General features: G+C 67.0%; 58 protein-coding genes and 1 tRNA gene (1 of these 59 running past the window's edge). 33 read left to right on the plus strand and 26 right to left on the minus strand.

Annotated elements, in window-relative coordinates:
• On the minus strand, positions 1 to 293 hold a 293-nt coding region (locus FHD67_RS14330), incomplete at its 3' end, for a GTP-binding protein (protein ID WP_246071312.1).
• Positions 294 to 524: 231 nt separating this feature from the next.
• On the opposite strand from FHD67_RS14330, the gene FHD67_RS14335 reads away from it, so the two are divergent.
• Together FHD67_RS14335 and FHD67_RS14340 are read left to right on the plus strand one after the other, a co-directional pair.
• A complete protein-coding gene (locus FHD67_RS14335; RefSeq protein WP_127897944.1) occupies positions 525 to 1,343 on the plus strand; it encodes a DUF533 domain-containing protein in 819 nt (272 codons plus the stop codon).
• Positions 1,344 to 1,481: 138 nt separating this feature from the next.
• Complete coding sequence (locus tag FHD67_RS14340; protein ID WP_139599099.1) at positions 1,482 to 2,390, plus strand: SDR family oxidoreductase; 909 nt, start codon at positions 1,482 to 1,484, stop codon at positions 2,388 to 2,390.
• 70 nt (positions 2,391 to 2,460) lie between these two features.
• On the opposite strand, the gene parC is transcribed toward FHD67_RS14340, so the two are convergent.
• Positions 2,461 to 4,704, minus strand: coding sequence for a DNA topoisomerase IV subunit A (gene parC, locus FHD67_RS14345; RefSeq protein WP_139599129.1), 2,244 nt, complete (start codon positions 4,702 to 4,704; stop codon positions 2,461 to 2,463).
• A 125-nt stretch (positions 4,705 to 4,829) separates the two neighbouring features.
• Between parC and FHD67_RS14350 the strand changes: the two genes are divergently transcribed.
• From FHD67_RS14350 to betC, 9 genes are all read left to right on the plus strand, one after another.
• Positions 4,830 to 5,345, plus strand: a complete 516-nt coding sequence (locus FHD67_RS14350; RefSeq protein ID WP_139599100.1) for an SH3 domain-containing protein — start codon at positions 4,830 to 4,832, stop codon at positions 5,343 to 5,345.
• A complete protein-coding gene (locus FHD67_RS14355) occupies positions 5,342 to 6,160 on the plus strand; it encodes an SDR family NAD(P)-dependent oxidoreductase (protein WP_139599101.1) in 819 nt (272 codons plus the stop codon). Before FHD67_RS14350 ends, FHD67_RS14355 begins: the two co-directional genes overlap by 4 nt.
• 27 nt (positions 6,161 to 6,187) lie before the next feature.
• On the plus strand, positions 6,188 to 6,388 hold the full coding sequence (locus FHD67_RS14360) for a twin transmembrane helix small protein (protein ID WP_045982762.1): 201 nt from the start codon (positions 6,188 to 6,190) through the stop codon (positions 6,386 to 6,388).
• Positions 6,388 to 6,960: a cob(I)yrinic acid a,c-diamide adenosyltransferase gene (locus FHD67_RS14365; RefSeq protein WP_046000094.1), complete on the plus strand. Its 573-nt coding sequence runs from the start codon at positions 6,388 to 6,390 to the stop codon at positions 6,958 to 6,960. The genes FHD67_RS14360 and FHD67_RS14365 overlap by 1 nt, the downstream gene beginning before the upstream one ends.
• Positions 6,961 to 7,071: 111 nt before the next feature.
• Positions 7,072 to 7,830 carry an electron transfer flavoprotein subunit beta/FixA family protein gene (locus tag FHD67_RS14370; protein WP_046000093.1) on the plus strand — a complete coding sequence of 253 codons (759 nt, stop codon included), beginning with the start codon at positions 7,072 to 7,074 and terminating at the stop codon, positions 7,828 to 7,830.
• Entirely contained in the window at positions 7,830 to 8,756 is a 927-nt protein-coding gene (locus FHD67_RS14375) for an electron transfer flavoprotein subunit alpha/FixB family protein (RefSeq protein WP_127897939.1), read from the plus strand. The genes FHD67_RS14370 and FHD67_RS14375 overlap by 1 nt, the downstream gene beginning before the upstream one ends.
• 110 nt (positions 8,757 to 8,866) lie before the next feature.
• Positions 8,867 to 9,742: a 3-hydroxybutyryl-CoA dehydrogenase gene (locus tag FHD67_RS14380; protein ID WP_045982758.1), complete on the plus strand. Its 876-nt coding sequence runs from the start codon at positions 8,867 to 8,869 to the stop codon at positions 9,740 to 9,742.
• A 76-nt stretch (positions 9,743 to 9,818) separates the two neighbouring features.
• A complete protein-coding gene (gene choX, locus FHD67_RS14385) occupies positions 9,819 to 10,748 on the plus strand; it encodes a choline ABC transporter substrate-binding protein (RefSeq protein ID WP_139599102.1) in 930 nt (309 codons plus the stop codon).
• A 6-nt stretch (positions 10,749 to 10,754) separates the two neighbouring features.
• The gene (gene betC, locus FHD67_RS14390; RefSeq protein ID WP_281282457.1) at positions 10,755 to 12,248 is read left to right on the plus strand and encodes a choline-sulfatase; all 1,494 of its coding nucleotides are present in this window, start codon (positions 10,755 to 10,757) and stop codon (positions 12,246 to 12,248) included.
• A gap of 33 nt (positions 12,249 to 12,281) precedes the next feature.
• On the opposite strand, the gene FHD67_RS14395 is transcribed toward betC, so the two are convergent.
• From FHD67_RS14395 to FHD67_RS14420, 6 genes are all read right to left on the minus strand, one after another.
• A complete protein-coding gene (locus FHD67_RS14395; RefSeq protein ID WP_052714837.1) occupies positions 12,282 to 12,683 on the minus strand; it encodes a DUF2852 domain-containing protein in 402 nt (133 codons plus the stop codon).
• 85 nt (positions 12,684 to 12,768) lie between these two features.
• Positions 12,769 to 13,398: a TetR/AcrR family transcriptional regulator gene (locus tag FHD67_RS14400; RefSeq protein WP_045982756.1), complete on the minus strand. Its 630-nt coding sequence runs from the start codon at positions 13,396 to 13,398 to the stop codon at positions 12,769 to 12,771.
• Entirely contained in the window at positions 13,398 to 13,676 is a 279-nt protein-coding gene (locus FHD67_RS14405; protein WP_127897938.1) for an HPr family phosphocarrier protein, read from the minus strand. Before FHD67_RS14405 ends, FHD67_RS14400 begins: the two co-directional genes overlap by 1 nt.
• Complete coding sequence (locus tag FHD67_RS14410) at positions 13,673 to 14,095, minus strand: PTS sugar transporter subunit IIA (RefSeq protein ID WP_045982754.1); 423 nt, start codon at positions 14,093 to 14,095, stop codon at positions 13,673 to 13,675. Before FHD67_RS14410 ends, FHD67_RS14405 begins: the two co-directional genes overlap by 4 nt.
• 43 nt (positions 14,096 to 14,138) lie before the next feature.
• Positions 14,139 to 15,089 (minus strand): RNase adapter RapZ, encoded by a 951-nt coding sequence (gene rapZ, locus FHD67_RS14415; RefSeq protein WP_046000088.1) that lies wholly within the window; start codon positions 15,087 to 15,089, stop codon positions 14,139 to 14,141.
• Positions 15,090 to 15,119: 30 nt separating this feature from the next.
• Positions 15,120 to 15,533, minus strand: a complete 414-nt coding sequence (locus tag FHD67_RS14420) for an HPr kinase/phosphorylase (protein WP_232303297.1) — start codon at positions 15,531 to 15,533, stop codon at positions 15,120 to 15,122.
• Between the two features lie 198 nt (positions 15,534 to 15,731).
• On the opposite strand from FHD67_RS14420, the gene FHD67_RS14425 reads away from it, so the two are divergent.
• Positions 15,732 to 17,327, plus strand: coding sequence for a phosphoenolpyruvate carboxykinase (locus tag FHD67_RS14425; protein WP_046000087.1), 1,596 nt, complete (start codon positions 15,732 to 15,734; stop codon positions 17,325 to 17,327).
• A 716-nt stretch (positions 17,328 to 18,043) separates the two neighbouring features.
• On the opposite strand, the gene argF is transcribed toward FHD67_RS14425, so the two are convergent.
• The 5 genes from argF to FHD67_RS14445 form a co-directional block, all read right to left on the minus strand.
• Positions 18,044 to 18,970 carry an ornithine carbamoyltransferase gene (argF, locus tag FHD67_RS14430; protein ID WP_046000086.1) on the minus strand — a complete coding sequence of 309 codons (927 nt, stop codon included), beginning with the start codon at positions 18,968 to 18,970 and terminating at the stop codon, positions 18,044 to 18,046.
• Positions 18,971 to 19,117: 147 nt separating this feature from the next.
• On the minus strand, positions 19,118 to 19,270 hold the full coding sequence (locus FHD67_RS20495; RefSeq protein WP_157020450.1) for a GNAT family N-acetyltransferase: 153 nt from the start codon (positions 19,268 to 19,270) through the stop codon (positions 19,118 to 19,120).
• 5 nt (positions 19,271 to 19,275) lie between these two features.
• Positions 19,276 to 19,644: a GNAT family N-acetyltransferase gene (locus tag FHD67_RS14435; RefSeq protein WP_084693765.1), complete on the minus strand. Its 369-nt coding sequence runs from the start codon at positions 19,642 to 19,644 to the stop codon at positions 19,276 to 19,278.
• Positions 19,586 to 20,758, minus strand: a complete 1,173-nt coding sequence (locus tag FHD67_RS14440; protein ID WP_139599103.1) for an aspartate aminotransferase family protein — start codon at positions 20,756 to 20,758, stop codon at positions 19,586 to 19,588. Before FHD67_RS14440 ends, FHD67_RS14435 begins: the two co-directional genes overlap by 59 nt.
• A 151-nt stretch (positions 20,759 to 20,909) precedes the next feature.
• Positions 20,910 to 21,746, minus strand: a complete 837-nt coding sequence (locus tag FHD67_RS14445; RefSeq protein WP_046000084.1) for an ABC transporter permease — start codon at positions 21,744 to 21,746, stop codon at positions 20,910 to 20,912.
• A 117-nt stretch (positions 21,747 to 21,863) separates the two neighbouring features.
• On the opposite strand from FHD67_RS14445, the gene FHD67_RS14450 reads away from it, so the two are divergent.
• From FHD67_RS14450 to rocF, 5 genes are all read left to right on the plus strand, one after another.
• Complete coding sequence (locus FHD67_RS14450; protein WP_139599104.1) at positions 21,864 to 22,487, plus strand: GcrA family cell cycle regulator; 624 nt, start codon at positions 21,864 to 21,866, stop codon at positions 22,485 to 22,487.
• Positions 22,488 to 22,623: 136 nt separating this feature from the next.
• On the plus strand, positions 22,624 to 23,331 hold the full coding sequence (locus FHD67_RS14455) for a ZinT family metal-binding protein (protein ID WP_139599105.1): 708 nt from the start codon (positions 22,624 to 22,626) through the stop codon (positions 23,329 to 23,331).
• Between the two features lie 94 nt (positions 23,332 to 23,425).
• Complete coding sequence (metG, locus tag FHD67_RS14460) at positions 23,426 to 25,144, plus strand: methionine--tRNA ligase (RefSeq protein ID WP_139599106.1); 1,719 nt, start codon at positions 23,426 to 23,428, stop codon at positions 25,142 to 25,144.
• 151 nt (positions 25,145 to 25,295) lie between these two features.
• Entirely contained in the window at positions 25,296 to 27,335 is a 2,040-nt protein-coding gene (locus tag FHD67_RS14465; protein ID WP_218062319.1) for a TonB-dependent receptor domain-containing protein, read from the plus strand.
• Positions 27,336 to 27,409: 74 nt separating this feature from the next.
• Positions 27,410 to 28,333, plus strand: a complete 924-nt coding sequence (rocF, locus tag FHD67_RS14470) for an arginase (protein ID WP_139599107.1) — start codon at positions 27,410 to 27,412, stop codon at positions 28,331 to 28,333.
• Between the two features lie 52 nt (positions 28,334 to 28,385).
• On the opposite strand, the gene FHD67_RS14475 is transcribed toward rocF, so the two are convergent.
• Positions 28,386 to 30,410: a catalase gene (locus FHD67_RS14475; protein ID WP_139599108.1), complete on the minus strand. Its 2,025-nt coding sequence runs from the start codon at positions 30,408 to 30,410 to the stop codon at positions 28,386 to 28,388.
• Between the two features lie 374 nt (positions 30,411 to 30,784).
• Here FHD67_RS14475 and FHD67_RS20500 point away from each other — a divergent pair.
• Positions 30,785 to 30,856: transfer RNA gene (locus tag FHD67_RS20500), tRNA-Leu, on the plus strand.
• A gap of 49 nt (positions 30,857 to 30,905) precedes the next feature.
• Here FHD67_RS20500 and FHD67_RS14480 read toward each other — a convergent pair.
• On the minus strand, positions 30,906 to 31,457 hold the full coding sequence (locus FHD67_RS14480; RefSeq protein WP_042245486.1) for a LabA-like NYN domain-containing protein: 552 nt from the start codon (positions 31,455 to 31,457) through the stop codon (positions 30,906 to 30,908).
• 108 nt (positions 31,458 to 31,565) lie between these two features.
• Here FHD67_RS14480 and folK point away from each other — a divergent pair, with 108 nt between their 5' ends.
• The 4 genes from folK to FHD67_RS14500 all read left to right on the plus strand — a co-directional run bounded on the left by folK (position 31,566) and on the right by FHD67_RS14500 (position 35,428).
• Entirely contained in the window at positions 31,566 to 32,156 is a 591-nt protein-coding gene (gene folK, locus FHD67_RS14485; protein ID WP_139599109.1) for a 2-amino-4-hydroxy-6-hydroxymethyldihydropteridine diphosphokinase, read from the plus strand.
• Between the two features lie 70 nt (positions 32,157 to 32,226).
• Complete coding sequence (gene rpoZ / locus FHD67_RS14490; protein ID WP_042245492.1) at positions 32,227 to 32,583, plus strand: DNA-directed RNA polymerase subunit omega; 357 nt, start codon at positions 32,227 to 32,229, stop codon at positions 32,581 to 32,583.
• A gap of 33 nt (positions 32,584 to 32,616) precedes the next feature.
• On the plus strand, positions 32,617 to 34,731 hold the full coding sequence (locus FHD67_RS14495) for a RelA/SpoT family protein (RefSeq protein ID WP_045982739.1): 2,115 nt from the start codon (positions 32,617 to 32,619) through the stop codon (positions 34,729 to 34,731).
• A 37-nt stretch (positions 34,732 to 34,768) separates the two neighbouring features.
• Entirely contained in the window at positions 34,769 to 35,428 is a 660-nt protein-coding gene (locus tag FHD67_RS14500; RefSeq protein WP_139599110.1) for a DUF2062 domain-containing protein, read from the plus strand.
• Here the strand turns inward: FHD67_RS14500 and FHD67_RS14505 are convergent.
• From FHD67_RS14505 to FHD67_RS14535, 7 genes are all read right to left on the minus strand, one after another.
• Positions 35,422 to 36,330: a 2-hydroxyacid dehydrogenase gene (locus FHD67_RS14505; RefSeq protein ID WP_139599111.1), complete on the minus strand. Its 909-nt coding sequence runs from the start codon at positions 36,328 to 36,330 to the stop codon at positions 35,422 to 35,424. The genes FHD67_RS14500 and FHD67_RS14505 overlap by 7 nt on opposite strands.
• Positions 36,327 to 37,466 (minus strand): rod shape-determining protein RodA, encoded by a 1,140-nt coding sequence (rodA, locus tag FHD67_RS14510; protein ID WP_046000075.1) that lies wholly within the window; start codon positions 37,464 to 37,466, stop codon positions 36,327 to 36,329. Before rodA ends, FHD67_RS14505 begins: the two co-directional genes overlap by 4 nt.
• 4 nt (positions 37,467 to 37,470) lie before the next feature.
• The gene (mrdA, locus tag FHD67_RS14515; protein WP_139599112.1) at positions 37,471 to 39,417 is read right to left on the minus strand and encodes a penicillin-binding protein 2; all 1,947 of its coding nucleotides are present in this window, start codon (positions 39,415 to 39,417) and stop codon (positions 37,471 to 37,473) included.
• Between the two features lie 10 nt (positions 39,418 to 39,427).
• Entirely contained in the window at positions 39,428 to 39,949 is a 522-nt protein-coding gene (locus FHD67_RS14520) for a rod shape-determining protein MreD (protein ID WP_139599113.1), read from the minus strand.
• Positions 39,946 to 40,884 carry a rod shape-determining protein MreC gene (gene mreC, locus FHD67_RS14525; RefSeq protein WP_139599114.1) on the minus strand — a complete coding sequence of 313 codons (939 nt, stop codon included), beginning with the start codon at positions 40,882 to 40,884 and terminating at the stop codon, positions 39,946 to 39,948. Before mreC ends, FHD67_RS14520 begins: the two co-directional genes overlap by 4 nt.
• Positions 40,885 to 40,907: 23 nt before the next feature.
• Complete coding sequence (locus tag FHD67_RS14530) at positions 40,908 to 41,942, minus strand: rod shape-determining protein (RefSeq protein WP_045982734.1); 1,035 nt, start codon at positions 41,940 to 41,942, stop codon at positions 40,908 to 40,910.
• A 185-nt stretch (positions 41,943 to 42,127) separates the two neighbouring features.
• The gene (locus FHD67_RS14535; protein WP_046000072.1) at positions 42,128 to 43,690 is read right to left on the minus strand and encodes a 2-isopropylmalate synthase; all 1,563 of its coding nucleotides are present in this window, start codon (positions 43,688 to 43,690) and stop codon (positions 42,128 to 42,130) included.
• 355 nt (positions 43,691 to 44,045) lie between these two features.
• Here FHD67_RS14535 and FHD67_RS14540 point away from each other — a divergent pair, with 355 nt between their 5' ends.
• The 4 genes from FHD67_RS14540 to FHD67_RS14555 all read left to right on the plus strand — a co-directional run bounded on the left by FHD67_RS14540 (position 44,046) and on the right by FHD67_RS14555 (position 47,698).
• Complete coding sequence (locus FHD67_RS14540) at positions 44,046 to 44,480, plus strand: universal stress protein (RefSeq protein ID WP_045982732.1); 435 nt, start codon at positions 44,046 to 44,048, stop codon at positions 44,478 to 44,480.
• Between the two features lie 26 nt (positions 44,481 to 44,506).
• The gene (locus FHD67_RS14545) at positions 44,507 to 46,039 is read left to right on the plus strand and encodes an alanine/glycine:cation symporter family protein (protein ID WP_139599115.1); all 1,533 of its coding nucleotides are present in this window, start codon (positions 44,507 to 44,509) and stop codon (positions 46,037 to 46,039) included.
• A 112-nt stretch (positions 46,040 to 46,151) separates the two neighbouring features.
• Complete coding sequence (gene fucP / locus FHD67_RS14550; RefSeq protein ID WP_139599116.1) at positions 46,152 to 47,444, plus strand: L-fucose:H+ symporter permease; 1,293 nt, start codon at positions 46,152 to 46,154, stop codon at positions 47,442 to 47,444.
• Positions 47,445 to 47,515: 71 nt separating this feature from the next.
• Entirely contained in the window at positions 47,516 to 47,698 is a 183-nt protein-coding gene (locus FHD67_RS14555) for a hypothetical protein (protein ID WP_046000069.1), read from the plus strand.
• On the opposite strand, the gene FHD67_RS14560 is transcribed toward FHD67_RS14555, so the two are convergent.
• Together FHD67_RS14560 and FHD67_RS14565 are read right to left on the minus strand one after the other, a co-directional pair.
• The gene (locus FHD67_RS14560) at positions 47,695 to 48,399 is read right to left on the minus strand and encodes a CDP-alcohol phosphatidyltransferase family protein (protein WP_045982728.1); all 705 of its coding nucleotides are present in this window, start codon (positions 48,397 to 48,399) and stop codon (positions 47,695 to 47,697) included. The two genes, FHD67_RS14555 and FHD67_RS14560, sit on opposite strands and share 4 nt — an antisense overlap.
• A gap of 48 nt (positions 48,400 to 48,447) precedes the next feature.
• A complete protein-coding gene (locus FHD67_RS14565; RefSeq protein WP_046000067.1) occupies positions 48,448 to 49,182 on the minus strand; it encodes an SseB family protein in 735 nt (244 codons plus the stop codon).
• Between the two features lie 100 nt (positions 49,183 to 49,282).
• Here FHD67_RS14565 and FHD67_RS14570 point away from each other — a divergent pair, with 100 nt between their 5' ends.
• A complete protein-coding gene (locus FHD67_RS14570) occupies positions 49,283 to 50,293 on the plus strand; it encodes a serine hydrolase domain-containing protein (RefSeq protein ID WP_139599117.1) in 1,011 nt (336 codons plus the stop codon).
• A 23-nt stretch (positions 50,294 to 50,316) separates the two neighbouring features.
• On the opposite strand, the gene FHD67_RS14575 is transcribed toward FHD67_RS14570, so the two are convergent.
• Positions 50,317 to 50,766 (minus strand): outer membrane protein assembly factor BamE, encoded by a 450-nt coding sequence (locus tag FHD67_RS14575; RefSeq protein WP_139599118.1) that lies wholly within the window; start codon positions 50,764 to 50,766, stop codon positions 50,317 to 50,319.
• Positions 50,767 to 50,888: 122 nt separating this feature from the next.
• On the opposite strand from FHD67_RS14575, the gene FHD67_RS14580 reads away from it, so the two are divergent.
• The 4 genes from FHD67_RS14580 to FHD67_RS14595 all read left to right on the plus strand — a co-directional run bounded on the left by FHD67_RS14580 (position 50,889) and on the right by FHD67_RS14595 (position 53,970).
• Positions 50,889 to 51,425, plus strand: coding sequence for a YceD family protein (locus FHD67_RS14580; RefSeq protein WP_139599119.1), 537 nt, complete (start codon positions 50,889 to 50,891; stop codon positions 51,423 to 51,425).
• 241 nt (positions 51,426 to 51,666) lie between these two features.
• A complete protein-coding gene (rpmF, locus tag FHD67_RS14585) occupies positions 51,667 to 51,873 on the plus strand; it encodes a 50S ribosomal protein L32 (RefSeq protein ID WP_042251337.1) in 207 nt (68 codons plus the stop codon).
• A 19-nt stretch (positions 51,874 to 51,892) separates the two neighbouring features.
• The gene (plsX, locus tag FHD67_RS14590; protein WP_127897917.1) at positions 51,893 to 52,999 is read left to right on the plus strand and encodes a phosphate acyltransferase PlsX; all 1,107 of its coding nucleotides are present in this window, start codon (positions 51,893 to 51,895) and stop codon (positions 52,997 to 52,999) included.
• Positions 52,996 to 53,970: a beta-ketoacyl-ACP synthase III gene (locus FHD67_RS14595; protein ID WP_045982723.1), complete on the plus strand. Its 975-nt coding sequence runs from the start codon at positions 52,996 to 52,998 to the stop codon at positions 53,968 to 53,970. The genes plsX and FHD67_RS14595 overlap by 4 nt, the downstream gene beginning before the upstream one ends.
• A 1-nt stretch (position 53,971) precedes the next feature.
• Here the strand turns inward: FHD67_RS14595 and FHD67_RS14600 are convergent, their stop codons facing one another.
• Positions 53,972 to 54,247: a DksA/TraR family C4-type zinc finger protein gene (locus FHD67_RS14600; RefSeq protein ID WP_139599120.1), complete on the minus strand. Its 276-nt coding sequence runs from the start codon at positions 54,245 to 54,247 to the stop codon at positions 53,972 to 53,974.
• Between the two features lie 185 nt (positions 54,248 to 54,432).
• Here FHD67_RS14600 and ihfA point away from each other — a divergent pair, with 185 nt between their 5' ends.
• Positions 54,433 to 54,735 carry an integration host factor subunit alpha gene (gene ihfA, locus FHD67_RS14605; protein WP_042251331.1) on the plus strand — a complete coding sequence of 101 codons (303 nt, stop codon included), beginning with the start codon at positions 54,433 to 54,435 and terminating at the stop codon, positions 54,733 to 54,735.
• A 15-nt stretch (positions 54,736 to 54,750) separates the two neighbouring features.
• On the plus strand, positions 54,751 to 55,043 hold the 5' portion of the coding sequence (locus tag FHD67_RS14610; RefSeq protein ID WP_139599121.1) for a MerR family transcriptional regulator. The gene runs 187 nt beyond the window's last position; 293 of the gene's 480 nt are visible here — the first part of the coding sequence; the start codon lies at positions 54,751 to 54,753; its stop codon lies off the right edge, out of view.

The following is a 55,043-nucleotide window of genomic DNA, read 5'->3' on the forward strand; positions in this document are numbered from 1 at the left end:
ATCGCGCCGTCCATCTGGGCGGCACCGGTGATCATGTTCTTGACGTAGTCGGCGTGGCCCGGGCAGTCGACATGCGCGTAGTGGCGCGTCTCGGATTCGTATTCCACGTGCGCGGTCGAGATCGTGATCCCGCGCGCCTTCTCTTCGGGCGCGCCGTCGATCTGGTCATAGGCGCGGAATTCGCCGAAGTACTTCGTGATGGCCGCCGTCAGCGTCGTCTTGCCGTGGTCAACGTGGCCGATCGTGCCAATGTTGACGTGCGGTTTGTTCCGTTCAAACTTTGCCTTTGCCATGTGGGCCTCCTGGATCCGCGGGGCATGGCTGAAAGGGCCCCGGATTGACGTGCGCCGCGATGTATAAGGCGCGCGCGGGGAAATCAAGGGCGGGCTTGCGTGCCGTGGCTAATCATGTCGGGGTCGCGGCGTCTGCCCGCCCCTTTGCAGGAACCGCCGGGCGACCCATATCGTTTGGCAGCGCAAGGCGCCGGGCCATCAGGTCCGCGCCCATCCACAAGGGGGATTCGCATGAGCCTGATGAGAAGCCTGACCAAGGTCGCCGCCGGCGTGATGCTGGCCAAGGGGATCGGCACGATGATGAACAACCAGCATGGCGGGCGTCCCGGCCAGCGCAAGGCCAGCGGCGGCCTGCTGGACAACCTGTTGGGCAACAACACCGGCGGTACGTCGGGCGGCAGCCTGAACCAGATGCTGGGCCGTGCCCTTGGCGGCGGCACCGGGACGGGCAGCGGTTCGCTTGGCGGCCTGCTGGACAAGCTGGGCGGCCAGCGCGGCGGCAGCAGCATGGGCGGCGGCAGCCTGGGCGGAATGCTGGGCGGCCTTCTGGGCGGCGCGGCCGCGGGCGGTGCGGCGGGCCATCTGGCCACCAAGGGATCGCAGGAAAAGAACAACGCCACCTTTGGTGCGCTGTTCGACGATGCGCTGGCCCATGACGGCGAACCGCAGGTCGCGCCCACGCCGGAACAGAACGCCATCGCCGGGCTGATGCTGCGCGCGATGATCCAGGCGGCCAAGTCCGACGGCCATGTCGACGACACCGAACGCCAGCGCCTGCTGGGCCATCTTGGCGATGATCTGGACGATGACGAACGCCAGTTCATCCGCGACCAGATGGCCGCGCCCGTCGACGCGGCGGGCCTTGCCCGCGAGGTCCCCGAAGGGATGGAGCGTCAGGTCTATCTGATGTCGCTGCTGGCGATCGACTTCGATAGCGAGGCCGAGGCCCGCTATCTGAATGACCTGGCAACCGCGATGAAGCTGGACCGCGCCACCGTCAACGCCGTCCATGCCGAGGCGGGCGTGATGCCGCTTTACAATGGCGCCTGAGACCGCGCCGACCATCGCCGCCGTCCCATCGGGGCGGCGGCTTTTTCGTGCGCGGTTGATCTTTCTTGTCCCGGACGGACCGGAACATTCGCCTTGCTGTGCGGTTGGCCTGCGAACCGCAAACGCATGAGGCCACAGATGTCCGACACCCCCGCCCGTCCCCCGTTCCGCAGTGGCGCCATCGCCGAGCCGCGCCTTCCCGTCCCCGATTTCCCGGCGCAGGAACAGCCCTTTCCGGGCCTGGCCCAGAAGATGGACCCCCTGCCCGACCATGGCGAGACCAGCTATCGCGGCGCAGGCCGCCTGTCGGGCAAGCGCGCCCTGATCACCGGCGGCGACAGCGGCATCGGCGCCGCGGCAGCGATCGCCTTTGCCCGCGAGGGTGCGGACGTCGCCATCTGCTATCTGCCCGACGAACAGGCCGATGCCGACGCGGTCGTCTCGCTGATCGAGGCGGAGGGCCGCGTGGCCGTCGCCGTTCCAGGCGACCTGCGCGACGAGGGCTTCTGCAAGGAGATGGTCGAGAGCGCAGTGTCCCAGCTGGGCGGGCTGGACATCCTGGTCAACAATGCCGGCCGCCAGCAGTTCTGCGAAAAGCTGGAGGACCTGACGACCGAGGATTTCGACGCCACGATGAAGACCAACATCTATGCGCCCTTCTGGGTGACGCGGGCCGCGCTGCCCCACATGGATGCGGGCGCATCGATCATCATCACCTCGTCGGTGCAGGCGTTCTCGGGGTCGGCGCATCTGTTCGACTATGCGCAGTCCAAGGCCGCGAACGTGGCATTCGCGCAGTCGCTGGCGAAACAGCTGGCCCCCCGCGGCATCCGCGTGAACGCAGTCTGTCCAGGCCCCTACTGGACCGCGCTGCAGATCAGCGGCGGCCAGCCGACCGACAAGGCAAAGGAACATGGCGCAAGCCAACCCCTGGGTCGTCCTGGGCAGCCGGTCGAGATCGCGCCGATCTATGTGCTGCTGGCCTCGGACGAGGCCAGCTACATCACCGGCGAATATTTCGGGTCCGTCGGCGGCGGCGGGCTCTGAGCGACCCTTCCGGGCGGCTCAACCACCTTGGACCCTCGCGGCGCGCCTCGGCGTCGCGAGGGGTGCCGCCTCAGGCAAAGCGGTTGTCGCGTGGGAAACCGCGCGGCGCCATTCGGCCGGCACTGCCCCGCTTGCCCAGCCATTCAGTCAGGTCCGGTTCGGTCCGGGTCTTGCCGCCGGTCATGGGCCAGGATAGGCCCTGCGCCAGCGTCAGGCAGATCGCATCCACCAGCTCATCCGCCTTGACCAGCCCACCGCCCTTGCCAAAACGCTGCAGCCTAACGCCCTTGCCGCGTGCCATCTCGGGCAGTTCGGCCAAGGGAAAGACCAGCATCTTTCGGTTTTCGCCGACGACGGCGACGTGGTCGCCCGATACCGGACGACATAGCAGCGCGTCGCCGTTCAGGACCTGCTTGCCGGTCTTGGTCTGGGCCAGGATGTCCCCCGCGCCCACGATGAACCCGTCGCCCGCTCGTGATGCGACCAGATACTTCGCCCCCTCGCGCCACGGGAACATGGCGATGACCTGCGCCTCGTTGGGCAGATCGACCATCAGGCGCAAGGGTTCTCCCATCCCGCGCCCGCCGGGCAGCGTATTGACCGGAAGGGTGTAGAACCGCCCGTTCGACGCGAATATCATCAGCTTGTCGGTCGTCTCGGCATGCAGGGCCTGGCCGGGGCCGTCGCCGTCCTTGAACTTCAGTTCAGCGTCCAGCGGCTGGTGGCCCTTCAGGGTGCGGATCCAGCCCATCTTCGACAGGACCACGGTCACCGGCTCACGCTCGATCATGGCCTCCAGGTCGATCACGGGCATCTCGGTCGCCTCGCTGATCGTGGTGCGGCGCTGACCCTCGGGGCGCGACTTGCCGAACAGGTTGCGCACCTCCTTCAGCTGGTCCGCGATGCGCGCCCATTGCGCGGCCTCGCTGTCCAGCATCGCCTCAAGCCCCTCGCGTTCGGTCAACAGGGCATCGCGTTCGGCGCGCAGCTCGATCTCCTCAAGCTTGCGCAAGGCGCGCAGGCGCATGTTCAGGATCGCCTCGACCTGCACGTCGTTCAGGCCGAACTCTGCCATCATCACGGCCTTGGGCTCGTCCTCGGTCCGGATGATCTCGATCACGCGGTCCAGGTTCAGATAGGCGACCAGATAGCCTTCCAGCACCTCCAGGCGCGACGTGATCTTGTCCAGGCGATAGGCCGCGCGGCGCACAAGCACGTCGCGGCGGTGGTCCAGGAACGCGCGCAGGACCTCCTTGAGCGAGCAGACCTTGGGCACGCGGCCGTCGATCAGCACGTTCATGTTCAGGTTGAACCGGATCTCCAGATCGCTGGCGCGGAACAGCGCGCCCATCAGCTGTTCGGGGTCGACGGTGCGGGCACGCGGTTCGATGACGATGCGCACGTCCTCGGCGGATTCGTCGCGCACATCGGCAAAGATCGGGATCTTGCGCGTCTGGATCAGCTCTGCCAGCCGTTCGATCAGCTTGGATTTCTGCACCTGATAGGGGATCTCGGTGACGACGATCTGCCACAACCCGCGGCCCAGGTCCTCCTGCGTCCAGCGCGCGCGCAGGCGGAACGCGCCGCGTCCGGTGCGATAGGTCTCGGCGATGCTTTCCGCCGGTTCGACCAGCACGCCGCCGGTCGGGAAATCGGGCCCCTTGATCAGGGTCGCCAGCGTGTCGTCGCGCGCGTCGGGCGTCTTGATCAGATGCAGGCAGGCGTCCACGACCTCGTGCAGGTTGTGGGGGGGGATGTTGGTGGCCATGCCGACCGCGATCCCCGACGCGCCGTTGGCCAGCAGGTTCGGAAAGGCCGAGGGCAGCACGACCGGCTCGCTCAGCGTGCCGTCATAGTTGGGGCGGAAATCGACCGAATCCTCGGCCAGGCCATCCATCAGCGCCTCGGACGTCGCGGCCAGGCGGGCCTCGGTGTATCGCGCGGCGGCAGGGTTGTCGCCGTCAATGTTGCCAAAGTTCCCCTGCCCGTCCACCAGCGGATAGCGCATGGCGAAATCCTGGGCCAGGCGGGCCATCGCGTCATAGATCGCGGCGTCGCCATGCGGGTGATAGTTGCCCATCACGTCGCCGGTGATCTTGGCCGACTTTCGGAACGCCCCATTGGGCGCTAGGCGCAGTTCACGCATCGCATAGAGGATGCGGCGGTGCACCGGCTTCAGCCCGTCGCGGGCGTCGGGCAGCGCGCGGTGCATGATCGTGGACAGCGCATAGGTCAGGTACCGCTCGCCGATCGCGCGGCTGAGGGGTTCGGAAGAGGTGCCCTGTTCGGGCTGGGGGATCAGATCGTCGGCCATGCGCCTTGGATAGGCCCCATGGCCCGCCCGGTCCAGATCGAAAAGCTGGCCGGGAACGCTGCCGTCCGCGTGGCGTTGGGCGATCAAATCGGTTAATCCAATGACCGCAACGGGGGACGGGCGCGATGATCAGGCTGGGACTGCTGATGCTGGTGACGCTGCTGGGCGTGTTCATGACGCTGGACCGGTTCGGCCAGGGCGACCTGCGGACCGAACGCAGGCCGGAACCGGCAGCGCGGGCCAGCGCCGCGACCGATGCAGGCGCACCGTCGCTGACCGCCCCGGCGGCCGGCACCCTGCCCGCGACGCCGCCGGTCGACATCGTCCCCGCCGCCAGCCAGACCCCGGAACGCACGCAGCGTTTTCCGGGTCCGCCGTTGGAGCCGTCGCCCGAATATGCGGGGGCCACACCGGAGGCCGCGCAGGTGGTGCCGGTGGATGGGCCGGTGCTGTATGTCACGGCCGACCGGGTGAACATGCGCGCAGGCGCGGGCACCGACAATCCGGTCGTGGCTAGCCTGACCGGCGGATCGGCGGTGCAGGCCTTGGGACCGACGGGCGGCGAGTGGGTGCAGGTGCAGACGGCCGAAGGTCAGCAGGGATTCATCTCGGCCCAGTTCCTGACGTCCGACGCCCCATGAGGCGCGTGCTGATCACCGGCTGTTCGTCGGGCATCGGCCTAGACGCCGCGCGCCACCTGCAGGCGCAGGGCTGGCAGGTCGTGGCCACCTGCCGCACCCCCGCGGACATCGCCGCCCGGCAGGCCGAAGGGATGGAGTGCCTGCCCCTGGACCTTGCGTCCGAGGACAGCGTCGCCGCCTGCGCCGAGGCCGCGCTGACCGGCGGTCCGATCGACGCGCTGGTCAACAACGCGGCGTTCGCCCTGCCCGGCGCGGTCGAGGACATGCCCCGCGGCGCCCTGCGCGCCATCTTCGAGGTCAATTTGCTGGGCACGCATGACCTGACCACCCGGCTGATCCCGCATTTCCGCGACCGCGGTGCGGGGCGGATCGTCACCATCAGTTCGGTCCTGGGGCTGGTCGGCATCCCGTGGCGCGGCCCCTATGTGGCCACGAAATTCGCGCTGGAGGGGCTGACCGACGTGCTGCGCCTCGAGATGCACGGCACCGGCATCCACGTCACCCTGATCGAGCCGGGGCCCATCACCAGCCGCATCCGCGAAAACGCCATCCCGCATTTCGAGCGGTGGGTGAACTGGCAGGCCAGCCCGCGCGCCGACCAGTACCGCGCCAGCCTGCTCAAGCGGCTCTATGAGCCCTCGGGCAAGGACCGGTTCGAGCTGCCGCCGCGCGCGGTCAGCGACCGCATCCTGACCGCGCTGACGGCGGCGAACCCCGCCCCGCGCTACTATGTCACGGCGCCGACGCGCATTTCCGGGGTCGCGCGGCGGGTTCTGCCGACCCGCGCTCTGGACTGGTTTGCGCGGCGCAACTAGGTTGGCGGCCGAAAGGCGGTGTCCCCCATGCCCGATCAATCCCTGTTTCTTGTCACGATCCTGTCCGTCGGGGTCGTCATCGCGATCCTGCTGACGGGGATCGGCGGCTTTGCCAAAGGCGGCGATTTCAACCGCAAGCATGGCAACCGCATGATGCGCTGGCGGCTGTATGCCCAGGCCGCCGCGCTGGTCATCCTGATGCTGTTTTTGTGGCTGAGGTCTATTTGATGGTCGTTCTGAACAAGATCTATACCCGCACCGGCGACAAGGGCGACACCGCCCTGTCCGACGGCAGCCGCGTGGCCAAGCACGACCCCCGCGTCGAAGCGTACGGCACCGTCGACGAACTGAACGCGACCCTGGGCCTATGCCGCCAGCATGCGACCGGCGATCTGGCCGAACGCATCGCCGTGATCCAGAACGACCTGTTCGACCTGGGCGCCGACCTGTCGCGCCCGAACATGGCCGCGGACGATCAGGCGGGCTATCCGGTCCTGCGCATCATCGACGCCCAGATCGACCGCCTCGAGGCCGAGATCGACGCGATGAACGCCAATATCGCGCCGCTGCGCAGCTTCATCCTGCCCGGTGGCAGCGCGCTGGCTGCGCATCTGCACCTGTCGCGGACGGTCGCGCGCCGGGCGGAACGCCGCGCCACCGAACTGCTGGCGGGAGGCGACGTGAACGCCAGCGCGATCCGCTATCTGAACCGGCTGTCGGACTGGCTGTTCGTTGCGGGCCGCGTGGCCAACAACGACGGCGCGGACGATATCCTGTGGGTGCCGGGCGCCAGCCGCTGACGGGGGCGTCGCCGCAAACGCTGCGTCCTATGACGCTTTTGCCCTGTCCTTGCCGGATTTCCCTGTCTAACAATCCTGCGACAGATGACGCAAACAAAGGGAGAGAGGCCGATGAAAGTCCTCGTGCCAGTCAAGCGCGTGATCGACTATAACGTGAAGGCCCGCGTGAAGGCGGACGGATCGGGTGTCGATCTGGCCAACGTGAAGATGTCGATGAACCCCTTCGACGAGATCGCCGTCGAAGAAGCCATCCGCCTGAAGGAAAAGGGCGCGGCCACCGAGATCGTGGCCGTCAGCATCGGCGTCAAGCAGGCCGCCGAAACCCTGCGCACCGCGCTGGCCATGGGAGCGGACCGCGCCATCCTGGTCGTCGCCGCCGATGACGTGCATCAGGACATCGAACCGCTGGCCGTCGCCAAGATCCTCAAGGCCATCGTCGATGCCGAACAACCGCAGCTGGTCATCGCCGGCAAGCAGGCGATCGACAACGACATGAACGCGACCGGCCAGATGCTGTCGGCCCTGCTGGGCTGGAGCCAGGCGACCTTCGCCAGCAAGCTGGAGATCGCGGGCGACGCGGCCCATGTCACCCGCGAGGTCGACGGCGGCCTGCAGACCATCGAGGTCAAGCTGCCCGCCATCGTGACCGCCGACCTGCGCTTGAACGAGCCGCGCTATGCGTCGCTGCCCAACATCATGAAGGCCAAGAAGAAGCCGCTGGAGGAGAAGACCGCCGCCGATTACGGCGTCGACGTCACCCCGCGCCTGACCGTGGTCAAGACCCGCGAACCCGAGGGCCGCAAGGCCGGGATCAAGGTCGGCTCGGTCGACGAGCTTGTGTCGAAACTCAAAGAAGCGGGGATCGTGTGATGGCTGTTCTTCTTCTGGCCGAAGTCACCGGCGGCGAACTGAACCGCGATGCGACCGCCAAGGCCGTCCATGCCGTCACCGCCCTGGGCGACGTGACCGTGCTGTGCGCCGGCGCGCAGGCGCGTGCGGCGGCCGATCAGGCCGCGACCATCGCCGGCGTCTCCAAGGTGCTGGTCGCCGAGGATGCGCGTTACGGCCACCGCTTGGCCGAACCGACCGCCGCGCTGATCGTGGCGCTGGCGGGCGATTACAGCCACATCGCGGCTCCCGCCACCACGGATGCCAAGAACGTCATGCCGCGTGTCGCGGCCCTGCTGGACGTGATGGTGATGTCGGATGTCTCTGCCGTGATCGACGCCGACACGTTCGAGCGTCCGGTCTATGCCGGCAATGCCATCCAGACGATCACCTCGGCCGACAGCAAGAAGGTCATGACCATCCGCGTGGCCAGCTTCGACGCGGCCGGCGAAGGTCCCGCGGCGCCGGTGTCCGACGCCACGCTGGCGGACGATCCGGCCCTGTCGAAATGGCTGAACGACGAGGTCGCCCAGAACGACCGCCCCGAACTGACCTCGGCCGGACGTGTCGTGTCGGGCGGGCGCGCCCTGGGCTCCAAGGAGCAGTTCGTGATGATCGAACAGCTGGCCGACAAGCTGGGCGCCGCCGTCGGCGCATCGCGCGCGGCGGTCGATTCGGGCTATGCCCCGAACGACTGGCAGGTGGGCCAGACCGGCAAGGTCGTAGCGCCCGCGCTCTACGTCGCGGTCGGCATTTCCGGTGCGATCCAGCACCTGGCCGGCATGAAGGACAGCAAGGTCATCGTGGCCATCAACAAGGACGAGGAAGCGCCGATCTTCCAGGTCGCCGATTACGGCCTGGTGGGCGATCTGTTCACCATCGTCCCGGAACTGACCGAAAAGCTGTAATCCCGCACAAGGATTGCCACGGACCGCCCCCCGGCGACGGGGGGCGGTTTTGCATTGCAGCATGTCCCGCCCCGCCCTATCGTCCCGGCGTCGGAACAGGGGATGCAAGCATGACGGTTCAATCGGTTGGCGTGATCGGCGCAGGTCAGATGGGCAACGGCATCGCGCATGTCTTTGCGGTGGCGGGCTATGACGTGCTGCTGACCGACATCAGCCAGGATGCGCTGAACAAGGCCATCGCCCTGATCGACCGCAACCTGGAACGCCAGGTCGCCCGCGACAAGATCACCGCCGAGGTCAAGGCGACCGCCATGGGCCATATCCGCACGACGCTGAAGCTGTCGGACCTGGGCCAATGCGACCTGGTGATCGAGGCCGCGACCGAACGCGAGACGGTGAAGCAGGCGATCTTCGAGGACCTGGTCCCGCACCTGAAGCCCGAGACGATCCTGACGTCGAACACATCGTCGATCTCGATCACGCGACTGGCCTCGCGCACCGACCGGCCCGAGAAATTCATGGGGTTCCACTTCATGAACCCCGTTCCCGTCATGCAGCTGGTCGAGCTGATCCGCGGCATCGCCACGGACGAGGCGACCTATCGCGAACTGCACGCCGTCGTCGAGAAGCTGGGCAAGACATCGGCCACCGCCGAGGATTTCCCCGCCTTCATCGTGAACCGCATCCTGATGCCGATGATCAACGAGGCGGTCTATACGCTTTACGAAGGCGTGGGATCGGTCAGCAGCATCGACAGCGCGATGAAGCTGGGCACCAACCACCCGATGGGCCCGCTGGAGCTGGCCGATTTCATCGGCCTGGACACCTGTCTGGCCATCATGAACGTGCTGCATGACGGCTTGGCCGACACGAAATACCGCCCCTGCCCGCTGTTGACGAAATATGTCGAGGCCGGTTGGCTGGGCCGCAAGACGGGCCGCGGCTTTTATGATTATCGCGGCGATACACCAGTTCCGACGCGCTGACTGTCGCATTCAGGCGGGCGCGCCCTGAGAATCTGCCCAGCATGAGGGCAGATCTTCACACCGACAGGAGAGACCCATGACCAAGCCGATCCTTGCCGCCCTGCTTCTGGGCGTGGCCGCCCTGCCTGCCCATGCCGCCGATCCTGCCGAATGCGGCACCGTGCGCCTGTCTGATCCGGGCTGGACGGATATCACCGCGACGAACGGCGTCGCGGCGGTCGTGTTGGAGGCCCTGGGCTATGCCCCGAACATCGCGACCCTGTCCGTTCCCGTCGGCTATGAGGCGCTGAAGGGCGCGCAGACCGACGTGTTCCTAGGCAACTGGATGCCGGCGCAGGCCGCGTTCCGCGAGGATCTGGACGCCGATGGCGGCGTGACCGAGCTGGCGCAGAACCTGGAGGGCGCCAAGTTCACCCTGGCCGTGAACCCCGCCGCCGCGGCGCTTGGTGTCGCGGATTTCGCCGATCTGGACGCCCATCACGGAGCGTTCGAGGGCAAGATCTATGGCATCGAACCCGGCGCCCCCGCGAACCAGAACATCCAGGGCATGATCGACGCCGACCTGTTCGGCCTGGGCGATTGGGAGCTGGTCGAAAGCGGTGAACAGGCGATGCTGGCGCAGGTCACCCGCAATGCCGATACGCCCACCGTCTTCCTGGCCTGGGCGCCCCACCCGATGAACGAGGCGATCGAGATCACCTATCTGTCGGGCGGCGACGAACAGTTCGGCCCCGATTTCGGCGGTGCGACCGTCCACACCCTTGCCCGCAGCGAATGGGCCGAAATGTGCCCCAATGCCGCACGGCTGTTCAGCCAGCTGGTTTTCGACGTGTCGATGGAGAACCAGCTGATGGGAGCGATCCTGGACGACGGCGCCGACGCGCAGGACGCGGCGCGCGAGTGGCTGGCCGCCAATCCCGATGCGATGGGTCCCTGGCTGGACGGCGTCACCACGCTGGACGGGCAGCCCGGCCTGGATGCCGTGCAGGCCGCTGTCGCCGGATAACAGCCCGTGAAACCCAATATCCTGATCCTCATGGCGGATCAGCTGTCGGGGGTTCTTTTCCCCGACGGCCCCGCCGCTTTCCTGCACACCCCGAACCTGCGGCGACTGGCCGAACGGTCGACCCGGTTCGCGAACGCCTATACCGGCAGCCCGCTTTGCGCGCCGGGGCGGGCCAGCTTCATGTCGGGCCAGTTGCCAAGCCGCACGCGGGTCTATGACAACGCGGCGGAGTTCGCGTCCGACATCCCGACCTATGCGCATCACCTGCGCCGGGCGGGGTACCACACCTGCCTGTCGGGAAAGATGCACTTCGTCGGCCCTGACCAGCTGCACGGCTTCGAGGAGCGTCTGACCACCGACATCTATCCCGCCGATTTCGGCTGGACCCCGGATTACCGCAAGCCGGGGGAACGGATCGACTGGTGGTACCACAATCTTGGATCCGTCACGGGCGCGGGCGTGGCCGAGATCACCAATCAGCTGGAATATGACGACGAGGTCGCCCATCACGCGACGCGCAAGCTGTACGATCTGGCACGCGGGGCCGACGACCGGCCGTGGTGCCTGACCGTCAGCTTTACCCACCCCCACGATCCGTTCGTGGCGCGGCGCAAGTACTGGGACCTGTACGACGGCATCCCGGAACTGGAGCCGCCGCGGCCGATCCCCTATGACCAGCAGGATCCGCATTCGCAGCGCCTGATGGATGCGTGCGATTGGCGCGGGCTGGAGATCACCGACGATCATATCCGCCGCGCGCGGCAGGGCTATTTCGCCAATATCAGCTATGTCGATGACAAGATCGGCCAGATCCTGGACGTGCTGGAGGCGACGCGCCAGCAGGACACGATCATCCTGTTCCTGTCCGACCACGGCGAGATGCTGGGCGAACGCGGGCTGTGGTTCAAGATGAACTTCTTCGAAGGCTCGGCCCGGGTGCCGCTGATGATCGCCGCGCCGGGCATGGCGCCGGGACGTGTCGACCAGCCGGTCAGCACCATCGACGTGCTGCCGACGCTGTGCGACCTGGCGGGCCTGCCTATGGACGAGATCGCGCCCTGGACCGATGGCCGGTCGCTGGCGCGAGGCGCGCCGCGCGGTCCGGTGCCGATGGAGTATGCCGCCGAGGGCAGCATCGCACCCATGGTCGCCCTGCGCGACGGGCGCTGGAAGTACATCGCCTGCGACGCCGATCCCGAAATGCTGTTCGATCTGGACAGCGACCCGGCAGAGCGCGTGAACCTGGCCGGCGATCCGGCCCATGCGGCGGTGCTGTCCGATCTGCGTGCACAGGCGGCGCAGCGGTGGGACCTGTCAGCCTATGACGCGCAGGTGCGTCATTCGCAGGCCCGCCGCTGGATCGTGTACGAGGCGTTGCGCAACGGGGCCTATTATCCGTGGGACCACCAGCCGCTGCAGCGTGCGTCCGAACGCTACATGCGCAATCACATGGACCTGAACGTGCTGGAGGAAAACCAGCGGTTTCCCCGTGGTGAATAGGATCGGGGGCCGGTCACCCGGCCCCCGATCTGCTTACGCGTCGGTCTTGGCGTCGCGCTTTTCCATGAACTGATCGAATTCCGCCTTGTCCTTGGCCTCGCGCAGCTTGGCCAGGAAGTCGATGAATTCGCGATGCTCGTCCTCCAGCCGCTTCAACGTCTCGGCGCGATAGGCGTCGAAGGCGCTGTTGCCGGTCGACGGCGCGGAATAGCGGGGGGCGGCGGTGCGTTTGCTGCATCCGAACATGCGTTTGCTCCAGATCATGTAGCCCAGAAGGGCCAGGCCCACGGGCCAGACAAAGATGAAACCCAGCACCATGGCGACAAGCCAGGCGGGGCGACCGCGCGCATCCAGCCAGTCGCGACCACGGGCCAGCACATCGGTGATGCGCTGCTGGGTCGTCGCCGGGCGAAGCACGGGGGTTGCGATGGTCATCTGTGGTATCTCCCTATGTTAATGTGAATTACATTTACATAGATGGGCGGCGCGGAGGGTTCCGTCAAGATCGTCGTTCAACAATTCAGTCCTGGATCAGTCCAAGCCCGCGCAGATAGATCAGCGCCCCGCTTTCCAGCATCTCGGACGGCTCGACCGGGCTGCGGCAACCGGGCTTGCCGCGGCCGAACAGTTCGACCACGCCGTGGCTCAGCGCCCAGATGTGGTTGGCCACCATGCGGGCGGGCGGACGGCGGTCTTCGGGCAGGCGGGCGGCCATCGCCTCGGCCGCGGTCACAAGCACGCCCTGCGCCCGCGCAGAGGCGGCCGCCAGATCGACATTGCCCACGACAGAGATGCCGCTTTCGAACATCGCCATGTAGTAACCGGGCCGTTCGGCGGCAAAGTCCAGATAAGTCTGGCCCATGCGCAGGAACGCGGTCAGCGGCCGCGGACGGCCTCCGTCGAATGCGGCCTCCAGCCGGGCGGCGAATTCGATGAAGCCCTGGCGCGCGACCTCCTCCAGCAGGTCGTCGCGACCCTTGAAGTGGCGATAGGGGGCGGCAGGGGACACGCCGGCGCGGCGCGCGGCCTCGGTCAGCGTGAAGGCCTGCGGGCCCTGCTCCTGGACCAAATCGGCGGTCGCCTCGACCAGGGCCTGGCGCAGGTTGCCGTGGTGATAGGACTTGCGGTCGGGGGTGACGGGCGCGGGCACTACATGCCTTCGCCGAAATAGTCCCCCACAAGCGCCTCCAGCGCGTCCGCCAGGGCCTGCGCCTCGGGGCCGGAGGTCGTCACGCGGATCTGGCTGCCGCGCGGGGCGGTCAGCATCAGCAGACCCATGATGCTGTCCCCAGAGACGGCCATGCCGTCCTTTTCGACCCTTGCCTGCGCGTCATGGCGTTCGACCACGTCCACGAACTTGGCGCTGGCCCGGGCGTGCAGGCCCTTGACGTTGATGATCGACAGGTCGCGGGTGATCGCATCGGTCATCGCGGATACCGCCCGCTGTCCAGCGCGGCCTCGGGTGGGACGTTGTAGGAATTGATGTACTTGCGCCCCGCGTCCTTGGCAAAGCCCACCGCGACCGGCACGCTGAGGTGCCGCGACTTGGCCAGCTTGACCAGCATCGGCAGGTTGGCGCCGTAGAGGATGGTGCGGTCCTGCACCGCGCAGGCCGGCAGGGACAGGTTCGAGGGGGACCCGCCGAACAGATCGGTCACCAGGACGACGCCGTCGCCCAGATCGACCGCATCCGCGGCCGCCTTGATCTCGGCGGTCTTGGCCGCGCGGTCGTGATCATCCTCGATCGCGACGGCGGCGATGCCGACCTGCGGACCCACGACATGTTCGACGGCCGAGAGATACTCTCGGGCCAATCCCCCATGCGCCACTATGACAATACCGATCAACGCGCCTCACCAAGCCCAGAAGACTTCCAAAACACCCCAAACCTCATGACGCCTGCCTTTGCGACGCGCGAGCCTCGCCCGCAGGCGATGCGTCCGCACCAGACTGCAGCGTCATGCCCCGACGCTCCAGTTCCCTGTGCCTTATTGACACCGGCCAGCCCGCATCTGCAAGCGCCAGGGCCATCTTTTCCACCAAAGTGACGGAACGATGCTGTCCCCCAGTACAGCCGAAACCGACCGCCAGGTGCGATTTGCCCTCGTCCATATGGGCGGGCAGAAGAAATTCGACCAGACCCCGGGTCCGCTGAAAGAATTCGGCGAATCGTGGATCAGCGGCGACATGCGCCTGCACGCGGTCGTCACGACCGTCCAGCGGCCGCAGGTCCGGGTTCCAGTGCGGGTTGGCCAGAAACCGACAGTCGAACATCAGGTCCAGGCCCCGCGGCACGCCACGCTTGTAGCTGAAGGAGTGCAGCGACACGCTGAGCCGCCGGTCGGGACGCACGTCGAACCACCGCGTCAGCTCGGCCTTGAGGTCATGGGGCGACAGTTCGGTCGTATCGACCAGCACATCGGCCCGCACGCGGATCGGCGCAAGCAGGTCGATCTCGGCCAGGACCCCGGCCATCGGCGCCTCATCGGGGGCCAAGGGATGGCGGCGGCGCGTCTCGCTGTAGCGGCGGACCAGGGTATCGGCGTCGCAGTCAAGATACAGCACCTCGGGCGCATAGCCGGGAAGGCGCGTCAGTCGATCAATCAGCTCGATGACATTGAATGCAGAAAAGTCGCGGTTGCGCACGTCCAGCCCCAAGGCCAGCGGCGTCGGACGCGCGGGTCCGTCCAGCAGGCGCGGGATCAGCGACAAGGGCAAGTTGTCGATCGCCTCGAAGCCAAGATCCTCCAGCACGTTGATGGCGGTCGATCGCCCTGCCCCGGACGGCCCGGTGACCAGCACCAGCCGTTGGGCCTCGGGTTCGATGGCGTCGTGGTCCATGCGTCCTTCCCTATGGCGTTGCGCGCGCGGTCATGCCAGCCGTCGGCCCAGCATCAGCTGCCGCAATGCAGCGTAAAGATGGGGGCGATAGGGGCCCAGCACAAGCGAAACCCGGACCCCCAGCCAATCTTGATGGCGCACCTGTGGCAACCGGTCCTCTTCGTCGCGTCCAAGGTTGCAGGCCAAGGCCACCGGGACCGGCGCCGACGGCTCTGCCTGAAGGATGCCCACGCCCCGCGCCTCGATGCGTCCCAGCAGCGGCAATGGCGCCTGCGCCATCAGCCGGCCTGCGGACAGGCGCAGGTCGGTGCGGTCATCGGCGACCAGTGTCGCGCCCACTGCCATCAGCTGCAGCGCCAAGGTGGACTTGCCGGATCCGGACGGTCCCAGGATGACAAGACCACCCCCGTCAAGCGCGACCGTGGTCGCGTGAACCTGCATCATGCGAATCACCTCCTGATCCGATCCTGCCCGAAAACAGGTTAATTTTCCGCCTGTGGCACGGCGTCGCGCCAGCTAAACGGTCCTGATGGCGATAACATTTGATGTTTCCGCTAACTGTTTGCGCTGACTTGTTTCGGGCCGAATCCGCCGTGCTATAGCCCGATGAAACGCCGCACCCCAAGCCACGGAGCCCCCCAAATGACCACGCGCGTAAACCCGACCTGCCGACTGGAAGACCAAGGCATCACGGGGCTGGGCCAGGTGCACTACAACCTGCTGGAACCCGCCCTGATGACACAGGCCGTCGCCCGCGGAGAGGGCAAGCTGGGCCTGGGCGGGGCGTTCCTGGTCTCGACCGGCGCGCATACCGGCCGCTCGCCCAAGGACAAGTTCGTCGTCCGCACCCCGTTGGTCGAGAACAGCATCTGGTGGGACAACAACAAGCCGATGGACCCGGCAGCGTTCGATCTGCTGCATGCCGACATGCTTCAGCACATGAAGGGTCGCGACTATTTCGTGCAGGACCTGTTCGGCGGCGCGGATGCCGATAACCGCCTGGATGTGCGCGTGGTGACCGAGCTTGCCTGGCACGGGCTGTTCATCCGCCACCTTCTGCGCCGGCCCCAGGCCGACGAGCTGGCAACCTTCACGCCCGAATTCACCATCATCAACTGCCCCGGCTTCAAGGCCGATCCCGCGCGTCACGGTTGCCGGTCCGAGACGGTGATCGCGATGAACTTCGACAAGAAGTTGATCCTAATCGCCAACACCGCCTATGCGGGCGAGAACAAGAAATCGGTCTTCACGCTGCTGAACTACCTGCTGCCGGAAAAGGGCATCATGCCGATGCACTGCAGCGCCAACCACGCGCCGGGAAATCCCGATGACAGCGCGGTCTTCTTTGGTCTGTCGGGCACCGGCAAGACTACCCTGTCGGCCGATCCGTCGCGCGTCCTGATCGGCGACGACGAACATGGCTGGTCCGATACCGGCATCTTCAACTTCGAGGGTGGCTGCTACGCCAAGACGATCAACCTTTCGGTCCAAGCCGAACCTGAGATCCACGCGACCACCAGCCGCTTCGCGACCGTGATCGAGAACATGGTCTTCGACCCCGAGACGCTGGAGTTGGACTTCGAGGACAACTCTATCACCGACAACATGCGCTGCGCCTATCCGCTGGAGGCGATCAGCAACGCGTCCCAGACCAGCCTTGGCGGGCATCCCAAGAACGTCATCATGCTGACCTGCGACGCCTATGGCGTCCTGCCCCCGATCGCGCGGCTGACGCCTGCACAGGCGATGTATCACTTCCTGTCGGGCTTCACCTCCAAGACGCCGGGCACCGAGGTCGGCGTGACCGAGCCGATCCCGACCTTCTCGACCTGCTTCGGTGCGCCGTTCATGCCCCGCCGCCCCGAGGTCTATGGCAAGCTGCTGCAGGAAAAGATCGCCCAGCACGGCGCATCCTGCTGGCTGGTGAACACCGGCTGGACCGGGGGCGCCTTCGGCACGGGCAAGCGCATGCCCATCGCCGCCACCCGCGCCCTGCTGGCCGCCGCCCTGGACGGCAGCCTGAACACGGTGCAGTTCCGTCGCGATCCGAACTTCGGCTTCGACGTGCCGGTCAGCGTCCCCGGCGTCAGCCCTGTCCTTCTGGACCCGCGCCAGACCTGGGCCGACCCGACCGCCTATGACGCCCAGGCCAAGAAGCTGGTGCAGATGTTCTGCGACAACTTCGCCCAGTATCTTGACGCGATCGACGATGAGATCCGCGCTGCAGCCATCGGCTGAACGACATGACGGCCCCCACGCGGGGCCGTCGCTCTATTCGATCGCAGCGTTCGACAGGCCTCGGCTTCGGTACTCATATCCGGCAGGGCTTGTCCTTAACCTTATTCAGACGACCGCTAGCCCAGAGACACCTCGGCCCTTGCAATCGTGCTGTTATCTTTGGTCTCAACAAATTGGGTCCAACCCGACCCGATCGATTGACGCGGTGATTGTAACGGTAAGACAGCAGGAGCCACGTCCGGTCCCAGCCACGTGACATGGCATCCATTTTGGCGGGCGCGCCTTCCACCCGCGCATCAGCAGCGACATATTTGACGTAGGAAGCGCGCGGCCAGATTGGTTGTAGCCCCTGCATCCTATTGATGGAACAGGATACTGCGGAAAGCGGACTAGTGAATAGGCTTGCCGTACTCACTTTTGACAAATGGAATAGCCCGTACGCGGCATGCTTCGCTGATCGTCATTACAGCGATTGAGCCACTGCCGACTGGTCCTTGTAGTTGAGAGCGAATTAGGGCGCCCTTCGCAATGAATAGCGCTGGTTCCAAGATCGTCCCACTTAGCCCAAGCAATGAACCAGGTCTAAGTCGCAAAAAGTCAGCATCCGGCTTACTTTGCATTCGGATGCCGATGCAGAGCACCGGACCGAACCTGCCCCGCCTTCGCGGGGCAGGTTCAAGTGTCGTCGGGCGGCCCTTGGCCGCCCGTCAATCAGGTCACAGTCCCAGGCAGTGGCGCATGATCGCCTTCTGCGCGTGCAGCCGGTTTTCGGCTTCGTCCCAGATGACGGAGGCGGGGCCGTCCATGACGGCACTGGTCACTTCGTCCTCGCGGTGCGCGGGCAGGCAATGCATGAACAGCGCATCCGGCCGCGCCTGCGCCATCAGCGCCTCGTTGATCTGATAGCCGCGCAGCTGATTGTGGCGCCGCTCCTTGGCCGATTGCGGGTCGTGCATGCTGACCCAGGTGTCCGTCACGACCAGGTCGGCACCGATGACGGCCCGCGCCGGATCGCGCTCGATGGTGACGGGACGCCCTTGGGATGCCGCATAGTCGAGGCAGGCCGCTTCGGGATCCAGCGGCGGCGGGCCGGTGAAGGTCAGATCGAAGCCGAACTGCCCCGCCGCGTGGGCAAAGCTTGCGAACACATTGTTGCCGTCGCCAGACCAGACGACCTTCTTGTCGGCGATGGGGCCGCGATGTTCCTCGAAGGTCATCACGTCGGCCATGATCTGGCATGGATGCGTGCGGTTCGTCAGCCCGTTGATCACCGGAACGGTCGCATGCTCGGCCATCTCCAGCAGCGTCGCCTCCTCGAAGGTCCGGATCATGATCAGGTCGACATAGCGGGACAGCACGCGCGCGGTGTCCGCGATGGTTTCGCCATGACCCAGCTGCATCTCCGAGCCCGACAGGATCATCGTCTGGCCGCCCAGCTGGCGCACGCCGACATCGAAGCTGACCCGCGTGCGAGTCGAAGGCTTTTCGAAGATCAGCGCGACCATGCGGCCGGCCAGCGGCTGTTCGTCATCGGGACTGCCCTTGGGGCGGCCGTTGCGAGCGGCCTTCATCGCGTGGGCGCTGTCGATGATGCTGCGCAGGGCGGTGCGGTCGGTGGTGTGGATATCCAGGAAATGGGTCATCGTCTTGGTCTTTCGGCTTTTCTCCAGCAAGCCCCGCCGGACGGGCCGGGTCAAGGGCGGATCGGGCTTTCTGCGCCCTCGCGGGGGTCGCGCCCGACCGGGCCGGAGAAGATGGGTATTTGGGCAAAGAAGAAGGGCGCGTTCGCCTCATCGGAGGCGGGTCATCACGCGGACGGGCCGGCCTTGCGCGTCTAGGCGGTGATCGTCGCCCGCAAAGCCCGCCTTGCGGTAGGCGGCGATGGCGCGCTGATTTCCGGGGGCGGGATCGATCGCCAGGGTCGAAAAGTCCAGCAGCAGCATATCGCCTAGGGCGCGCAGCCATGCGCCGCCCTGCCCCCCCCGTCAGGCCCGGAAAACACGTCCAGCGCCACGGCATCCGCCGGCAGCCCCGCGAAATGCGGCGCGGGCCAGTGATGGGCCGGATAGGATTGCGCATAGGCCAGGGCAGCGCCGTCCCGCACCACGATCATCTGCCGCATCACCCGGTGCCCCAGATCGTCGCGGATCAGGGCGATCTGGCGATCGGGGCCGGGCCACCAGGCAGCGACCTCCGGCTGGGCCAGCCATCGGACCAGCACGGGTAGGTCGTCCCTAGTGACCGGCCTGAAGGCGTAGTCAGCCATCCAGGCTGGCGGCGGCCCTGTCCAGGCGCGCCACTGCCTCGGCGATCTCATCTTCGGTGATGTTCAGCGGCGGCAGCAGGCGCAGGGTGTCATCTGCGGCGGGCACGGTCAGCAGATGCTGATCATAGGCCGCACGGACCAGATCGGTCGGCGCAACGCGGCATTTCAGGCCCAGCATCAGCCCCTGCCCCCGCACGCCCTCGAAGATCTGCGGATGGGCGGCGACCAGCCCCTCCAGCTTCTGGCGGAACAGGGCGGCCTTGCGGTTGACCTCGGCCAGGAAGGCCGGATCGGCCACGATCTGCATCACGCGCGCGCCGACCGCGCAGGCCAGCGGGTTGCCGCCATAGGTGGAGCCGTGCGTCCCTGCGACCATGCCCGCGGCCGCGCCTTCCGTCGCCAGCACCGCGCCCAGGGGAAAGCCCCCGCCGATGCCCTTGGCGACCATCATGATGTCGGGGGTGATCCCGGCATATTCATGCGCGAACAGACGCCCTGTCCGGCCCATGCCGCATTGCACCTCGTCCAGGACCAGCAGCGCGCCGGTCCGGTCGCACAGCTCGCGCAGCCCCTGAAGACAGGCGTCGGGCAGCGGACGGATGCCACCCTCGCCCTGCACGGGCTCGACCATGATCGCGGCGGTGCGGTCGGTGACTGCGGCCTTGAGTGCCTCGTGATCGCCGAAGGGCAGCGTGCGGAACCCCGGCATCAGCGGGCCAAAGCCCTTGACCATCTTCTCCGACCCTGCCGCCGCGATGGCGCCGGTCGAGCGTCCGTGGAACGCGCCGGAAAAGGTCAGGATCTCGATCCGATCCGGATCACCCGCGTGGTCCCAGTGCTTGCGCACCATCTTGATGGCCAGTTCGGCCGCCTCGGTCCCGGAATTGGTGAAGAACACCGTGTCCGCGAAGGTGTGTTCGACCAGCAGGTCGGCCAGACGCTCCTGCTCGGGGATCTGGTACAGGTTCGACACGTGCCAGATCCGGCCCGCCTGTTCGGTCAGCGCGGCGACCAGATCGGGATTGGCATGGCCCAGCACGTTCACCGCGATGCCCGCGCCCAGGTCCAGGTATCGCGTCCCGTCGGCGGTGACGGCCCAGGCGCCTTCGCCGCGTTCGAACGCCAGGGGGGCGCGATTATAGGTCGGCAGGACGTGCGGGATCATGGCAAGGCTCCGGCGATGGAAGGGGAATGGCGGAAACGGCAACAGGGACGCGAGCCCGCGAAGGGGCCGGCGTCAGCGTCGCGAACGGGTGGTGCGTCGTTTCGTCATGGCGCGAAGGATGCGCAGCTTTGCCTGTCAAGGCAAGCGCTAATCAGGCCTTCATGCGATAGCCCGACCGCAGCCACCGCCACGCCAGATACAGCACGCCCGCGACGACGCCCGCGCAGATCAGCGCGCCGCGCCAGACGGGCGCGTCGCTGACCCCGGTCACGCCATAGCGCGCGCCGTCGATCAGGTAGAAGATCGGGTTCCAGTGCGACAGCGTGCTGAACGGCTGCGGCAGCGCCTGCACCGAATAGAAGGTGCCCGACAGGAACGACAGCGGCGTGATGATGAAATTGGTGATCGCCGCCATCTGGTCGAACTTCTGCGCCATGATCCCCGCCAGGATGCCCAGGCCGCCCAGCATCAGCGCGGCCAGCAGCACGAACATCGCCGCCCAGCCCGGATGTGCGATGCCGCGCCCGGTGACCAGCACAATGCCAGTCCCGATGACCGTGGCCACCAGCCCGGCGCGCACCACGGACCCGGCCAGATAGCCGGCCAGCAGCTCTCCGGCGGACAGGGGCGGCATCAGCGTGTCGACGATGTTGCCCTGCACCTTGGCCGCGGTGATCGAGCTGGAGGTGTTCGCGAAGGCGTTCTGGATGACCGTCATCATCAGGATGCCCGGCCCCAGAAAGACCAGGTAGGGCAGGCCCATGATCTCTCCGCGTCCCTGGCCCAGGGCCATCGCGAACACGACCACGAACAGGCCCGCCGTCATCAGCGGCGCGAATATCGTCTGCTGCCAGACGGCCATGAAGCGCATGACCTCGCGCCGCGCCAGCGTACGCAGGCCCAGCCAGTTGACGCGGCCAAATCGGCGCACGCCCATGGCGGGGCTGTCGGAAAGCGGGGGCAGGCCGGGCATTGTGGGCGGGGTCATCTGGCGGTCCTTGAATTTCTGCGCTTCGGCGGCTAAATCTCGGCATCCCGTATGTGACGGGACCAATCGCAGGTTACAAGATGGGGCGGCAGGTCAGACCCGCCCGGAAAGGCTGCCATGTCCTGGACGGATGATCGCGTCGAGACACTGAAACGCATGTGGTCCGAGGGCCAGTCGGCCAGCGCCATCGCCAAGGAACTGGGCGGCGTGACCCGCAACGCGGTGATCGGCAAGGTCCATCGCCTGGGGCTGTCGAACCGCACCGAGGAGCCGGAGGCCGCAGCCCCGGCCCCCGCCCCCGCGCCGGAACCGGTCGCGCGCGAAAAGCCCGCGGCACCCCGCGCGGTCCCGCAGCCAGCGGCGGCTCCCCTGCGTCCCGAACCCACGCCTGAACCCGTCGCGGTCCAGCCCGAGCCGGAACCCGAACCCAGCACACAGCCGGCCTTCGTGCCGGTTCCCCGCCGCCCGATCGTGCCGGCGGGACAGCCTTTGCCGCCCCAGCCCTCGGCCAACGAGATATCTCCCGAAGCCTTGGCATCGGTCCGCGAGGTCGAGAAGCGCGCCAAGAAACTGACCCTGATGGAACTGACCGAGCGGACCTGCAAATGGCCCATCGGCGATCCGGCAACCGACAAGTTCTGGTTCTGCGGCCTGCCGTCGGTCGCAGGAAAACCCTATTGCGAGGCGCATGTCGGCGTCGCGTTCCAGCCGATGTCCTCGCGCCGCGACCGTCGCCGCTGATCGCTTTCGGGCGGGCCGCAAAGGTCCGCCCGGTCCCGACCCGCCCTTGCCATCCCCGTACGCGCGCCTTACTGCGGCCCCGTTATGTGATGATATATCATTCCATGATTCGTCATATCTATAGAAGGACCGCCCCATGCCCCTCCGCTCGCCCCTCCCCGCCAGCCTGCTGATCGCCGCGACGCTTATCCTGACCGGGCCTGCGCTGGCCCAGGACAGTGCCGCCCCAGCCGCGCATGACCACTCCCACGACCACGACCACGACCACGATCATGACCACGATCACGCCCATGCCCGCAGCCCCGAGGCGCAGGCCATCTATGACGGCTATTTCGACGACGATCAGGTCAAGGACCGCCCTCTGTCCGACTATGCGGGCGACTGGCAGTCGGTCTATCCCCTGCTGCAGGACGGCACCCTGGCGCCGGTCATGGACCGCAAGGCCCAGAAGGGCGACCAGACCGCCGAGGAATACACTGCCTATTACCAGACCGGCTATGCCACCGACACGGACCGCATCACCATCGAGGGTGACGTTGTGACCTTCTACAGCGACGGCACGCAGGTGTCGGGCACCTATGCCGATGACGGGCACGAGATCCTGACCTATGCCCGCGGCAACCGCGGCGTCCGTTTCATCTTTGCCAAGACTGCCGGCGACGCGGGCGCACCCGCCTTCATCCAGTTCAGCGACCATGGGATCGCCCCGGCCCGCGCCGACCACTTCCACCTGTATTGGGGCGACGACCGCGCCGCCCTGCTGGAGGAGGTGACGAACTGGCCCACCTACTATCCCGCCGACATGACCCCCGCCCAGATCGTGGACGAGATGCTGGCCCATTGACGACCTGCGCACGCCCGGTGCGCCAGGCGTGCGCACCGCTTTTCATCACGGCGCAACAGGGCTAGAGATGCGCGACCCCGAAAGGACGCATGCCATGGCCCGCCACCTGATCACCTCTGCCCTGCCCTACATCAACGGCATCAAGCATCTGGGGAACCTCGTCGGTTCACAGCTGCCCGCCGACCTCTATGCCCGCTATCTGCGGGCGCGGGGCCACGAGGTCATGTTCATCTGCGCCACGGACGAACACGGCACCCCCGCCGAACTGGCCGCCGCCAAGACCGGAGAGGCCGTGGCCGACTATTGCGCCCGGATGCATGGCGTCCAGACCGCGCTGGCCGACGGGTTCGGGCTGTCCTTCGATCATTACGGCCGCTCCTCCAGCGACCGCAACCGCGCCCTGACCCAGCATTTCGCGGGCTGCCTGGCCGACCAGGGCTATATCCGCGAGGTCGTCGAGAAGCAGGTCTTCTCCCATGCCGACAACCGCTTCCTGCCGGACCGCTACATCGAGGGCACCTGCCCCAACTGCGGCTATGACAAGGCGCGCGGCGATCAGTGCGAAAACTGCACCAAGCAGCTGGACCCGACAGACCTGATCAACCCGCGCAGCGCGATCTCGGGCAGCACGGACCTGGAGGTACGCGAGACCAAGCACCTGTACCTGCGCCAGTCCGCGCTGAAGGGCGACATCGCCGCCTGGATCGACGCCAAGACCGACTGGCCGATCCTGACGACCTCGATCGCGCGCAAATGGCTGAACGACGGCGACGGGCTGCAGGACCGCGGCATCACCCGCGACCTTGACTGGGGCGTGCCGGTGAAGCGGGGCGACCAGGACTGGCCGGGGATGGAGGGCAAGGTCTTCTATGTCTGGTTCGACGCGCCCATCGAATATATCGGCGCGACCGCCGAATGGGCCGATGCGGCGGGCGCCGACGATGCCGCATGGCGCCGCTGGTGGCGCCTGGACCAGGGCGCCGAGGACGTGACCTATACCCAGTTCATGGGCAAGGACAACGTGCCCTTCCATACCCTGTCCTTCCCCGCGACCCTGATCGGTTCGGGCGAGCCGTGGAAGATGGTCGACTATATCAAGTCCTTCAATTACCTGACCTATCAGGGCGGACAGTTCAGCACCTCGCAGGGGCGCGGTGTGTTCATGGACCACGCGCTGGAGATCCTGCCGGCGGACTACTGGCGCTGGTGGCTGCTGTCACACGCCCCCGAATCCGGCGACAGCGAGTTCACCTGGGAGAATTTCCAGCAATCCGTGAACAAGGACCTGGCCGACGTGCTGGGCAACTTCGTCAGCCGCATCACCAAGTTCTGCCGCGCCAAGTTCGGCGAGGCCGTTCCCGAAGGCCCGGCCTGGGGCCCTGCCGAACTGGCGCTGATCGACACGCTGACCGCCCGCGTCCGTGCCTATGAGGCGAACATGGAGGCGATGGAGGTCCGCAAGGCCGCCGCCGAGCTGCGCGCCATCTGGGTGTCGGGCAATGAATACCTGCAATCGGCCGCGCCCTGGACGGTGTTCAAGACCGACCCCGACCAAGCGGCGATGCAGGTGCGCATGGGCCTGAACCTGATCCGCCTATATGCGGTCCTGTCGCAGCCCTTCATCCCCTTTGCATCGGCCGCGATGCTGCAGGCGATGGACGCGCAGGATGCGGGCTGGCCCGACGACGTGGCGCAGGCCCTGCAGGCGCTGGCCCCCGGCCATGCCTTCACCGTCCCCGAGGTGATGTTCGCCAAGATCAGCGACGAGGACCGAGAGGCCTGGGCCGCCCGCTTCCAGGGCGTCCGCGCCTGACTGTCGCATTCGTGCCACAGGGGCGCAGGGGGCGGGCGCAGGCCTTGTCCCCCGCGCCCACCCGCCGTAAAGGCGACTGAATTACCCAGGTAATCGGCTTTTCCCTCTGGCCACGACCCCAGGCAGCATGTCCCCTCCGACCCCGAGGCCCATGATGCCCAAGACCCTCTCCCTTCGCGCGACATTCCTGTCGCTGACCGCCCTGACCGCGCCGGCATTGGCCCAGGACACGGCCCCCATCCTGCTGGACGAGATCGTGATCACCGCGTCCGGGTTCGAACAGAACATCGCCGACGCCCCTGCCAGCATCTCGGTCATTTCCGGAGAGGAGCTGGCGCGGCGCAACATCACCAGCCTGTCGGACGCGCTGCGCGGGGTGCAGGGCGTGGCCACAACGGGCGTCGCCAACGAACAGGACATCACCATCCGCGGCCTGTCCGGCCAGTACACGCTGATCCTGGTCGACGGCAAACGTCAGGGCACGCGCGAATCGCGCACCAACGGCAGCGCCGGGATCGAGCAGAACTGGATTCCCCCCGTCGCCGCCATCGACCGGATCGAGATCGTTCGCGGGCCGATGTCGTCGCTGTACGGATCGGACGCGATGGGCGGCGTGGTCAACGTCATCACCAAGCCGGTCGCCGACCGCTGGACCGGGTCGGTCACGGCCGAGGCCACCCTGCCCCAGGACGGCGACGACGCATCCTCGCGCCAACTGTCCTTCTATGGCAGCGGGCCGGTCGTTGCGGACCGGCTGGGCCTGCAGGTCTGGGGACGCCGCCTCGACCGGTCGGAATCGCGGGTCGTCGACGGGCTGCGCGACCGCGAACTGACCGACCTGTCGGCGCGGCTCAGCTGGACGCCCGACCCCGATCACACCGTCCACCTGGAGGGCGGGCGCACCACAATCGAGGATCTGGGACGCGTCGGCCGCACCATCGCGCCCGTCGATTTCCGCGGCACGCCGCAGAACGACAGCCTGCAGGACAACACCCGCGACCGCGCCGCCCTGTCCTATGCCGGGCAGTGGGGCCATGTGGCGGCCGACCTGTCGGTCCTGCGCGAGGTGGGCCAGCGCAAGACCGCATCGGGCAATGGCGCGCTTGTCGCAGGCGACCGCGCGCCAGAGGTCACGAACACCGTCTATGACGCGAAATTCACCGCGCCGCTGGAATGGCAGGGCAGCCATACGCTGGTCTTTGGCGGGCAGGTGAACCGCACGGGGCTGCGCGACCAGAACCCCGGCCTGGGCGACGGGCGGACCTATTCCTTTGCGACCTCGCAGCGCGCGGTGTTCCTGGAGGACGAATGGCGCCTGCGCGACGATCTTGCCCTGACCCTTGGGGCGCGGCTGAACGATCATGCCGAATACGGCAGCAACCTGACCCCGCGCGCCTATGCGGTGTGGAACGCGACGCAGGGCCTGACCTTCAAGGGGGGCGTGTCGACGGGGTTCCGCGCGCCGGATCTGCGCTCCGTCGTGCCGGGCTATTTCTACACCACCGAACGAGGCGCAGGCGCGATCGTCTCGAACCCCGGCCTGCAGCCCGAGGAAAGCACCAGCTATGAGCTGGCGGCGCTTTACGATGCGCCGACGTGGCAGGTGGGTGCGACGCTGTTCCGCACCAATTTCGACGACAAGATCGAAAGCGCCCGCACCGACGATCAGGTCGTGATCGGCGGCACCAGCTTCAACCGATGGGAATGGTACAATGTCGGGCGCGCCCGCCTGCAGGGGGTCGAGCTGACCGCGGACTGGGACGCCACCCCCGACCTGACGCTGCGCGCCAGCTACAGCTTCACCGACAGCGAACAGCGGACCGGCGATTTCGCGGGCCTGCCGCTGGACCGTACGCCGCGCCATCAGGCCAGCGTGACCGCCGATTGGGTCACCCCCATCGCGGGCCTGGGGGCCTGGGGGTCGGTGATCTATCACGGCCGGGAAACCGCCGCAGGTGCCCGCATCGGCACCAACGGCCGACCGGTGGCCTTCGACGCGGACGGGACAGCCATCGCCTATGAATACGGGTCCTACCTGACGGTGGACCTGGGGGCGGATTATCAGCTGACCGACCGGGTCAGCCTGAACGGCGCGATCTACAACCTTCTGGACCGCGACGTCACCATGGCCGCCAACAACACCGAGGGCGAGGGCCGCCGCCTGTGGCTGGGCCTGACCTCGAACTTCTAGGGGGATGCGCCCGGCCGGTGGACTTTCCCTGGCCGGGCGTGTTCAAACGGGGCACCATCCAGCCGGAGAGCCCCATGACCCATTGCATCCTGATCGGAGCCCCCGTGGACGAGGGCCAGCGCCGCCCCGGCTGCCTGATGGGCCCCGCCGCCTATCGCACCGCGGGCCTGGCCGCGACCCTGGCGACCCTGGGCCACACGGTCGAGGATCGCGGCGACGTCACGCCGGACCCATTGGGCGACCACCGCTGCGCCAACCCCGCCGTCCATCACCTGCCTGAAACGATCGCCTGGACTGGCGCCCTGCGCCAGGCCACCCAGGACGCCCTGCCGCATGGCATGCCGATCATCATGGGGGGCGATCATTCGCTGGCCCTGGGCACCGTCGCGGGGGTCGCTGCGCATGCCGCCACGCAGGGCCGCGCGCAGTTCGTGATCTGGCTGGACGCGCACAGCGACTTTCACACCGTCGCCACTACCACGTCGGGGAACCTGCACGGCACGCCGATGGCCTATGCCAACGGGCTGGACGGTTTCGACCCCTTCCCGCCCTTTCCCGCCCCCATCCCGGGCGAAAACATCTGCATGTTCGGCATCCGCAGCGTGGACCCTGCCGAACTGGCCCTGATGCAGCCCACGGACATCACCGTGAACGACATGCGGGTGCTGGACGAACAGGGCATCGTGGCCCCGCTGCGGGCCTTTCTGGACCGCGTGCGCGCGGCCGACGGCCTGTTGCATGTCAGCCTGGACGTGGATTTCCTTGACCCCTCGATCGCGCCCGCGGTCGGGACCACGGTGCCCGGCGGCGCGACCTTCCGCGAGGCGCATCTGGTGATGGAGCTGCTGCACGAATCGGGGCTGGTCACATCGCTGGACCTGGTCGAGTTGAACCCGTTTCTGGACGAACGGGGCCGGACCGCAAAGTTGATGGTCGATCTGGTCGGCAGCCTGATGGGCCGCAAGGTCTTTGACCGCCCGACCCGCAGCTATGGGTAAGGGGCGGACCACCGGCCCGCCCCCTTTCATTCCGGTCCTGAACGGCTGAGGCCTACCAGACCTTGGTTTCGCGGTCATAGAACCGCTGCGCCGCCGCCTCGATGAACGCCGCCGGGTCCAGCTTGGTCACGCCCTTGTCGGGCTGCACCCCGGCAGCCGCCAGCAGCTTGGCGCTGGCATCGTCGGCGCCGATCGCCTTCAGATGCGCAAAGGCATCCGACACGAAGTCGACCGCGGGCTTGAACTTGGCCAGCTTGGCCGCGTCATCGGCGCCGATGACCAGCGCCACCGCGTCGAACAGGACCGACGGCGATCCCGCCAACTGCGCCTCGGCCTTGCCACGCTCTTTGGCGATCAGCATGACGGTGCCGCCCTGGGCCTCGACCGCGTCGCGCAGCGCATCGACCTTGGCTTGATCCCCGCCGTCGCCGATCAGGATGCCGACCTTGCGACCCTTCAGGCTGTGCTTGGCCTGCTTCATGATCGACAGCGCATCCGAAGGTGCCATGTCGATCGGTTCGCGCATGGGCGTCGCGGCGGCGGGCAGATCCTCGGCCAGACCTTCGGCCACGGTTTCGGCCAGATCCTCGTCGATGACCCGCAAATGACCCAGAACACGCTGGATCACGTGGCCAAGGCCGACCTTCGACAGTTCGAACGTGATCGCATCGGCGATGTGAGTCTGCTCGACCTCGGTCTGGCTGCGATAGAACAGCCGTGCCTGGCTGTAATGGTCACCGAACAGGTCCGCCCGCACGCGCAGCTTTTCGTCCGGCTGGTTGCCCAGGTCGGTCATGTCCTTGTAGGTCGCGAAGCCCTGGTCGGTGGCGCGGGGTCCCGGCTCCTCTCCGGCCTGATCCAGGCTGTTCGGCTCATAATTGGCGCGACCTTTGGGCACCGCCATCTGCATCATGCCGTCGCGCTGAAAGTTGTGCATCGGGCATTTCGGCGCATTGACCGGGATCTGGTGGAAGTTCGTGGTGCCAAGCCGCGACTTCTGGGTGTCCATATAGCTGAACAGCCGTCCCTGCAGCAGCGGGTCGTCGGAAAAGTCGATGCCGGGCACGACGTTCGTCGGCAGGAAGGCCACCTGCTCGGTTTCGGCAAAGAAGTTGTCGGGGTTCCGGTCCAGCACCATGCGGCCGACGATGCGGACGGGAATGTCCTCCTCGGGGATCAGCTTGGTCGCGTCCAGGACGTCATAGGGCTGCTTGGCGGCCCATTCCGCGTCAAAGGTCTGGATGCCCAGTTCCCATTCCGGGAAGTCGCCCGAATCGATGGCCTCCCACAGGTCCTGGCGGTGATAGTCCTGGTTCGCGCCGGCGGTCTTGACGGCCTCGTTCCAGACCTGGCTCTGCAGGCCCAGCTTGGGCTTCCAGTGGAACTTGACGAAGGTCGACTTGCCCTGGGCGTTGACCAGGCGGAACGTGTGGACGCCGAACCCCTCGATCATGCGCAGGCTGCGCGGGATCGCGCGGTCGGACATCGCCCACATGATCATGTGCATGGATTCCGGCATCAGCGACACGAAATCCCAGAAGGTGTCATGGGCGCTGGCGGCCTGCGGATAGCCCTTGTCGGCCTCCATCTTGACCGAATGGATCAGGTCGGGAAACTTGATCGCGTCCTGAATGAAGAACACCGGGATGTTGTTGCCGACTAGGTCCCAATTGCCTTCCTGGGTATAGAACTTGACCGCAAAGCCCCGCACGTCGCGCGGCGTGTCGACGCTGCCGGCGCCGCCGGCCACGGTCGAGAAGCGCACGAAGACCGGCGTCTTGCCCGGATTGGCCAGAACGCCCGCGCGGGTCAGTTCCGGGATGGGGTCGGTGCATTCGAAATAGCCGTGCGCGCCCGAACCGCGGGCGTGGACGATCCGCTCCGGAATGCGTTCATGGTCGAAATGGAAGATCTTTTCGCGAAGGACGAAATCCTCCAGGAGGGTGGGACCGCGGGCCCCGGCCTTCAGGCTGTTCTGGTTGTCGGAAATCGGGACCCCGTGATTGGTGGTCAGGGCCTCGCCGCCGGTCTGGTGGGTCTCTCCACCGTTGCCGCGTGTCTCGCTGATGCTGGACATGACGTCCTCCTGTGCTGGCGCGTTGCCTATCCAACCAAGGCCGATAAAAACGGTTCCTGATTCGGGGGGCTATGTTTTGTTCACCCGCTTGCCCTGCGCCGCGCAGCCTGCGATACGCAGGAGTGATGATGATGCGGACGTGGCGAAATCGGTAGACGCAGCAGACTTTGACAATTGGAGTGCCCGGTCGGGAAACCGCCGGTGCAGAACCGCTCAAATTCGGGGAAAGCTGTGGGGCCCCGGCCCCGTGCCAATCCCGAGCCAAGCCCCGGAGACGGGGAAGGTGTAGAGACTAGACGGGCGGCGCCTAACGTCCTTGCGGACCATGGCGAAGGGATAGTCCAGACCACGAACGGGGCATCGCACCCCCGGCGGCGAAAGTCGAAGTGGTACGAAAATCTGTTTTCCGAACGGAAGTGCGGGTTCAAGTCCCGCCGTCCGCACCATCATCGCGTCATGCGGCACCGGCGCCGTCAGGCCCCGGTGCACGCGGGCTCACGTCTCGACTTGGGCCGGCTCGCGCGGCGGGCGGCCAATGATGTCGCGCAGCGCGTCCAACTCGATGAAGTTGTCGGCCTGGCGCCGCAGGTCGTCGGCGATCATCGGTGGCTGGCTGCGGATCGTGGACACGACCGACACCCGGACCCCCTGACGCTGAAGCGATTCGACCAGCGGCCGGAAATCGCCGTCGCCGGAGAACAGGACCGCGTGATCCATCCGCGGGGCCAGTTCCATCGCATCGACGGTCAGTTCGATGTCCATGTTGCCCTTGACCTTGCGGCGGCCCAGGGCGTCGGTGTATTCGCGCGCCGGCTTGGTCACGACGCAGAAACCGTTGTAATGCAGCCAGTCCACCAGCGGACGGATCGGGGAATATTCCTCGCCCTCGATCAGAGCGGTATAGTAATAGGCACGCATCAGCTTGCCGCGGCGATCGAATTCCTGGCGCAGCAGCTTGTAGTCGATATCAAAGCCCAGTGCCTTCGCGGCAGCATAAAGATTGGCCCCGTCTATGAAGATTGCCAATCGGTCGTCTTTGTAAAACATGGATGTTGCCTTTGATGAACCCGGTCCTTCACGGCACAAGCGCGGGCCAGGGTGAGGGACCTGAGATGCGCGGGCCCATGCCATGGACCTGTAAGGAAAGAGGAAAGCGTGGTTAACCTGTCTTTTGGTATCGTTGCTTTTGGGGCCAACCTTCCCCTGTCGGATCAGGACCCCGTAACGACCCTGTGCACGACGATGGGCATTCTGCACAGCGCCCCGGGCATTTCAATCACCGCGATCAGTCGCATCTGGCGGACTCCCGCCATGCCTGCGGGATCGGGGCCCGATTTTGCCAATGCGGTGGCGCTGATCGCCACGTCCCTGAACGCGCCGCAGGTCCTCGAGACGCTGCACGCGATCGAGGCAGAGCATGGCCGCGACCGCAGCACCGGCCGGTGGTCCGCACGCGTCCTGGACCTGGACCTGATCGCGCTGGACGACCGGATCGAACCCGATGCGGGTCATCTGCGGGACTGGATGGACCTGTCACCCGACCGCCAGGGGGTGCAGACGCCCGACCGGCTGATCCTGCCCCATCCGCGGATGCAGGACCGCGCGTTCGTCCTGGCCCCCCTGGCCGAGATCGCGCCGGACTGGCGTCATCCGCTGACCGGGCTCAGCGTCGCGGCGATGCTGGAGGCGCTTGGACCCCGCGCGCTGGACGGAATGACGCCGGTCGAATCCCCAGGTTTTCCTTGACAATCGGCGCTGTGGCGACCATCAGTCCGGTTCGCCCCGAATGTCCGATTCGCAACTGCACAGGTGATCCATGGCCCGCGTAACGGTCGAAGACTGCGTCGACAAGGTTCCCAACCGCTTTGATCTGGTGATGCTCGCCTCGCATCGCGCCCGAGAGATCGCGGCTGGCAGTGCCCCCACCGTCGATCGCGACAACGACAAGAACCCGGTGGTCGCCCTGCGCGAAATCGCCGAAGAGACCCAGCCCGTCGACGATCTGCGCGAGCGGATGATCGAATCGACCCAGACCCAGATTGAGGTCGACGAGCCCGAGGAGGACGCCATGGCCCTGCTGCTGGGCGCCGAGGTCGATCGCCCCAAGCCGTCCGACGAGGAATCCGAGGAACGGATGCTGCGCATGATGCTGGAAGCCAACCAGCGCGCCTGACACGGTCACACTGCAGAGGTCTTCGACACCATCATGATCGACGTCGAAGACCTGCTGGCCCTTGTCCGCAATTACAATCCGCGCAGCAACTGCACCCTGATCCGCGATGCCTATGAATACGGCATGCGCATGCACGAGGGCCAGTTCCGCCATTCCGGCGAGCCGTATTTTACCCATCCCATCGCCGTCGCCGCCATCCTGACCGAGATGCGGCTGGACGACGCGACCATCGTGACCGCGCTGCTGCACGACACGATCGAGGACACTCGATCGACCAAGGACGAAGTCGTCGGCATGTTCGGCGCGGAAATCGCCGAACTGGTCGACGGGGTCACCAAGCTGACCAACCTGGAACTGTCCAGCACCCAGTCCAAACAGGCCGAGAACTTTCGCAAGCTGTTCATGGCGATGTCCCGCGACATGCGGGTGATCCTGGTCAAGCTGGCCGACCGGCTACACAACATGCGCACCATCCGGTCCATGCGCCCCGACAAGCAGGTCAAGAAGGCGCGCGAGACGATGGACATCTATGCCCCCCTGGCGGGCCGGATGGGCATGCAGTGGATGCGCGAGGAGCTGGAGGACCTGGCCTTCAAGGTCATCAACCCCGAGGCGCGCAGTTCGATCATCCGCCGCTTTGTCAGCCTGCAGCGCGACAGCGGCGACATCATCGGCCAGATCACAGCCGACATCCGCACCGAGATGGAGAAGGAGGGCATCGAGGCCGACGTGTTCGGCCGCGCCAAGAAGCCCTTCAGCGTCTGGCGCAAGATGCAGGAAAAGCAGCTGGCCTTTTCGCGCCTGTCCGACATCTACGGCTTTCGGATCATCACGCGGACCGAGATGGACTGCTATCGCGCGCTTGGCGTGATTCACCATCGCTGGCGCGCGGTTCCGGGGCGGTTCAAGGATTACATCAGCCAGCCGAAATCGAACGGCTACCGCTCGATCCATACGACGGTATCGGGTCGCGACGGCAAGCGGGTCGAGGTTCAGATCCGCACCCGCCAGATGCACGAGGTCGCCGAGGCCGGCGTCGCGGCGCACTGGGCCTATCGCGACGGCGTGCGCACCCGGAACCCCTTTGCGGTCGATCCGGCCGAATGGATCGCCCAGCTGACCGACCGGTTCGACACCGAGGACCACAACGAGTTCCTGGAACACGTCAAGATGGAGATGTACCAGGACCAGGTGTTCTGCTTCACCCCCAAGGGCGACGTGATGCAGCTGCCGCGGGGCGCGACGCCGATCGATTTCGCCTATGCGATCCATACACGGTTGGGCAATTCCTGCGTGGGCGCCAAGATCGACGGCATCCGCGTGCCCCTGTGGACGCGGCTGAAGAACGGCCAGTCGGTCGACATCATCTCTGCCTCGGGGCAGCGGCCGCAGGCGACCTGGCTGGACATCGTGGTCACCGGCCGCGCCAAGGCCGCGATCCGGCGGTCCTTGCGCGAGGAGGACCGCGACCGCTTCATGCGCCTGGGGCGAGAGCTGGTCCGCGTCAGCTTCGAGCATGTGGGCCGCAAGGTCACCGACAAGGCGCTGCGGACGGCGGCCAAGCAGATGGGCCTGCCCTCGGCCGAGGATCTGCTGGCCCGCATCGGCAGCGCCGAGAACTCCGCCAAGGAGGTCCTGGGCGTCCTCTATCCGGAACTGGCCGACCACCAGGACGAAATCGACGGCAAGCGCCCCTTCGCGGGGCTGGAGGCCGACGCGAACTTCAAGCGCGCGCCCTGCTGCGCCCCCCTGCCCGGCGAGCGGATCGTGGGCATCACCTATCGCGGCGCCGGCGTGGTCATCCACGCCATCGACTGTCCCGTGCTGGCCGAGTTCGAGGACAGCCCCGACCGGTGGGTCGACCTGCAATGGCGCGAGGGGCGTCACCCCGCCGCCTATTCGACCGTGCTCAATTTGACGATCCGCCACGACGCCGGCGTGCTGGGACGCATCTGCACCTTGATCGGGGCGCAGGGGGCGAATATCTCGAACCTGGAGTTCATCGCCCGCAAGCCCGACTTCTACCGCATCGAGGTCGAGGTCGAGCTGCGCGACCATGAACATCTGCACAACCTGCTGACCGCCCTCGAGGCGGAAAGTGATGTCGCGCAGGTCTCGCGCGTGCGGGACCCGGCGCTGAAACCCTGAGGCAGGCGCCCCCTGCCCGTCACGGATCGGGTTCGCCTTGTTCAAACGCCGCAAACCGCGCAGCTACGGCCAACTGGCCAGCCAGATGATCTATCCGCCGGGCGGCTGGCGGCGGGCCAGCGCCTACGTGGCCCACAGGCTGCGCCGCCTGCCCGACCAGCCGCATCGCATTGCGCGCGGGGTGGCGGCGGGGATCATGGTGAATTTCACGCCGCTGTTCGGGTTCCACTTCCTGTCAGCGGCGGCGGTGGCCTGGATCATCCGCGGCAATGTGCTGGCCGCGCTGTTGGCGACCTTCGTGGGCAATCCGGTGACCCTGCCCTTCATCGCGCTGATGTCGGTCAAGCTGGGCCGCGAGATCCTGGGCCAGGAGGGCGAGCTGACGCCCCAGTTCATCTTCCACGAATTCTCGAAGGCCACCGGAGAGCTGTGGCACAACCTCAGCGCCCTGTTCGGCCCGTCCGAGATGCACTGGTACAACCTCAGCGACTTTCTGGCGCAGGTGTTCTGGCCCTACATGGTCGGCGGCGTCATCCTGGGGTCCGTCGCGGGGGTCATCACGCATTACCTGACCGTGCCGATCTTCATCGCCTATCAGCGCCGCCGCGAGAAGAAGATGGCAGAGCGCATCGCCCGCGCCTCGGCCCGCGCGGCACAGCTGAAGGCGGATCGGGCCAGGGGCGGTCCGGGTCAGTAACCGCGGTCGCGGTCCACCAGATGCAGCAGCGGCCGCCCCACCATCGCGCGACGCAGGTTTTGGGCGACGACGGGGGCGGCGGTCGCGGGGCGGGTCTCGGCGGCGATATGGGGCGTGACGGTGACTGCGGGATGGGCCCAGAACGGGTGATCCCCTGGCAGCGGTTCGGTGCGGAACACGTCCAGCACCGCGTGCCCCGGCCGCCCCCGGTCCAGCCCCCGCAACAGCGCCTCGTCATCGATCAGCGTGCCGCGTCCCGGATTGATCAGCCAGGCGCCGTCAGGCAGGCGCGACAGGCGGTCCGCATCCAGCAGTCCGCGGGTGGCGGGCGTGTCGGGCAGCAGGCAGACCAGGATCTGCGCGCGGGCCAGGGCCTGGTCCAGCTGCGCGATGGGCAGCACCGAAACCCCCGGCACCGCCCGCCCCGAGGCGCTGACCCCGGTGACCGGAAAGCCTAGGGCGGTCAGCATAGCGGCGGCGGCCTGTCCCAGTTCGCCCATGCCCAGGACGGTCACCGGGCGTTCGGCAGCCAGCGGCGGGATCTGCCCATTGCGCCAGATGCCGTCCTGGGCATAGCGGTCCATGCCCAGATGGGCGCGCATGGCCCATCCGGCGCAATATTCCGCCATCCCCTGGCGCAATCCAGGATCGACCATCCGCGCCAAGGGCTGGGTCAGCGTGGCGTTGCCCACGATGCGTTCGACCCCGGCCCACAGGCTCTGCACCAGCCGGACATTGGCGTAGGGCGCGAAATCGGTGATGTCGCCGCCCGGGGCATAGATGATCGCATCGAACGTGGCCGGATCGCCGTCGCGGTCCAGATGCATCTCGGGGCAGGCCGCGCGCAGGGCCGGTGCCCATTCGGACCACGCATCGTCGCGGGCAGAGAACCGGACCCTCATCGGGGCCTGTGGACATGGGCGGATTGCACCAGACCAAATCCCAGCATCAGGATCATCAGCGACGTCCCCCCATAGCTGACCAGCGGCAGCGGCGACCCCTTGGCGGGCAGCAGGCCCATCACCGTCGCCATGTTGATCGAAAAGTACAGAAAGAAGGTCGCGCTGATGCCGATGGTGATCAGACTGGCAAAGCGGTCGCGGTTGCTGAGTGCGGAATACAGGCAGAAGCCCAGGATCAGCATGTACAGCACCAAAAGCGAGGACGCGCCGATAAAGCCGAACTCCTCGGACAGGACGGTGAAGATGAAGTCGGTGTGCTTTTCGGGCAGGAAGTTCAGCCGCGACTGCGTGCCCTGCATGAAGCCGCGCCCCGACAACCCGCCCGAACCAAGCGCGATCTGGCTCTGGATGATGTTGTAGCCAGCCCCCAACGGATCGGAGGTCGGGTCCAGGAAGGTGTCGATCCGGCGGAACTGATAGTCACGAAGCAGCTGCCAGTCTGTTCCGCGGCTGCGCATGACGGCCACGACCAGGCCCACCGCGGCTCCGATCACCGCCCCGAAATACCACAGCGACACACCCGCCGCGAACATCACGATCCCGCCCCCCGCGATCAGCATGATCGACGTGCCAAGATCCGGCTGCATCAGGACCAGCGCGGTCGGCGCCAGGATCAGCACCACCGGCACGATCACCCACAAGGGACGCGACACGCGGTTCAACGGCAGCCAGTCGTAGTAGGCCGCGAGCAGCAGGACCAGCGCGATCTTCATCAGTTCGGACGGCTGGATTCGGATCGGGCCGATGTCGATCCATCGCTGCGCGCCCATGCCGATGACCCCGAACAGGTCGACCGCGACCAGCATCAGGAAGCACGTCACATAGGCCGCGACAGAGATGCCGCGCCAGAACCACATGGGCACGAAGGCCAGCCCCAGCATGATCACCATGCCCACGGCAAACCGGATCATCTGCGGTTCCGCCCAGGTGTCCATGCGGCCGCCCGCGACCGAATACAGCATCAGGAACCCGATGCAGCACACGGCGGTGATCAGCAGGACCAGCGGCCAGTTGATGTACAGGACCTTGCGGAACCCCGTCGGAACCTGCGCCACCTGATAGTCGAGATAGGACATCGCCTTACGCCCTGCTGCGGCCGGGGCGCGGGGCCTCGGGCTGGTAAAGGTGCATGGCGTTGTGACGCTCCTCCAGCGCGGCCCGCTGATCCGAGGGCACGGCGTCCAGGGGCGGCAGCCCGCCGTTCAGGGCGAACAGCAGGATGTCGCGCGCAATGGGCGCGGCCACGGCCGATCCGCCGCCGCCATGTTCGACCACCACCGAGATCGCGTATTTCGGCGCGTCATAGGGGGCATAGGCCACGAACAGCGCATGGTCGCGCCGCGCCCAGGGCAGCTGATCGTTCGAGATGACGCCACGGGCGCGTTCGGCGGCGGTGATATTGCGGACCTGGCTGGTGCCGGTCTTGCCGGCCATGCGCCATTCCTCGCGGGTGATGCGGGCGCCGCGGGCGGTGCCGCGGGCGCTGTTCATCACCGCGTCCATGCCAAGCCGCGCGACGCGCAGCGATTCCGGGCTGATGTCCAGCGGCGGGTATTCGGGCGGCGCCTGCCGCACGCCGTCGACGGACCGGATCAACTGAGGCCGAACCTCGCGGCCCGACGCGATGCGGGCGGTCATCACCGCCAGCTGCAGCGGCGACGCCAGCACGAAGCCCTGCCCGATCGAGGCGTTCAGGCTGTCGCCGATCTGCCAGGCCTGGCCGTGGCGGGCCATCTTCCATTCGCGGTCGGGGGCGATCCCTTCGGCCACCGCCGACATGGGCAGGTCGTGGCGCTGGCCCAGGCCAAGCTTGCGCGCCATGATCGCGATCCGGTCGATGCCCACCCGCTGCGCCAGTTCGTAGTAGTAGACGTCGCAGCTTTCCTCGAGGCTCTTGATCGCATCGACGGTGCCATGCCCGCCGCGCCGCCAGCAGTGGAACCGCCGGCCGCCCAGTTCGGTGTGGCCCGGACAATAGAACCGGGTGCCCGCGTCGATCACCCCGGCCTCCAGCCCGGCCATCAGCGTGACCATCTTGAAGGTCGATCCGGGCGGATAGACGCCCTGCACCGTCTTGTCGGCCAGGGGGCGGTGGTCGTGATCCATCAGCGCGCGGTATTCGAGGCTGCTGATGCCGCGCACGAACTTGTTGGGATCGAAGCTGGGCGACGAACAGATCGTCAGCAGCTCTCCGGTCTGGCAGTCGGTGATGACGGCGGCGGCGCTTTCGGTGCCCATCCGCTGCGCGGCATAGTTCTGCAAGGCGGCATCCAGCGTCAGCTGCAGCGTGGCCCCCTGTTCGCCCTGCTGGCGCGACAGCTGGCGCATCTCGCGGCCCTGGGCGTTGACCTCGACGCGGCGGGCGCCCGCCTTCCCGCGCAGGATCTCCTCCATGCGGCCCTCGACCCCGATCTTTCCCAGCTGAAAGTCCGGCAGCAGCAGGACCGGGTCCGGGTCCTCGATCCGCGACAGGTCGTAATCGCTGACGGGGCCGACATAGCCCATGACATGCGCGAAATCGCCCGCCCGCGGATAGGCGCGCGACAGCGCCGATTCGGGCGTGACGCCGGGCAGCGACGGGGCGTTGACCGCGATGGCGCTGAACTGCTCCCAGGTCAGGCGGTCGGCCAGCACGATGGGGGTGATGGCGCTGCGGCGGGAAAACTCGTCCATCAGCTCGGCCATGCGGGCGTCGGTCATGGGCACCAGCCGCGACAGGCGGCGCAGCACGGCCTGAACGTCGCCGCCCGCCTCCTCGCGCGTCAGGGTGACGCGATAGTTCTGTTCGTTCCCCGCGATGATGATCCCGTTGCGGTCCAGGATCAGCCCGCGCGACGGCGGCAGCAGCCGGATCTTGATCGAGTTGCCGTCCGCCAGCGTGCGGTATTCCTCGGCATGGTCCAGCTGCATCGACCGCATCTTCAGCGCAAGCGTGGTGACGGTGGCCACCTGGATGCCGGCCAGCATCAGCCCGCGCCGGGTGATCTGGCGGGAGCTGTCCAGGATCTCGCGTTGGGACTTCTTCATGTCCTTGTCCTCATGTCGGATCACCGCGGCCAAGGCGGCGCAGCCCGATCAGCCAGCGTGCCCCGAAGACGACCAGCGGATAGGCCGCCACCGTCGCCAGGAACTGCAGGATCACCTGCCCCAGGGCCGGCACCTGCAGCACGAACACGACCTGCACCAGGCGATAGCCCAGCATCATCAGCCCGATCAGCACGCCCACGCGAAACCATTCAACCATGAATGGCTGATCGCGCCAACGGGGCTCTCGCAGACGTGCGGCCTCGGACCCCAGCAGCACGATCGCGGTCCACAGGCCCAGGGGGCGCATCAGCAGCACGTCCTCGACCAGGATGGCCAGCACGATGACCGGCGCGGCCAGTTGGTCGGGGCGGCGCAGCACCCAGGCCAGGATAAGCGCCAGCGCCAGGTCGGGGCCGGGCCAGCCCATGATGCCCGCCGACAGGGGCAGCAGCCGCACGAACAGCAGCGCCCAGACCGAGGCCAGAAACACCAGCGTTCCCACGACGAAGCTGCGGCTGGGCAGCTGGATCATGGCGTGGAACCCGGGTCCAGCGGATCGCTGGCCGCCGCCGCGTCGACCGGAGAGACCGGCAGCTGCGGCCCGATCAGCCCGCTGTCCTGGCCCAGGATGATGGCGGCGCTGTCGACCACCGCCTCGGCCGGATGCGACCGCAGGACGCGCAGGAACTCCAGGCGTTCGTAATCGGCCGCCATGCGAAGGCGCAGCCGCCCGTCGCTGCCCTGCGCGACCTGGCCCACCAGCACCCCGGCGGGAAAGACGCCCCCGTCGCCCGAGGTCACGACCCGGTCCCCGGGACGGACGTTGTCGGCCTGCTCGACGAATTCCAGCAGCGGCAGCGGCGTGTTGTCGCCCGTCAACAGCGCCCGTTCGCCGGTCGGCTGGACCGTCACCGGCAACCGCGACGACGGGTCCGTCAACAGCACGACGCGGCTGGTCCGGTTCCCGACGCCGGAAATGCGCCCGACCAGCCCCAGCCCGTCCATCGTGGCCCATCCCTCGATGATGCCGTCCTGGGCGCCGACGTTCAGCAGCACCGACTGGCGGAAGGCCGAACCGCTGTCGACCATCACCACGCCCGTGACGCTTGTCAGGGCCGGGTCGATGCGGACGTTGTTCTGCGCCATCAGCTTGGAGTTCTCCTGCTCCAGCTGGACGGCGGCCTCGCGCCAGGCGGACATGCGCTGCAATTCGCGGCGCAGTTCCTGGTTCTGCTCATAGATGCGCGCATAGCTTTGAAAGCCCGCGACCATCTGGGTGACCTTGGTCACCGGGGCCACGGCCCATTCGAACCGCGGCACGATGCGGTCGATCATCGCCGTGCGCATCATCTCGGCCCGCGGGCTGTCGATGCGCCAGAACAGGAACACCGCCAGCAGCGCAAGCGCCAGCACCGCGATCAGGACGCGGCGCACGGGTGTGGCGAAATCGGTGCTCTTCTGCGCCATTCAGGCGCTCCCTGCCTGCGCGATCAGCTGTCGTAGTCGATGACGTGACGCAGCTGCTTTTCGAACTCCAGCGCCTTGCCGGTGCCCAGGGCCACGCAGCTCATCGGCTGGTCGGCCAGGCTGATCGACAGACCGGTCTGCTCGCGCAGCGCCAGGTCCAGCTCGCCCAGCATGGCGCCGCCGCCGGTCAGCATCACGCCTCGATCGACGATGTCGGCGGCCAGATCCGGCGGCGTCGCCTCCAGCGCGACCATCACGGCCTCGCAGATGGCCTGGACGGGCTCGGACAGCGCCTCGGCGACCATGGCCTGGCTGATCTCGATCTCCTTGGGGATGCCGTTCAGCAGGTCGCGGCCGCGCACCATCAGGGTCGCGCCGCGCCCGTCATCGGGCATGCGGGCGGTGCCGATGCTGGTCTTGATGCGTTCGGCGGTCGATTCCCCGATCAGCATGTTCTGGTTGCGGCGCAGATAGTTGATGATCGCCTCGTCCATACGGTCGCCGCCGATGCGCACCGAGCGCGCATAGACCACGTCGCCCAGGGACAGGACCGCGACCTCGGTCGTGCCGCCGCCGATGTCCACGACCATGCTGCCGGTGGGTTCGGTGATGGGCATGCCCGCGCCGATGGCCGCCGCGATCGGTTCGGCGATCAGGCCCGCCTTGCGCGCGCCTGCGGACAGGACCGACTGACGGATGGCGCGTTTCTCGACCGGGGTCGCGCCGTGCGGGACACAGACGATGATCTTGGGCTTGGAGAAGGTCGTGCGCTTGAACACCTTCTTGATGAAATGCTTGATCATCTGCTCGGCGCTGTCGAAATCGGCGATGACGCCCTCGCGCATCGGGCGGATGGCCTCGATCGAGCCGGGGGTGCGGCCCAGCATCAGCTTGGCGTCCTCTCCGACCGCCAGGACGACGCGCTTGCCGTCCTTGACGTGATAGGCCACGACCGAGGGCTCGTTCAGGATGATGCCCTTGCCCTTAACATAGATCAGCGTGTTCGCCGTCCCCAGGTCGATTGCGATGTCGGTCGAAAACAAACCGCCGAATGCCATGCCCGTATCCTTTTCCCGCCGGTTGGCCCGGCCTGCCCTGTTTTGATGGTGCGTGATCGCCCTGACGGACGTGGCCCCGTATAGAGCCGTGCGCCGCACCGGAAAAGCCCCGATGCGCGCATTGGGCCGACAGCGGCATTTCTCGCCGGGGTGGTGCCGGGGGGACACGATGCCCCCCGCGCGCCTTAGTGCGAATACATGCTGATCTGTTTGGCGTCAGTGTCGCGACCGGTCATCGCGCGGCGCAGGATCAGCCGGTTCAGCGCCCCCACATAGGCCTTGACCGAGGCCAGGATCGTGTCCGTATCGGCGGCCTGGCCGGTGACGATGCGGCCCTCCTCCTCCATGCGGACGCTGACGGTGGCCTGCGCATCGGTGCCCTCGGTCACGGCATGGACCTGGTACAGCTGCAGCCGCGCGTCGTGCGGAAAGATTTCCCGCACCGCATTGAAGCACGCATCGACCGGCCCGTCGCCGGTCGTCTCGGCCCGCTTCTCGACCCCGTCCACGATCATGGTCAGGGCGGCGGACTGGCCGTCGCTGCCGCAGACGACGCGCAGGTGCTTGACCTGCAAGTGATCCTCCGCCGTGTTGGCGGCGGCGTCCAGGACCAGGGCCACGATGTCGTCGTCATAGACCTCCTTCTTGCGGTCGGCCAAGGCCTTGAACCGCACGAAGATGTCCTTCAGCTGGTTGTCCCCGACCTCGTATCCCAGATCGGCCAGCTTGGCGCGCAGCGCGGCGCGGCCCGAATGCTTGCCCATGGCGATGTTGTTCTCGGTCAGGCCGATATCGGCGGGGCGCATGATCTCGAAGGTCTCGACGTTCTTCAGCACGCCGTCCTGATGGATGCCGGATTCGTGCAGGAAGGCGTTCTTGCCGACGATGGCCTTGTTGAACTGCACCGGAAAGCCCGACACGGCCGCCACGCGACGCGAGATGCCCATGATCTTGGTCGTGTCGATGCCCGTGCGGAACGGCATGATGTCGTTGCGGACCCGCATCGCCATCACCACCTCCTCCAGCGCGGTGTTGCCGGCGCGTTCGCCAAGACCGTTGATCGTGCATTCGATCTGGCGGGCACCGGCCTCTACCGCGGCCAGGGCGTTGGCGGTCGCCATGCCCAGGTCATTGTGGCAATGCGTGGCAAAGATGATCTGGTCCGCGCCGGGCACGCGTTCCAGCAGCATGGCGATCAGGGCGGCGCTTTCGCGCGGCGCGGTATAGCCCACCGTGTCAGGGATGTTGATCGTGGTGGCGCCGGCCTTGATGGCGATCTCCACCACCCGGCACAGGTAATCATGCTCGGTCCGGGTGGCGTCCATGGGCGACCATTGCACGTTGTCGCACAGGTTGCGCGCATGGGTCACCGTCTGGTGGATGCGGTCCGCCATCTGGTCCATGTCCAGGTTCGGGATCGCCCGGTGCAGCGGCGAGGTGCCGATGAAGGTGTGGATCCTCGGCTGGCGGGCATGCTTCACGGCCTCCCAGCAGCGGTCGATATCGGGCAGCTGGGCGCGGGCCAAGCCGCAGATCACGCTGTTCCTGGACTGTTTCGCGATCTCGGACACGGCGGCGAAATCGCCTTCCGAGGCGATGGGAAAGCCCGCCTCGATCACGTCCACGCCCATCTCGTCCAGCATGGCGGCGATTTCCATCTTTTCGGCATGGGACATGGTGGCGCCGGGCGACTGTTCGCCGTCGCGCAGCGTGGTGTCAAAGATCACGACGCGGTTCTGTTCGGTCATTGGCTTGGTCCTTCTTACGTGGTCCTGTGGGGTTTCCCGGGCGCTGACCTGTCTGAGCGGCGGCCCGGAAGACCCGCTCAGCGCAGCGTAAGAAGCAGCAGACCGCGAAGCTGCACGGCCAGACGCGCGCCGTGGGGCGCGGTGCGGGCGGTGGCGATGTGGCGCATCCGGGTCATGGCCGCGAATATGCCCCCCCGCGCGCACCTTGAAAACCCCTGATCGACACCGCCCGTCCGCAAGGCAGTTCCGACCTTTGCCATTGTAGCGACACATTTATGTCTGGCCCCGCCCGGCAAGCCTGCCTATCCTTTGATCACGACAACGAAAAACGACAACCAACAGATGAGGGCAACGAATGTCACGCAAGATCGTCGTCGGTTTCGACGGCAGCGATGCCTCGATCCGCGCCTTGGACTTTGCCATCTCGCGCGCGCAGGCGCAGGGCGACCACATCCTCATCGCGCATGTTCTGGAATGGTCGCCCTACAGCTTCCTGACGCCAAGCGAGGTCGAGGAACGACACCGCCGCCGCAAGGAGGAGCTGCAGCGCGCCGAAGCCGCCATCCTGACCCCCATGGTCAAGCGGGTCGAGGACGCGGGCATCCCCTGCGCGACCACGCTGCGATACGGCCACATCGCCGAAACGCTGTGCCGCATCGCCAAGGATGAGGGCGCGGCGATGATCTTCATCGGCCGGATGGGCGATTCGGGCTTTGCCTCGCGCATCTTCGGATCGGTCGCGGCGACGCTGGCGCAGGTCGCGCCGGTGCCCGTGGTCATCGTGCCGTGACCGGCCAACCAACAGGGACAAGAGCAATGAGAACACGCATCACAGCCGCGGCCCTCGCGGCACTGGCCGCAGGCCCCGCCGCGGCCCAGGGCATCGACGAAACCGTGAACCAGGTCTTTGCCAATTCCACGGGCTGGTTCGTCAGCCTGATCTTCTCCAACTTTCCCGGCACCAGCTTTCCCTGGATCGTGGGATGGCTGGTCATCGCGGCCACGACCTTCACCCTCTATTTCGGGGTGATCCAGCTGCGCGCCTTCGGCCATGCCATCGCCCTGGTCCGGGGCGACTATTCCGACCCGAACGACGCCGGAGAGGTCAGCCACTTCCAGGCGCTGACCACCGCCCTGTCGGGCACCGTGGGCCTGGGCAACATCGCGGGCGTCGCGGTGGCCGTCAGCATCGGCGGGCCGGGCGCCACGTTCTGGATGATCCTGGCGGGCCTGCTGGGCATGGCGTCCAAGTTCACCGAATGCACGCTTGGCGTCAAATACCGCAACGAATACGCGGACGGCACCGTGTCGGGCGGCCCGATGTACTACATGGTCAAGGGGTTCGCCGAACGCGGCCTGCCGGGCGGGCGCATCCTGGCCGTGCTGTTCGCGATCTTCTGTATCCTGGGCAGCTTTGGCGGCGGGAACATGTTCCAGGCCAATCAGGCCCATGCCCAGCTGATCAACGTGGTGGGCGACTATCCCGGCTGGATCACTGGCGTGGTGATGGCGATCATCGTGTTCCTGGTCATCGTCGGCGGCCTGAAATCCATCGCCAGCGTGACCGAGAAGATCGTGCCCTTCATGGCCGCGCTCTACGTCGGGACGGCGCTGATCATCATCGCCATGAACTATGACATGATCGGCCAGGCGTTCTATCAGATCTTCGCGGGCGCCTTCACCAATGACGGCGTCGTGGGCGGGGCCATCGGTGCCCTGATCCAGGGCTTCCGCCGGGCCGCCTTCTCGAACGAGGCCGGCATCGGTTCCGCCGCGATCGCCCACAGCGCCGTGCGTACCAAGGAGCCGGTGACCGAGGGCTTCGTGTCGCTGCTGGAGCCGTTCATCGACACCGTCGTCATCTGTACCATGACCGCGCTGGTGATCATCATCACCGGGCAGCTGATCGCCGACCCCACGACCGGGATGTTCGTCCTGAACGAGGCGGGCGACCAGATCCGCACCGTGACCGGCAACACGGGCGTTGCCCTGACGTCGGATGCCTTCAGCAGCGCGTTCGGCTGGTTCCGCTATGTGCTGGTGCTGGCGGTGGTGCTGTTCGCCTTCTCGACCATGATCTCGTGGAGCTATTACGGGCTGAAGGCCTGGACCTTCCTCTTCGGAGAGGGCCAGACCAAGGAGCTGATCTTCAAGATCATCTTCTGCCTGTTCGTGGTCATCGGCGCCTCGGCCAGCCTGGGCCCGGTCATCGACTTCTCTGACGCGATGATCTTTGCGATGGCGATCCCCAACATCATCGCGCTGTACCTGCTGATGCCCGTCGTCAAGGCCGAGATGAACCGCTATCTGGGCCGCCTGAAATCCGGCGACATCCGCAAGTACGAATAACGCCCGCGACAGCGACGCGACCAGGGGGCGGGGAACCGCCCCCCTTTTCATTCGCGGTGGTCCGCGCGGACGATCTGTGCCAAACGGCGCCGGTCCGCGCAGGAGAACCCCGATGCCAAAGCCCCCCTTCGTCCATCCCGGAATGCGGTTGCCCTTCGCGCTGCTGGTGACCTGCTTCGCGGCCTGGGGGATCGCGGCGAACATGACCGACCCGCTGGTCCAGGTCTTTTCGCGCATCTTCTCGATGTCGACGCTGCAGGCGTCCTTCGTCCAGTTCGCTTATTACGGGGCCTATTTCCTGCTGGCCCTGCCCGCGGCCTTCATCAACCGGCGCTTCTCCTACAAGACCGGCATCCTGACGGGCCTGGGCTGCGCGGTGGCGGGCGCCTTCCTGTTCTATCCGGCGGCGCAGGCCATGACCTTCGGGTACTTTCTGGCCGCGCTATTCCTGCTTGCGGGGGGGCTGTCGATCCTAGAGACCTCGGCCAACCCCTTCGTCATCGCGATGGGCCCCGAGGGCAATGCCACGCGCCGCCTGAACCTGGCCCAAGCCTTCAACCCGGTCGGCACGAACATCGGCGTGTTCCTGGCCGCGACGCTGATCCTGCCGCGTCTAAACCCGGCAACCGACGCCGAACGCGCCGCCATGCCCGCCGCGACGCTGGAGCAGATCCAGCGCGCCGAACTGTCCGCGGTCATGACGCCGTATGTCGGGCTGGCCTTCGTGCTGCTGGTCATCTGGATCGCCATCGCCTTCCTGCGCATCCCGACCGACCGCGAATCCATCGCCCCCGACGCCGCCCGCGTTCAGTTCGCACCGACGCTGCGGCGGCTGCTGTCGAACCGGCATTACGTGTTCGGCGTGCTGGCGCAGTTCTTCAACGTGGCTGCCCAGACCTGCGTCTGGACCTTCACCATCCAGTACGTGATCGCCGCCATCGGCGGAACCGAGGCACAGGCCGGATGGTACCTGCAGGCCAGCCTGATCGTGTTCCTGATCGCCCGTTTCGTGATGGTTGGCGTGATGGGCGTGATCCGCCCCGCGGCGCTGCTGACGGTGATGGCCGTGGCGGGGACGGGCCTGTGCCTGTTCGCGGCGACCGGGCCGGGGCTGGCGGGCGTCTGGGCGGTGGTCGCCGTATCGGCCTGCCTGTCGCTGATGTTTCCCACCATCTACGGCATCGCGCTGCACGGCCTGGGCGATGACACCAAGTTCGGTGCGGCGGGTCTGGTCATGGCAATCCTGGGCGGTGCGACCGTGCCGCTGATCCATGGCGCGGTCATGGATTCCCACGGCGCGGCGCTGTCCTATGTGGTGCCGGGACTGTGCTTCCTGGTCGTCGCGGCCTTCGGGCTGTTCGACCTGCGCTCGACCCGCCATGCGGATGCTGCAACGCAGCATTGACCAGCCAGGCGGTTGCCTGCCGGGCTGATAGCGCCAACATAGGGGTCAGGATCTGCGAAAGGACCACCCCCATGCTTGCCTATTACGGACTGTATCTTGACGACGCCGGCCGGGCGATGGCGCGCCGTGCGCCGCGTCCCACTGCCGGGCTGTTCCTGCTGCCCCATCAGATCGGCGCATTGAACGCCACGCGCCACGGCGGAACCCTGCGTGCGCTGCTGCGGCGGCTGACCGGACGGCTGCGCGCGGCCTAAGGGCGGCGGCGGCGACGTACCGGGATCATCTGCTGCGCGCCACCGGCCACCAGCAGCCAGGCCGAGGTCAGGACAAGACCCCAGTTCGCCCAGCTTTCCGGGTGGAAGTCGACCACCGCGGCCCAGCCCGCGAACAGCACCCAAGCCAGCGCCACCGGCAACGAGATCGCCTGCCAGCGCTTGGTCCGGACGGGGTGGATGAACTTGATGTTGGTGAACATCGCGGCGCTCAACGCCGTGACGATCAGCAGGATGATGGTCCAGTGCGGCTTGACCGCGAACAGGACCAGGATGACCATGTTCCAGCAGCCGGGAAAGCCCGCGAAGGAATTGTCCCGCGTCTTCATCCGCGTGTCCGCGAAATAGACGACGCTGGTGAACACGATCACGATGATCGCGAACCAGCCCGTCCAGCCCGACAGCAGCCCCGACTGGAACAGCGCAAAGGCCGGGATGAACACATAGGTCAGATAGTCGATGATCAGGTCCATCAGCACGCCGTCATAGGCGGGCCAGTTCTTCTTGACGTCGTAACGTCGCGCCAGCGGGCCGTCGATGCCGTCGACGACGAAGGCCACCACCAGCCACAGGAACATCAGCGCCCAGTCCGCCTGCACGGCGGCCAGCATGGCCAGCATGGCCAGAACGGCCCCGGTGGCGGTCAAAAGATGGACGGAAAGGGCTTTGTGACGCATCTGCATGCGGTTTAATCGCAGGTTGAACCCCCCAACGCAACCGCACTTGCCCGGTCAGCGCAGGATCGGGGGGCCTTTCGGGCGCGGTGCCGGTTCCTCGGGCGCGGGGGGCGTCAGGTCGAACAGCAGTGCACCGGCCGGGGGCGGCGCGTCCGAAAAGCTGATGTCGACGCCGCCGGGCTGGGCGGGAAGGAACGCCAGCGCCTCGGCCAGGGCCTTGGCGATGGCCGGCTGGCGATCGACGGGCGCGCCGGTGATGACCAGGAGATGCCCGGCACCGTCCCCCGACGCGCCGACCAGCGCCGCGCCTGCGACCAGTCCGCGCAGGTCGGCCAGCCGTTCGGCCAGCGGATCCGCCAAGGCCTGCGCCACCTGCGGGTCGGGCGCGGTCAGGCGCAGCCGGGCCTGGCCCTCCTGAGGGGCGGCGTCCAGCGCACCGGTCAGCCAATCCAGCATGCCGCTGTCCAGCAGCATCTCGGACGGGTGGCCGGGATTGACCAGCAACCCCGCTCCGTCCGCGTTCAGCAGTCCCGCCAGCACCCGACCGGGCAGCGCCGCGTAAGCCACGGGATGGCCGAAGAAATCCGCCAGCCGATCCTCGGCATCGCAGGCCAGAGCGACGCGCGCCCCGTCCAGATCGAAGATCTGCAACTCGACCTGGTCATGCACCGGCTCGCGCAGCAGGGCCACGGTCAGCTCGGTATCCGCCAGCCGCGACAGCATCCGCGCCCGCTGCGGCGCATCCGCGTCGTGGAACGGGACGGGGGCAAGATCATCCAGCGCGCTCATGGTCGGGCCTTTCCGAATTGGCTGGCCAAGCGGTAAAGCCCGCGCCGTGCCCACGCAAGCGTGATTGCCCATGCCCGGCCCCCCGCCCCATATTGTGCGCATGAAAAGACGCGCCCTGATCCTTACCGCCGCCGCCCTGCCCCTGCTGGCAGCCCCCCGCATCGCCCGCGCCAGCCTGGCCCCCCTGCTGTCGCAAGCCGGATCGATGCCGCCCCTGCGCGCCATCGCCCTGTGGCAGGACGACGGCGGACAGGGGGTGGAACTGGCGGCCCAAGGCTATCACGGCTTTACGCCGGACAGCCCGACGAACATCAAGTCGGCGTCGAAATCGGTGGTGTCGGCGCTGGCGGGCATCGCCATCGGCCGCGGCCTGCTGGAGAGCGCGGATCAGCCCATCGCACCGCTGCTGCGCAGCGACCTGCCCGCATCGGCCGACCCGCGGCTGGCGCGCGTTACCCTGGGCAACCTGCTGTCGATGCAGGCCGGGCTGGAACGCCAGTCGGGACAGAATTACGGCCGATGGGTCAGCAGCCCGAACTGGGTGCGCAGCGCGCTGGCCGCGCCCTTCGTCCAGGATCCCGGCACGCGGATGCAGTATTCGACCGCATCCACGCATCTGGTCGCGGCGATCCTGACCCGCGTCACCGGCCGCCCGCTGCTGGACGTCGCACGCGACTGGCTGTCGCCCATTCCCGGATTTCGCATCACCGGATGGGACCGCGATCCGCAGGGCATCTATCTGGGCGGCAACCAGATGGCGATGAGCACCCGGTCGCTGCTGGCCTTCGGTGCGACATACGCGCGGGACGGTCGGGCCGGCGGGCGACAGGTCGTCCCCGCGGCCTGGATCGACGAAAGCTGGCGGCGCCGCACCTCCAGCATCTTCAGCGGCCAGGGATACGGCTATGGCTGGTTCCTGGGGCGGATGGCCGGGCGGGACGTGCGCTATGGCTGGGGCTATGGCGGGCAGATGGTCTATGTGTTCCCCGCGACGCGACGCCAGCCGGCGCTGTCCATCGCGATGACGTCGGACCCGGACCTGCCGTCGGGGCGCACCGGGCATCGCGACGACCTGCACCGTCTGGCGGAGCAGCTGGCCGGCGCGGTCTAGGCGACCGCACGCGGCCCGCGCCGTCAGTCGACGAAATCGCCGGCCTGGAAGTTGCCCAGGTTGCCCAGAAGCTGTCCGATGAACGAGATGTCGGTCACGCTGCCGTCGGTCACGCGGCGCGACAGGCTGACCACGCGGCCGCGTTCCAGGCCAAAGGTCTCGACATTGCTGACCACGCCGGTGGGCGCGAACGAGATGGCGACGACCTTGCGGTCGATCTCGCGCGGGGCGGCTGGGCCGAGGCGGCGCAAGCGCGATCCGACATAGTACCAGCCGGACCCCGTCAGCAGGCCCTGGGCCGACGGGCGACCGATCAGACCGGGCAGTTCCTCCATCGTGGTCTGCCCCGGCACGACCTGCGCCAGTTCCAGATCGGGGGGGACGTATCCGTGGTTCCGTTCGATGGGTGCACAGGCGGCAAGCCCGAGGACAGCCAGAAACGCCAGTGTCATCAGGCTTCTGATGGCGGACATGGGCGGGTTCCCTCCTTGGGGCGGTTGACGCGGCCCGCCCTGCCTAGCAAACTCGGCCACCCTGCTCAAGAATATCAATCCTCGGGGTCACGCGCCCCGCGCCGCATCGACAAAGGTCCGACATGATCACCCCCGAATCGCATCCGCAGCGGCTGCGCGTCGCGCATCTGAACCCGAACGCGCCGACGACCTTTCACCTGCGCCCAGACGAAGGCGTGCGGGAGGCCCTGGCGGCCGAGCTGGGACTGGACGCACTGACGCGCCTGGACTTTCGCGGCACGCTGCGCGCGCATGGCACCGACAGCTGGCTGCTGACGGCGACGCTGGCCGCGCGGGTGACGCAACCCTGCGTCATCACGCTGAAGCCCGTGCGCACCGATATCTCGGAACCGGTCCGCATCCAGTTCTCCCCGCATGTGGCCGCCCCCGAGGGCGACGAGATCGAGATGCCGGACGAGACGCTGGAACCCCTTGGCAACTTCATCGACCTGACCGCGATCATGGTCGAGGCCCTGTCGCTGGCCCTGCCCGCCTATCCGCGGGCCGAGGGGGCAAGCCTGCCGCAGGCCGCGGCGGCCGACGACGATGCCGCCGGCGACACACGGCGTCCCTTTGCCGGGCTGGACAAGCTGCTGGGCGGCAAGGACGACGAATCCTGACCCGGGCTGCGTGGCCATCGGGCCACAGGTGGCCGCGAAATGCGCCCGATCCCGCCGCCGGGGGGCGCAATCGCGGCCCGTTCGCGGCAAAGGGGGGCCATGTGCGGTGCGTTTGCGGCCGTCCCCTGGCCTTCGGGGCTTGCGGGCGCGGTCGTCATGGCGTATCTGCGCGGTTCATTTACGAATTCAAATCTGGTGTGATCGCGTTCTGGCGCCGCACCCTGACAACCGAGGTGGTGACATGGCTGTCCCTCAGAATCGCGTAACCCGGTCCAAGCGCAACATGCGCCGTGCGCATGATGCGCTGGTCGCGGGCAACCCGAACGAATGCTCCAACTGCGGCGAGCTGAAGCGCCCGCATCACGTCTGCCCGTCCTGCGGCCACTACGCCGACCGCGAAGTGATCGCGAAGGCGAACGAGATCGACCTGGACGACGACGCGGCCTGATTCCGGCGCGCCCGTCCTGATGTCCGTCCCCTCCGCGAGCACGCCGACACCGCGCGTCCCCGAATCCGGGGGCAGCGTGGTGATATCGGTTGACGCCATGGGTGGCGACCGCGGCCCCGCCGTCGTCGTCGCAGGCATGGCCGAAAGCGCCGAGAAGAACCCCGAGATCCGCTTCATCGTCCATGGCGACGAGGCAGAGCTTGCGGGCCTGATCGCGCGCCGCAAGGTGCTGGCGGGTCGCTGCGACATCCGCCATGCCGCGGGCGTGGTGACGATGCATGACAAGCCCAGCCAGGTCCTGCGCAAGAGCGAGGGCACGTCGATGTGGTCCACGCTGGAATCGGTCAAGGCCGGAGAGGCGCAGGTCGCCGTGTCCTGCGGGAACACCGGCGCGCTGATGGCGCTGTCGATGCTGCGCCTGCGCAAGCTGCCGGGCGTGAACCGGCCGGCCATCGCCTGCCTGTGGCCGTCGCGCAACCCCCAAGGGTTCAACATCATGCTGGACGTGGGCGCGGACATCCGCGCCGATGCGCATGACCTGCTGCAATATGCCCTGATGGGGGCATCCTATGCGCGCAACGGCCTGGGCCTGCCCATGCCGCGCGTCGGCCTGCTGAACGTGGGCACCGAGGAACACAAGGGCCGCGCCGAACTGAAGCAGGCCCACGAGATGATCGAGCAGGCCGCCGCCGGCAGCTATACCTATGTCGGCTTCGTCGAGGGTGGCGATCTGCCGTCCGACCGCGTGGATGTGATCGTCACCGACGGATTCACCGGCAATGTCGCCTTGAAGACCGGGGAAGGCACGGCCAAGCTGGTCGGCGACTTCCTCAAGGACGCCTTCTCGAATTCGATCATGTCAAAATTTGCGGCCGTCCTGGCCATGAGCTCGCTCAAGCGCCTGCAGAAGCGGATCGACCCGCGCCGCGTGAACGGCGGCATCTTCCTGGGCCTAAACGGCACGGTCGTGAAATCGCACGGCTCCGCCGATGCGACCGGCGTGTCCGCAGCCATCAAGCTGGCCTTCACCCTGGCCAAATCGGGTTTCCAGGACCGCCTGGCCGCCCGTGTGGCCCAAGGTGCCGCGGCATCCGCCAGCGCCACCGATACAGGAGCATCGTCGTGACGCGTCGTTCGGTCATCTGCGGCACCGGGCATTACCTGCCCGAACGCATCGTCGAGAACAGCTGGTTCGAGGACAAGCTGGACACCACCGACGAATGGATCCGCTCTCGCACCGGGATCGAGCGTCGCCACTTCGCGGCCGAGGGCCAGACCACCAGCGACCTGGCCATCCGCGCCGCCAAGGCCGCGCTGGACCGCGCAGGCATGACCGCTGACGACATCGACGGTGTCGTGCTGGCGACCTCGACCCCCGACTTCACCTTTCCGGCCGTCGCGACCATGGTCCAGGCCGGTCTGGGGATGAAGCGCGGCTTTGCCTATGACGTGCAGGCCGTCTGCGCGGGCTTCGTCTTTGCGCTGGCCAATGCGGACGCGATGATTCGCGCGGGCCAGGCCGACCGCATCCTGGTGATCGGGGCCGAGACCTTCTCGCGGATCATGGACTGGACCGACCGCGGCACCTGCGTGCTGTTCGGCGACGGCGCCGGCGCGGTCGTCCTGCAGGCCGAGGACGGTGCGGGCACCAGCGATGACCGAGGCATCCTGGCCAGCGACCTGAACAGCGACGGCACCTATCGCGAGCTTCTGTATGTCGATGGCGGCGTGTCCTCCACCGGAACGGCAGGCCAGCTGCGGATGCAGGGCAACCTCGTCTTCCGCCACGCGGTCGAAAAGCTGGCCAAGACGGCGCATACCGCGCTGGACCGTGCCGGGCTGACGCCTGCCGACGTTGACTGGCTGGTCCCGCACCAGGCGAACATGCGCATCATCACCGCCACCGCGCAGAAGATGCAGCTGCCGCTGGACAAGGTCGTGCTGACCGTGGCCGATCACGGCAACACCTCGGCCGCGTCGATCCCGCTGGCCCTGTCCGTCGCCGATGGCCAGGGTCGGTTCGCGCCGGGCCAGGTTCTGGTGACCGAGGCGATTGGCGGCGGTCTCAGCTGGGGCGCGGTCGTCCTGCGCTGGTAGACTATTTCAACAACGCATCCTTGCTGGCGCGGCGGTTCATCCCGCCCGCGGGCCGTCTTGCGCGATCATGGCCCGACTGACAGCCCACGCACAGCTGCACCCCGGGCTGCGCGGCGCGGCGTGCCTCGGGGATCGGTTCGTCGCATTCCGCGCAGACCCGTGCGCTGTCGCCCACCTGACGGCGCGACGCGGCCAGCCGGGCGCGGGCGATCGCCTCGGCTGTGCTGACATCGATCTGGTCGTTTACCGCGTCGTCGCGGGCCCATCCGCCTGCCATCCTGTCCTCCATCGCTATCCTGTGTCCTCAACAGATGGGAAGCATCGCGCCGGAATCAATCGCCCAGCCCTGTCCAAGGGCGTGCCGGCACATGACAAGTATCGGGCGGGGAACGATTTCCCCGCGGGCCTCGTTGACAGCCATGGGAATTCGAACCATCCTTCCCGCATTCAAGAGGATCAATCATGGGCGACAAGACCTTGACCCGGATGGACTTGGCCGAAGCGGTATTCCGTGACGTCGGCCTGTCCCGTCACGAATCGGCACAGCTGGTCGAAAGCGTGCTGGACCACATCTCGGACGCGCTGGTGCAGGGAGAGCAGGTCAAGATCTCGTCCTTCGGCACCTTTTCGGTGCGCGACAAGAACGAGCGGATCGGCCGCAATCCCAAGACCGGCGAAGAGGTGCCCATCACGCCCCGCCGCGTGCTGTCCTTCCGGCCCTCGCACCTGATGAAGGATCGCGTGGCAGCCGGAAACAAGCGATAGCCCCGGCCCGACCCCATGGCGAAAGGCGCAGAGGCATTCCGGTCGATCGGAGAGGTGGCGGCCCTGATCGGCGTCGCGCCGCATGTCCTGCGCTATTGGGAGACGCAATTCTCGGCGCTGAAGCCGATGAAGCGCCCCGACGGCAGACGCTACTATCGCCCCGCCGATGTCGAGATGGCAGCGGGCATCTGTGCCCTGCTGCGCGACGACGGGCTGACGATTCGCGGAGCGATTCGCCAGATCGCCACCGACCGCGGACAATCCGTCCGCAGGCGGGGCGCACAGCAGCTCTCTCCGCAATCGGACAC

This window comes from Paracoccus haeundaensis, assembly GCF_006239215.1.
GTDB classification, from domain to species: Bacteria; Pseudomonadota; Alphaproteobacteria; order Rhodobacterales; family Rhodobacteraceae; genus Paracoccus; species Paracoccus marcusii.

What these genes read in the sequence shown, in the direction of transcription:
- FHD67_RS14450 (WP_139599104.1), top strand. Translation starts at nt 21,864, where the DNA reads ATGTCCTGGACGGATGATCGCGTCGAGACACTGAAACGCATGTGGTCC.
- FHD67_RS14475 (WP_139599108.1), bottom strand. Translation starts at nt 30,410, where the DNA reads ATGTCCAGCATCAGCGAGACACGCGGCAACGGTGGAGAGACCCACCAG.
- parC (WP_139599129.1), bottom strand. Translation starts at nt 4,704, where the DNA reads ATGGCCGACGATCTGATCCCCCAGCCCGAACAGGGCACCTCTTCCGAA.
- FHD67_RS20495 (WP_157020450.1), bottom strand. Translation starts at nt 19,270, where the DNA reads ATGCTGCTGCTGGACTTTTCGACCCTGGCGATCGATCCCGCCCCCGGA.
- metG (WP_139599106.1), top strand. Translation starts at nt 23,426, where the DNA reads ATGGCCCGCCACCTGATCACCTCTGCCCTGCCCTACATCAACGGCATC.
- FHD67_RS14465 (WP_218062319.1), top strand. Translation starts at nt 25,296, where the DNA reads ATGATGCCCAAGACCCTCTCCCTTCGCGCGACATTCCTGTCGCTGACC.
- rodA (WP_046000075.1), bottom strand. Translation starts at nt 37,466, where the DNA reads ATGTCCTATCTCGACTATCAGGTGGCGCAGGTTCCGACGGGGTTCCGC.
- FHD67_RS14335 (WP_127897944.1), top strand. Translation starts at nt 525, where the DNA reads ATGAGCCTGATGAGAAGCCTGACCAAGGTCGCCGCCGGCGTGATGCTG.
- rpmF (WP_042251337.1), top strand. Translation starts at nt 51,667, where the DNA reads ATGGCTGTCCCTCAGAATCGCGTAACCCGGTCCAAGCGCAACATGCGC.
- FHD67_RS14580 (WP_139599119.1), top strand. Translation starts at nt 50,889, where the DNA reads ATGATCACCCCCGAATCGCATCCGCAGCGGCTGCGCGTCGCGCATCTG.
- FHD67_RS14555 (WP_046000069.1), top strand. Translation starts at nt 47,516, where the DNA reads ATGCTTGCCTATTACGGACTGTATCTTGACGACGCCGGCCGGGCGATG.
- fucP (WP_139599116.1), top strand. Translation starts at nt 46,152, where the DNA reads ATGCCAAAGCCCCCCTTCGTCCATCCCGGAATGCGGTTGCCCTTCGCG.
- FHD67_RS14405 (WP_127897938.1), bottom strand. Translation starts at nt 13,676, where the DNA reads ATGACCGATGCGATCACCCGCGACCTGTCGATCATCAACGTCAAGGGC.
- FHD67_RS14480 (WP_042245486.1), bottom strand. Translation starts at nt 31,457, where the DNA reads ATGTTTTACAAAGACGACCGATTGGCAATCTTCATAGACGGGGCCAAT.
- FHD67_RS14440 (WP_139599103.1), bottom strand. Translation starts at nt 20,758, where the DNA reads ATGATCCCGCACGTCCTGCCGACCTATAATCGCGCCCCCCTGGCGTTC.
- mreC (WP_139599114.1), bottom strand. Translation starts at nt 40,884, where the DNA reads ATGGCGCAGAAGAGCACCGATTTCGCCACACCCGTGCGCCGCGTCCTG.
- FHD67_RS14505 (WP_139599111.1), bottom strand. Translation starts at nt 36,330, where the DNA reads ATGAGGGTCCGGTTCTCTGCCCGCGACGATGCGTGGTCCGAATGGGCA.
- rpoZ (WP_042245492.1), top strand. Translation starts at nt 32,227, where the DNA reads ATGGCCCGCGTAACGGTCGAAGACTGCGTCGACAAGGTTCCCAACCGC.
- FHD67_RS14355 (WP_139599101.1), top strand. Translation starts at nt 5,342, where the DNA reads ATGAGGCGCGTGCTGATCACCGGCTGTTCGTCGGGCATCGGCCTAGAC.
- FHD67_RS14600 (WP_139599120.1), bottom strand. Translation starts at nt 54,247, where the DNA reads ATGGCAGGCGGATGGGCCCGCGACGACGCGGTAAACGACCAGATCGAT.
- argF (WP_046000086.1), bottom strand. Translation starts at nt 18,970, where the DNA reads ATGACCCATTTCCTGGATATCCACACCACCGACCGCACCGCCCTGCGC.
- mrdA (WP_139599112.1), bottom strand. Translation starts at nt 39,417, where the DNA reads ATGAAGAAGTCCCAACGCGAGATCCTGGACAGCTCCCGCCAGATCACC.
- FHD67_RS14380 (WP_045982758.1), top strand. Translation starts at nt 8,867, where the DNA reads ATGACGGTTCAATCGGTTGGCGTGATCGGCGCAGGTCAGATGGGCAAC.
- rocF (WP_139599107.1), top strand. Translation starts at nt 27,410, where the DNA reads ATGACCCATTGCATCCTGATCGGAGCCCCCGTGGACGAGGGCCAGCGC.
- FHD67_RS14445 (WP_046000084.1), bottom strand. Translation starts at nt 21,746, where the DNA reads ATGACCCCGCCCACAATGCCCGGCCTGCCCCCGCTTTCCGACAGCCCC.
- FHD67_RS14360 (WP_045982762.1), top strand. Translation starts at nt 6,188, where the DNA reads ATGCCCGATCAATCCCTGTTTCTTGTCACGATCCTGTCCGTCGGGGTC.
- FHD67_RS14425 (WP_046000087.1), top strand. Translation starts at nt 15,732, where the DNA reads ATGACCACGCGCGTAAACCCGACCTGCCGACTGGAAGACCAAGGCATC.
- FHD67_RS14560 (WP_045982728.1), bottom strand. Translation starts at nt 48,399, where the DNA reads ATGCAGATGCGTCACAAAGCCCTTTCCGTCCATCTTTTGACCGCCACC.
- FHD67_RS14455 (WP_139599105.1), top strand. Translation starts at nt 22,624, where the DNA reads ATGCCCCTCCGCTCGCCCCTCCCCGCCAGCCTGCTGATCGCCGCGACG.
- FHD67_RS14530 (WP_045982734.1), bottom strand. Translation starts at nt 41,942, where the DNA reads ATGGCATTCGGCGGTTTGTTTTCGACCGACATCGCAATCGACCTGGGG.
- FHD67_RS14520 (WP_139599113.1), bottom strand. Translation starts at nt 39,949, where the DNA reads ATGATCCAGCTGCCCAGCCGCAGCTTCGTCGTGGGAACGCTGGTGTTT.
- FHD67_RS14370 (WP_046000093.1), top strand. Translation starts at nt 7,072, where the DNA reads ATGAAAGTCCTCGTGCCAGTCAAGCGCGTGATCGACTATAACGTGAAG.
- FHD67_RS14435 (WP_084693765.1), bottom strand. Translation starts at nt 19,644, where the DNA reads ATGAGATCGCCGAGGCAGTGGCGCGCCTGGACAGGGCCGCCGCCAGCC.
- FHD67_RS14535 (WP_046000072.1), bottom strand. Translation starts at nt 43,690, where the DNA reads ATGACCGAACAGAACCGCGTCGTGATCTTTGACACCACGCTGCGCGAC.
- FHD67_RS14395 (WP_052714837.1), bottom strand. Translation starts at nt 12,683, where the DNA reads ATGACCATCGCAACCCCCGTGCTTCGCCCGGCGACGACCCAGCAGCGC.
- ihfA (WP_042251331.1), top strand. Translation starts at nt 54,433, where the DNA reads ATGGGCGACAAGACCTTGACCCGGATGGACTTGGCCGAAGCGGTATTC.
- FHD67_RS14540 (WP_045982732.1), top strand. Translation starts at nt 44,046, where the DNA reads ATGTCACGCAAGATCGTCGTCGGTTTCGACGGCAGCGATGCCTCGATC.
- FHD67_RS14575 (WP_139599118.1), bottom strand. Translation starts at nt 50,766, where the DNA reads ATGTCCGCCATCAGAAGCCTGATGACACTGGCGTTTCTGGCTGTCCTC.
- FHD67_RS14545 (WP_139599115.1), top strand. Translation starts at nt 44,507, where the DNA reads ATGAGAACACGCATCACAGCCGCGGCCCTCGCGGCACTGGCCGCAGGC.
- FHD67_RS14565 (WP_046000067.1), bottom strand. Translation starts at nt 49,182, where the DNA reads ATGAGCGCGCTGGATGATCTTGCCCCCGTCCCGTTCCACGACGCGGAT.
- FHD67_RS14495 (WP_045982739.1), top strand. Translation starts at nt 32,617, where the DNA reads ATGATCGACGTCGAAGACCTGCTGGCCCTTGTCCGCAATTACAATCCG.
- plsX (WP_127897917.1), top strand. Translation starts at nt 51,893, where the DNA reads ATGTCCGTCCCCTCCGCGAGCACGCCGACACCGCGCGTCCCCGAATCC.
- FHD67_RS14420 (WP_232303297.1), bottom strand. Translation starts at nt 15,533, where the DNA reads ATGATGCAGGTTCACGCGACCACGGTCGCGCTTGACGGGGGTGGTCTT.
- rapZ (WP_046000088.1), bottom strand. Translation starts at nt 15,089, where the DNA reads ATGGACCACGACGCCATCGAACCCGAGGCCCAACGGCTGGTGCTGGTC.
- FHD67_RS14570 (WP_139599117.1), top strand. Translation starts at nt 49,283, where the DNA reads ATGAAAAGACGCGCCCTGATCCTTACCGCCGCCGCCCTGCCCCTGCTG.
- FHD67_RS14340 (WP_139599099.1), top strand. Translation starts at nt 1,482, where the DNA reads ATGTCCGACACCCCCGCCCGTCCCCCGTTCCGCAGTGGCGCCATCGCC.
- choX (WP_139599102.1), top strand. Translation starts at nt 9,819, where the DNA reads ATGACCAAGCCGATCCTTGCCGCCCTGCTTCTGGGCGTGGCCGCCCTG.
- FHD67_RS14365 (WP_046000094.1), top strand. Translation starts at nt 6,388, where the DNA reads ATGGTCGTTCTGAACAAGATCTATACCCGCACCGGCGACAAGGGCGAC.
- FHD67_RS14375 (WP_127897939.1), top strand. Translation starts at nt 7,830, where the DNA reads ATGGCTGTTCTTCTTCTGGCCGAAGTCACCGGCGGCGAACTGAACCGC.
- FHD67_RS14350 (WP_139599100.1), top strand. Translation starts at nt 4,830, where the DNA reads ATGATCAGGCTGGGACTGCTGATGCTGGTGACGCTGCTGGGCGTGTTC.